This window comes from Streptomyces sp. NPDC002513 (genome assembly GCF_053595355.1).
Genome location: NZ_JBSFXK010000018.1, coordinates 55,870 through 113,540, shown reverse-complemented (window position 1 = coordinate 113,540; position 57,671 = coordinate 55,870). Strand labels below are relative to the sequence as shown.

General features: G+C 69.8%; 43 protein-coding genes (2 of these 43 only partly in view). 28 read left to right on the top strand and 15 right to left on the bottom strand.

Annotated elements, in window-relative coordinates; genetic code table 11:
- Nucleotides 1-368 carry the start of an MFS transporter gene (locus tag ACWD5Q_RS15270; RefSeq protein ID WP_451427456.1) on the bottom strand. It extends 868 nt beyond the left edge of the window, so only the first 368 of its 1,236 coding nucleotides appear in the window; the start codon lies at nucleotides 366-368; the stop codon falls past the left edge of the window.
- 597 nt (nucleotides 369-965) lie between these two features.
- Here ACWD5Q_RS15270 and acnA point away from each other — a divergent pair.
- Nucleotides 966-3,683, top strand: coding sequence for an aconitate hydratase AcnA (gene acnA, locus ACWD5Q_RS15265; RefSeq protein ID WP_451427455.1), 2,718 nt, complete (start codon nucleotides 966-968; stop codon nucleotides 3,681-3,683).
- A 93-nt stretch (nucleotides 3,684-3,776) separates the two neighbouring features.
- Here the strand turns inward: acnA and ACWD5Q_RS15260 are convergent, their stop codons facing one another.
- A complete protein-coding gene (locus tag ACWD5Q_RS15260) occupies nucleotides 3,777-4,076 on the bottom strand; it encodes a hypothetical protein (RefSeq protein ID WP_451427454.1) in 300 nt (99 codons plus the stop codon).
- Nucleotides 4,077-4,494: 418 nt separating this feature from the next.
- The gene (locus tag ACWD5Q_RS15255) at nucleotides 4,495-8,298 is read right to left on the bottom strand and encodes a GH92 family glycosyl hydrolase (protein ID WP_451427453.1); all 3,804 of its coding nucleotides are present in this window, start codon (nucleotides 8,296-8,298) and stop codon (nucleotides 4,495-4,497) included.
- Nucleotides 8,299-8,756: 458 nt separating this feature from the next.
- On the opposite strand from ACWD5Q_RS15255, the gene ngcE reads away from it, so the two are divergent.
- The 9 genes from ngcE (at nucleotide 8,757) to ACWD5Q_RS15210 (ending at nucleotide 21,031) form a co-directional block, all read left to right on the top strand.
- Nucleotides 8,757-10,202 (top strand): N-acetylglucosamine/diacetylchitobiose ABC transporter substrate-binding protein, encoded by a 1,446-nt coding sequence (ngcE, locus tag ACWD5Q_RS15250; RefSeq protein WP_451427452.1) that lies wholly within the window; start codon nucleotides 8,757-8,759, stop codon nucleotides 10,200-10,202.
- 73 nt (nucleotides 10,203-10,275) lie between these two features.
- The gene (locus tag ACWD5Q_RS15245) at nucleotides 10,276-11,202 is read left to right on the top strand and encodes a carbohydrate ABC transporter permease (RefSeq protein WP_451427451.1); all 927 of its coding nucleotides are present in this window, start codon (nucleotides 10,276-10,278) and stop codon (nucleotides 11,200-11,202) included.
- A gap of 2 nt (nucleotides 11,203-11,204) precedes the next feature.
- Nucleotides 11,205-12,128, top strand: a complete 924-nt coding sequence (locus ACWD5Q_RS15240; RefSeq protein WP_451427450.1) for a carbohydrate ABC transporter permease — start codon at nucleotides 11,205-11,207, stop codon at nucleotides 12,126-12,128.
- Nucleotides 12,129-12,390: 262 nt separating this feature from the next.
- On the top strand, nucleotides 12,391-13,590 hold the full coding sequence (locus tag ACWD5Q_RS15235; protein ID WP_451427449.1) for an ROK family transcriptional regulator: 1,200 nt from the start codon (nucleotides 12,391-12,393) through the stop codon (nucleotides 13,588-13,590).
- Nucleotides 13,591-13,723: 133 nt separating this feature from the next.
- Nucleotides 13,724-14,824: a sugar ABC transporter substrate-binding protein gene (locus ACWD5Q_RS15230; RefSeq protein WP_451427463.1), complete on the top strand. Its 1,101-nt coding sequence runs from the start codon at nucleotides 13,724-13,726 to the stop codon at nucleotides 14,822-14,824.
- A gap of 178 nt (nucleotides 14,825-15,002) precedes the next feature.
- Nucleotides 15,003-15,794 carry an ATP-binding cassette domain-containing protein gene (locus ACWD5Q_RS15225; protein ID WP_451427448.1) on the top strand — a complete coding sequence of 264 codons (792 nt, stop codon included), beginning with the start codon at nucleotides 15,003-15,005 and terminating at the stop codon, nucleotides 15,792-15,794.
- Nucleotides 15,791-17,086: a sugar ABC transporter permease gene (locus ACWD5Q_RS15220; protein WP_451427447.1), complete on the top strand. Its 1,296-nt coding sequence runs from the start codon at nucleotides 15,791-15,793 to the stop codon at nucleotides 17,084-17,086. Before ACWD5Q_RS15225 ends, ACWD5Q_RS15220 begins: the two co-directional genes overlap by 4 nt.
- Nucleotides 17,087-17,391: 305 nt before the next feature.
- Nucleotides 17,392-19,362 carry a 1-deoxy-D-xylulose-5-phosphate synthase gene (dxs, locus tag ACWD5Q_RS15215; protein WP_451427446.1) on the top strand — a complete coding sequence of 657 codons (1,971 nt, stop codon included), beginning with the start codon at nucleotides 17,392-17,394 and terminating at the stop codon, nucleotides 19,360-19,362.
- Between the two features lie 148 nt (nucleotides 19,363-19,510).
- Complete coding sequence (locus tag ACWD5Q_RS15210) at nucleotides 19,511-21,031, top strand: amino acid permease (RefSeq protein WP_451427445.1); 1,521 nt, start codon at nucleotides 19,511-19,513, stop codon at nucleotides 21,029-21,031.
- A gap of 7 nt (nucleotides 21,032-21,038) precedes the next feature.
- Here ACWD5Q_RS15210 and ACWD5Q_RS15205 read toward each other — a convergent pair whose 3' ends face one another.
- Nucleotides 21,039-21,437: an NTP pyrophosphohydrolase gene (locus ACWD5Q_RS15205; RefSeq protein WP_451427444.1), complete on the bottom strand. Its 399-nt coding sequence runs from the start codon at nucleotides 21,435-21,437 to the stop codon at nucleotides 21,039-21,041.
- A 256-nt stretch (nucleotides 21,438-21,693) separates the two neighbouring features.
- Here ACWD5Q_RS15205 and ACWD5Q_RS15200 point away from each other — a divergent pair, with 256 nt between their 5' ends.
- On the top strand, nucleotides 21,694-22,707 hold the full coding sequence (locus ACWD5Q_RS15200) for a hypothetical protein (protein ID WP_451427462.1): 1,014 nt from the start codon (nucleotides 21,694-21,696) through the stop codon (nucleotides 22,705-22,707).
- Between the two features lie 138 nt (nucleotides 22,708-22,845).
- On the opposite strand, the gene ACWD5Q_RS15195 is transcribed toward ACWD5Q_RS15200, so the two are convergent.
- Nucleotides 22,846-23,937, bottom strand: coding sequence for an LCP family protein (locus ACWD5Q_RS15195; RefSeq protein WP_451427443.1), 1,092 nt, complete (start codon nucleotides 23,935-23,937; stop codon nucleotides 22,846-22,848).
- A gap of 502 nt (nucleotides 23,938-24,439) precedes the next feature.
- Between ACWD5Q_RS15195 and ACWD5Q_RS15190 the strand changes: the two genes are divergently transcribed.
- The 6 genes from ACWD5Q_RS15190 (at nucleotide 24,440) to ACWD5Q_RS15165 (ending at nucleotide 31,930) form a co-directional block, all read left to right on the top strand.
- Nucleotides 24,440-25,606 carry a glycosyltransferase gene (locus ACWD5Q_RS15190; RefSeq protein WP_451427442.1) on the top strand — a complete coding sequence of 389 codons (1,167 nt, stop codon included), beginning with the start codon at nucleotides 24,440-24,442 and terminating at the stop codon, nucleotides 25,604-25,606.
- On the top strand, nucleotides 25,606-27,366 hold the full coding sequence (locus ACWD5Q_RS15185) for an alpha-2,8-polysialyltransferase family protein (RefSeq protein ID WP_451427441.1): 1,761 nt from the start codon (nucleotides 25,606-25,608) through the stop codon (nucleotides 27,364-27,366). The genes ACWD5Q_RS15190 and ACWD5Q_RS15185 overlap by 1 nt, the downstream gene beginning before the upstream one ends.
- 18 nt (nucleotides 27,367-27,384) lie before the next feature.
- Nucleotides 27,385-28,671: a DUF6716 putative glycosyltransferase gene (locus tag ACWD5Q_RS15180; RefSeq protein WP_451427440.1), complete on the top strand. Its 1,287-nt coding sequence runs from the start codon at nucleotides 27,385-27,387 to the stop codon at nucleotides 28,669-28,671.
- Between the two features lie 79 nt (nucleotides 28,672-28,750).
- Nucleotides 28,751-29,956 (top strand): cytidylyltransferase domain-containing protein, encoded by a 1,206-nt coding sequence (locus ACWD5Q_RS15175; RefSeq protein ID WP_451427439.1) that lies wholly within the window; start codon nucleotides 28,751-28,753, stop codon nucleotides 29,954-29,956.
- 4 nt (nucleotides 29,957-29,960) lie between these two features.
- Entirely contained in the window at nucleotides 29,961-30,875 is a 915-nt protein-coding gene (locus tag ACWD5Q_RS15170) for an N-acetylneuraminate synthase family protein (protein ID WP_451427438.1), read from the top strand.
- The gene (locus ACWD5Q_RS15165; RefSeq protein ID WP_451427437.1) at nucleotides 30,872-31,930 is read left to right on the top strand and encodes a hypothetical protein; all 1,059 of its coding nucleotides are present in this window, start codon (nucleotides 30,872-30,874) and stop codon (nucleotides 31,928-31,930) included. Before ACWD5Q_RS15170 ends, ACWD5Q_RS15165 begins: the two co-directional genes overlap by 4 nt.
- Here ACWD5Q_RS15165 and ACWD5Q_RS15160 read toward each other — a convergent pair.
- From ACWD5Q_RS15160 to ACWD5Q_RS15135, 6 genes are all read right to left on the bottom strand, one after another.
- On the bottom strand, nucleotides 31,902-33,023 hold the full coding sequence (locus ACWD5Q_RS15160; RefSeq protein WP_451427436.1) for a hypothetical protein: 1,122 nt from the start codon (nucleotides 33,021-33,023) through the stop codon (nucleotides 31,902-31,904). The two genes, ACWD5Q_RS15165 and ACWD5Q_RS15160, sit on opposite strands and share 29 nt — an antisense overlap.
- A gap of 191 nt (nucleotides 33,024-33,214) precedes the next feature.
- On the bottom strand, nucleotides 33,215-35,344 hold the full coding sequence (locus tag ACWD5Q_RS15155; protein WP_451427435.1) for a 3-hydroxyacyl-CoA dehydrogenase NAD-binding domain-containing protein: 2,130 nt from the start codon (nucleotides 35,342-35,344) through the stop codon (nucleotides 33,215-33,217).
- Nucleotides 35,341-36,558, bottom strand: coding sequence for a thiolase family protein (locus ACWD5Q_RS15150; protein WP_451427434.1), 1,218 nt, complete (start codon nucleotides 36,556-36,558; stop codon nucleotides 35,341-35,343). The genes ACWD5Q_RS15155 and ACWD5Q_RS15150 overlap by 4 nt, the downstream gene beginning before the upstream one ends.
- 344 nt (nucleotides 36,559-36,902) lie before the next feature.
- On the bottom strand, nucleotides 36,903-38,177 hold the full coding sequence (locus ACWD5Q_RS15145) for an HRDC domain-containing protein (RefSeq protein WP_451427433.1): 1,275 nt from the start codon (nucleotides 38,175-38,177) through the stop codon (nucleotides 36,903-36,905).
- Nucleotides 38,178-38,433: 256 nt separating this feature from the next.
- Entirely contained in the window at nucleotides 38,434-39,096 is a 663-nt protein-coding gene (locus tag ACWD5Q_RS15140; RefSeq protein WP_067229335.1) for a helix-turn-helix transcriptional regulator, read from the bottom strand.
- A gap of 322 nt (nucleotides 39,097-39,418) precedes the next feature.
- A complete protein-coding gene (locus ACWD5Q_RS15135; protein ID WP_451427461.1) occupies nucleotides 39,419-40,051 on the bottom strand; it encodes a DUF3000 domain-containing protein in 633 nt (210 codons plus the stop codon).
- Nucleotides 40,052-40,433: 382 nt separating this feature from the next.
- Between ACWD5Q_RS15135 and hemE the strand changes: the two genes are divergently transcribed.
- A complete protein-coding gene (gene hemE, locus ACWD5Q_RS15130) occupies nucleotides 40,434-41,501 on the top strand; it encodes a uroporphyrinogen decarboxylase (protein WP_451427432.1) in 1,068 nt (355 codons plus the stop codon).
- Nucleotides 41,502-41,539: 38 nt separating this feature from the next.
- Here the strand turns inward: hemE and ACWD5Q_RS15125 are convergent, their stop codons facing one another.
- Nucleotides 41,540-42,358, bottom strand: a complete 819-nt coding sequence (locus ACWD5Q_RS15125) for a rhomboid family intramembrane serine protease (RefSeq protein ID WP_451427431.1) — start codon at nucleotides 42,356-42,358, stop codon at nucleotides 41,540-41,542.
- Between the two features lie 125 nt (nucleotides 42,359-42,483).
- On the opposite strand from ACWD5Q_RS15125, the gene ACWD5Q_RS15120 reads away from it, so the two are divergent.
- On the top strand, nucleotides 42,484-42,828 hold the full coding sequence (locus ACWD5Q_RS15120; protein ID WP_451427430.1) for a hypothetical protein: 345 nt from the start codon (nucleotides 42,484-42,486) through the stop codon (nucleotides 42,826-42,828).
- A 128-nt stretch (nucleotides 42,829-42,956) separates the two neighbouring features.
- Here the strand turns inward: ACWD5Q_RS15120 and ACWD5Q_RS15115 are convergent, their stop codons facing one another.
- A complete protein-coding gene (locus ACWD5Q_RS15115; protein WP_451427429.1) occupies nucleotides 42,957-44,357 on the bottom strand; it encodes an FAD-dependent oxidoreductase in 1,401 nt (466 codons plus the stop codon).
- A gap of 186 nt (nucleotides 44,358-44,543) precedes the next feature.
- Between ACWD5Q_RS15115 and hemG the strand changes: the two genes are divergently transcribed.
- Both hemG and hemQ read left to right on the top strand, forming a co-directional pair.
- Nucleotides 44,544-46,001 (top strand): protoporphyrinogen oxidase, encoded by a 1,458-nt coding sequence (hemG, locus tag ACWD5Q_RS15110; RefSeq protein ID WP_451427428.1) that lies wholly within the window; start codon nucleotides 44,544-44,546, stop codon nucleotides 45,999-46,001.
- Nucleotides 46,002-46,005: 4 nt separating this feature from the next.
- Nucleotides 46,006-46,737 (top strand): hydrogen peroxide-dependent heme synthase, encoded by a 732-nt coding sequence (gene hemQ / locus ACWD5Q_RS15105; protein WP_451427427.1) that lies wholly within the window; start codon nucleotides 46,006-46,008, stop codon nucleotides 46,735-46,737.
- Between the two features lie 288 nt (nucleotides 46,738-47,025).
- Here hemQ and ACWD5Q_RS15100 read toward each other — a convergent pair whose 3' ends face one another.
- The gene (locus ACWD5Q_RS15100) at nucleotides 47,026-48,054 is read right to left on the bottom strand and encodes a LacI family DNA-binding transcriptional regulator (protein ID WP_451427426.1); all 1,029 of its coding nucleotides are present in this window, start codon (nucleotides 48,052-48,054) and stop codon (nucleotides 47,026-47,028) included.
- A 193-nt stretch (nucleotides 48,055-48,247) separates the two neighbouring features.
- Between ACWD5Q_RS15100 and ACWD5Q_RS15095 the strand changes: the two genes are divergently transcribed.
- From ACWD5Q_RS15095 to ACWD5Q_RS15065, 7 genes are read left to right on the top strand one after another with little or no spacing between them, the layout of a single operon-like run.
- Nucleotides 48,248-49,318, top strand: a complete 1,071-nt coding sequence (locus ACWD5Q_RS15095; RefSeq protein ID WP_451427425.1) for a C45 family autoproteolytic acyltransferase/hydolase — start codon at nucleotides 48,248-48,250, stop codon at nucleotides 49,316-49,318.
- Nucleotides 49,319-49,344: 26 nt separating this feature from the next.
- The gene (locus ACWD5Q_RS15090) at nucleotides 49,345-50,973 is read left to right on the top strand and encodes an amidohydrolase (RefSeq protein WP_451427424.1); all 1,629 of its coding nucleotides are present in this window, start codon (nucleotides 49,345-49,347) and stop codon (nucleotides 50,971-50,973) included.
- 8 nt (nucleotides 50,974-50,981) lie between these two features.
- Complete coding sequence (locus ACWD5Q_RS15085) at nucleotides 50,982-51,986, top strand: ABC transporter permease (protein WP_451427423.1); 1,005 nt, start codon at nucleotides 50,982-50,984, stop codon at nucleotides 51,984-51,986.
- Nucleotides 51,983-52,858 (top strand): ABC transporter permease, encoded by an 876-nt coding sequence (locus ACWD5Q_RS15080; RefSeq protein WP_451427422.1) that lies wholly within the window; start codon nucleotides 51,983-51,985, stop codon nucleotides 52,856-52,858. The genes ACWD5Q_RS15085 and ACWD5Q_RS15080 overlap by 4 nt, the downstream gene beginning before the upstream one ends.
- Entirely contained in the window at nucleotides 52,855-53,877 is a 1,023-nt protein-coding gene (locus tag ACWD5Q_RS15075) for an ABC transporter ATP-binding protein (protein WP_451427421.1), read from the top strand. The genes ACWD5Q_RS15080 and ACWD5Q_RS15075 overlap by 4 nt, the downstream gene beginning before the upstream one ends.
- Complete coding sequence (locus tag ACWD5Q_RS15070; RefSeq protein ID WP_451427420.1) at nucleotides 53,874-54,680, top strand: ABC transporter ATP-binding protein; 807 nt, start codon at nucleotides 53,874-53,876, stop codon at nucleotides 54,678-54,680. The genes ACWD5Q_RS15075 and ACWD5Q_RS15070 overlap by 4 nt, the downstream gene beginning before the upstream one ends.
- A 14-nt stretch (nucleotides 54,681-54,694) precedes the next feature.
- The gene (locus ACWD5Q_RS15065; RefSeq protein WP_451427419.1) at nucleotides 54,695-56,347 is read left to right on the top strand and encodes an ABC transporter substrate-binding protein; all 1,653 of its coding nucleotides are present in this window, start codon (nucleotides 54,695-54,697) and stop codon (nucleotides 56,345-56,347) included.
- A 123-nt stretch (nucleotides 56,348-56,470) separates the two neighbouring features.
- Here the strand turns inward: ACWD5Q_RS15065 and ACWD5Q_RS15060 are convergent, their stop codons facing one another.
- Nucleotides 56,471-57,671 carry the 3' portion of a DUF692 domain-containing protein gene (locus ACWD5Q_RS15060; protein ID WP_451427418.1) on the bottom strand. It continues 251 nt past the right edge of the window, so only the last 1,201 of its 1,452 coding nucleotides appear in the window; the start codon falls outside the window, past its right edge; its stop codon occupies nucleotides 56,471-56,473.

The following is a 57,671-nucleotide window of genomic DNA, read 5'->3' as shown; positions in this document are numbered from 1 at the left end:
ATGAGCGGGCTGCGGGCGGCCATTCCGGCCGCCTTCGCCCCGGCGGCCGCGCAGACCGCGAGGACGAACGGCCAGAAGCTGTCCGCCAGGACGAAGCCGGCCGTGGCCAGTGCCTGGATCACGAGGGTGGCCGCGTAGACACCGCGTGCTCCGTATCTGTCCGCCAGGTGACCGACCGCGACACCCAGGGCCAGCGCGACGAGACCGGCGATGCCGAGCCCGAGTCCCACCTGCTCTGCCGGGAGGTGAACCGCCTGGGTGAAATACAGCACCCCGGCCGTCAGATAGAGGCCGCTGCCCACGGTGTAGACGAAGTTCGAGGCCGCAAGGGCGCGCTGCGGTCGGGCATCCGGTAACAGGCGAGGCATGACTGGCTCCGCATCCAGGGCAGGCAGTAAGGACCCGCTCACCTTGTTGCGTATTACGTGCAATAGCAAGAGTCATGCAGTGAGATTCGCGCGTACCTCCAGTCGGCCGGCGCGCACGCAGTGCGGGTGCTGGACCTCGACAGGCCGCGCCGTCGCCTACCGGCGCCGGCCCGTGAGGTTGCTCGCGACATGACAGGAGGGGGCGCGCCGGGAGACCGGCCTCGAACCGCACCGGCCGCATCACGGACCACGCTTGGCGTCATCCGGCCCGACCGGCCGGACGCGGAAGTCCGCTGCATCCATCCCGGCCCCCACGGTCAAGCCGACGCGGTACGGCGACCGCAGGGAAGGCGCGCCGGCGGCGCTCCGGAGAGACTGGGGCTGTCCACGGTCCATCGGGGCGGGGCAAGGTGGATCCGGCATGACCGAGCCGCACCCATGTACTAGAGTTATCTCGACATCGAGATATCTGCCGAGGCGCACCGCAGCCGCCGCTCTAGTAAGGGTTACCTAAGTTAGCCTTACCTTAGCGGATCGGTCGAGCCGCGATGGCGGCAGGATTGCGGTGGTACGCGCACATCAATGAAGGAGACTGTCGTGTCGGCGAACAGCTTCGACGCCCGCAGCACGCTGCAGGTGGGCGACGAGTCGTACGAGATCTTCCGGCTGGACAAGGTGGAGGGCTCGGCCCGCCTTCCGTACAGCCTCAAGGTCCTGCTGGAGAACCTGCTCCGCACCGAGGACGGCGCGAACATCACCGCCGACCACATCCGCGCCCTCGGCACCTGGGATTCCCAGGCCCAGCCGTCCCAGGAGATCCAGTTCACGCCGGCCCGCGTGATCATGCAGGACTTCACCGGCGTTCCCTGCGTCGTGGACCTCGCCACCATGCGTGAGGCCGTGAAGGAGCTGGGCGGCGACCCGGCGAAGATCAACCCGCTGGCCCCGGCCGAGCTGGTCATCGACCACTCCGTCATCGCCGACAAGTTCGGCACGAACGACGCCTTCAAGGTGAACGTCGACCTGGAGTACGGCCGCAACAAGGAGCGCTACCAGTTCCTGCGCTGGGGCCAGACCGCCTTCGACGAGTTCAAGGTCGTCCCGCCGGGCACCGGCATCGTCCACCAGGTCAACATCGAGCACCTGGCCCGTGTCGTCATGGTCCGCGACGGCAAGGCCTACCCCGACACCCTGGTCGGTACCGACTCGCACACCACCATGGTCAACGGCCTCGGCGTCCTCGGCTGGGGCGTCGGCGGCATCGAGGCCGAGGCCGCGATGCTCGGCCAGCCGGTGTCCATGCTCATCCCGCGCGTCGTCGGCTTCAAGCTGACCGGTGAGCTGCAGCCCGGCACCACCGCCACCGACCTCGTGCTCACCATCACCGAGATGCTCCGCAAGCACGGCGTGGTCGGCAAGTTCGTCGAGTTCTACGGCGAGGGCGTCGCCGCCACCTCCCTCGCCAACCGCGCCACCATCGGCAACATGTCCCCGGAGTTCGGCTCCACCGCCGCGATCTTCCCGATCGACGACGAGACCCTGAACTACCTGCGCCTGACCGGCCGTTCCGACCAGCAGGTCGCGCTCGTCGAGGCCTACGCCAAGGAGCAGGGCCTCTGGCTGGACCCGACGGCCGAGCCGGACTTCTCCGAGAAGCTCGAGCTGGACCTGTCCACGGTCGTCCCGTCGATCGCCGGCCCGAAGCGCCCGCAGGACCGCATCGTCCTCGCGAACGCCGCCCAGCAGTTCAAGACGGACGTCCTCAACTACGTCGACGCAGTCGACGAGGCGGGCAAGGAGTCCTTCCCGGCCTCCGACTCCCCGGCCGTCGCCCCGAACGGCGTCCCGTCCAACGCGGTCCAGGTCACCGCCCCCGACGGCACGACCTACACCCTCGACCACGGTGCGGTGACGGTCGCGGCCATCACCTCCTGCACCAACACCTCCAACCCGTACGTCATGGTCGCCGCCGCCCTGGTGGCCAAGAAGGCGGTCGAGAAGGGCCTGACCCGCAAGCCGTGGGTCAAGACCACCCTCGCCCCGGGCTCGAAGGTCGTCACCGACTACTTCGACAAGGCGGGCCTGACCCCGTACCTGGACAAGGTCGGCTTCAACCTGGTCGGCTACGGCTGCACCACCTGCATCGGCAACTCCGGCCCGCTGCCGGAGGAGGTCTCCAAGGCCGTCAACGACCACGACCTCGCGGTCACCTCGGTCCTCTCCGGCAACCGGAACTTCGAGGGCCGGATCAACCCGGACGTCAAGATGAACTACCTGGCGTCCCCGCCGCTGGTCGTCGCGTACGCCCTCGCGGGCTCCATGAAGGTGGACATCACCAAGGACGCCCTGGGCATCGACCAGGACGGCAACCCGGTCCACCTGAAGGACATCTGGCCGACCGAGGCCGAGGTCAACGACGTCGTCGCCAACGCCATCGGCGAGGACATGTTCCAGAAGTCGTACGAGGACGTCTTCGCGGGCGACGCCCAGTGGCAGTCCCTGCCGATCCCGACCGGCAACACCTTCGAGTGGGACGCCGAGTCGACCTACGTCCGCAAGCCCCCGTACTTCGAGGGCATGCAGATGGAGCCGGCCCCGGTCACCGACATCGCGGGTGCCCGCGTCCTCGCCAAGCTGGGTGACTCGGTCACCACCGACCACATCTCCCCGGCCGGTGCGATCAAGGCCGACACCCCGGCCGGCAAGTACCTCACCGAGCACGGCGTCGAGCGTCGTGACTTCAACTCCTACGGCTCCCGCCGTGGCAACCACGAGGTCATGATCCGCGGTACGTTCGCCAACATCCGCCTGCGCAACCAGATCGCGCCGGGCACCGAGGGCGGCTACACCCGCGACTTCACCCAGGCGGACGCGCCGGTGGCGTTCATCTACGACGCCTCGCGCAACTACATCGAGCAGGGCATCCCGCTGGTCGTCCTGGCCGGCAAGGAGTACGGCTCCGGCTCGTCCCGCGACTGGGCCGCGAAGGGCACCGCGCTGCTCGGCGTCAAGGCCGTCATCGCCGAGTCCTACGAGCGCATCCACCGCTCGAACCTGATCGGCATGGGTGTGCTGCCGCTGCAGTTCCCGGAGGGCGCCACCGCCGAGGCCCTCGGCCTGACCGGCGAGGAGACCTTCTCCCTCACCGGCGTCACCGAGCTGAACGAGGGCACCACGCCGCGCACGGTCAAGGTCACCACCGACACCGGTGTCGAGTTCGACGCGGTCGTCCGCATCGACACCCCCGGTGAGGCCGACTACTACCGCAACGGCGGCATCATGCAGTACGTGCTGCGCGGCCTGATCCGCAAGTAAGCGGTCCGGCACAGCGGCCGAGGGCCGCATCCCCGCCCGGCGGGGATGCGGCCCTCGCTGTGTCCCGCCGGACTCCCATTTTGTTCGGAGCTCTCAGAGCCATCCCGCGGCCTGGGCGATCGCGAACGGTGCGGGGACCAGGGCCGTCATGCCGAGCCACAGGTGCAGCGGACGGCCCTCCTGCCAGGGCATGAGGACGTCCACCACCAGCACCATGCCGAGGACGAATCCGCCGCCCAGCACCGCGCCGAGCGTCATGCCGAGCGTGTTGTCCGGCGACCTGCCGGCACAGCCGAACCCGCCGACGCAGTGGATCAGCGCGTATCTGGCGAGCAGCCACCGCACGCACAGGCCGGGGAGGATGGCGACCAGTCCGATCAGCAGGTTCGCCATGGCGGGCGCCCACCAGGAACCGGCGGTGTTCCTCTCGTGGCCACCGTCCGCACCGGAACCGTGCACAGCCCGCCCTTTCCCAGGTCATCGCGTTCGTACAGGTAGATGACCACGAGAGCACCGGGGTTGCCCCGTTCGCACCTGGGTACGGCCAACTCCGCCCCCACGAGTGACCCTTGGGCGCCGAGGGTGCCGTGGACGGCGTGCCGCGACGTGGCCGGCGCTGACAAGGACCCGGTGGCGGCCTACGTCTTCGCCGCCCGGCCGTTCGAGGCCCTCGCCGGCCGGACGATCAGGAGTGTGACGTTACCCGACGACGCGGACCTGCGCTGTTCACGCGGTGAGCTGAGCAAGGCCCGTACGACGACGGGGCGGGCGCGGAGGAGACTCCGCGCCCGCCCCGTCCCTCACGGAGGTGTCAGGAGAGCAGTTCCACCTCCGCCAGCGTCGACTCGGTGTTCAGGACCAGGCGGTAGTGCGCGTACGTGCCGGGGTGCGGGATCGAGAACGCCCGGGTCTGCCGGTCCCAGGGGAAGGCCTGGTCCGAGCGCTGGTCGAGGGTCGTCCACTGGGTGCCGTCCCCTGAGCCCTGCAGGGTCCAGCCCGTGGGGGCCTTCGTGTGGTCGGCCGGGGACGTCAGGGTGTACTGCACCGCCCTGGTGGAACCCGCCACCGGCAGGTCCACGCTCGTCACGGCCGCCTCCGTCACCGAGGTGTCGTCGAAGAGCGGACCGTCACCCTTGAGCACGTCCGCGCGCGGCGCGGGCACCTTGTCGTCCTGGGTGATCGACACGGGGGCCGCGTTCGTCCCGCTGCCCCAGGCCGACGGCCGCGGACCCATGTCGAAGTCCAGCACGCCGCCCCGGGACAGCAGCGCGTGCGGCAGCGCCGTCGACGTCCACACGCGGCCGTTGACCTTCAGCCCCTGGATGTACACGTTCCGCGTGCTGTTCTCCGGCGCGTTGATGACGAGGTCCCGGCCGTTCTGCAGGTGCACGGTGGCTTTCTTGAACAGCGGCGACCCGATGGCGTACTCACCGCTGCCCATCACCAGCGGGTAGAAGCCCAGCGCCGAGAACACGTACCAGGCCGACTGCTCGCCGTTGTCCTCGTCGCCGAGGTAGCCCTGCCCGATCTCGCTGCCGTTGTAGAGCCGCGCGAGCACCTCGCGGACCTTCGCCTGGGCCTCCCAGGGGCGGCCCGCCGCGTCGTACATGTAGATCACATGGTGCGCGGCCTGGTTGGAGTGCCCGTACATGCCCATCCGGACGTCACGCGCCTCCGTCATCTCATGGATGATTCCGCCGTAAGAGCCGGCGAACTCGGGTGAGGCCGTCTCCGGTGTCGCGAAGTACTGGTCCAGCTTGTCCGCCAGCTCGGCGCGGCCGCCGTACAGGTTCGCCAGGCCCCGGCTGTCCTGCGGTGCCGTGAAGGCGTAGCCCCAGCCGTTGGTCTCCGTGTAGTCGTAGCCCCACACCCGCGGGTCGTACGCCGACGAGTCCACCCGCCAGTTGCCCCGCGCGTCGCGGCCCTGGAAGAAGCCGGCCTTCGCGTCGAAGAGGTTGACGTAGTTCCGGGCGCGGTTCAGGAAGTACGCCGACTCCTCCTGGTAGCGCTTCTCGCCGGTCTTCTCGTACAGCGCCTGGCCCATCTTCGCGATGCCGTAGTCGTTGACGTAGCCCTCCATCGACCACGACAGGCCCTCGCCGGTGCGGGTGCTGGTGTAGCCGAGGAACGGCGAGGTCGCCATGCCCTTGCGGCCGACGCCGGACGCGGGCGGTGCGACCGTCGCGTTCTTCACCGCCGCGTCGTAGGCGGCCTTCGCGTCGAACTTCACGCCCTTCACATAGGCGTCCGCGAACGCCACGTCCGAGGAGGTGCCCGTCATCAGGTCCGCGTAGCCGGGCGAGGACCACCGGGAGGTCCAGCCGCCGTCCTTGTACTGCTGTACGAAGCCGTCGACCAGTTCACCGGCCTGTTGGGGGGTGAAGAAGGAGTACGCCGGCCAGGTCGTGCGGTAGGTGTCCCAGAAGCCGTTGTTGACGTACACCTTGCCGTCGACGATCTTCGCCCCGGTGTGCGTGGGGGTGTCCTGACCCGTCATCGGGGAGAACGGGGACGCGTACTGGTAACCCGAACCCATCTTCTCGAAACCCGAGTTGGGGTACAGATACAGCCGGTACAGCGAGGAGTAGAGCGTGGTGAGCTGGTCGGCGGTCGCGCCCTCGACCTCGATCGTGCCGAGCAGCTTGTCCCAGGCGCGCTGCGCGCGGGCCTTCACCTCGTCGAACGACGTGCCGTCCGGGACCTCCTGGCGCAGGTTCTCCTTCGCCTGGTCGACGCTGATCAGCGAGGTGGCGAGGCGGAGGGTCACCGTGTGGTCCGCGCCGGGGCGCAGCCGCAGGTAGCCCTTGACCCCCGAGGCCGCCCCGTCCGTCACGGGCGCGTCGAAGACGCCGTAGACGAACAGGCGCGTCGCCCCGGTCGACAGCCCGGACTTCACGTCGGAGAACCCGGTGACGGTCCCCTTGTCCTTGTCGAGGGTCAGCCCGGCCTGCGCGGTCACATTGTCGAAGATCACGCTCGCGTTGTCGCCGGGGTAGGTGAACCGCAGCGCCGCCGCGTGGTCCGTCGGCGCCATCTCCGCCTTGAGCCCGTTCTCGAAGGTCACCCCGTAGTAGTACGGGCGGGCCGTCTCGTTCTCGTGCCGGAACGCCAGCGCCCGCGCGCCGCGGCCGGTGTCCGGGGTGCCGACGGCGGCCGACGGCATCACCTGGAACGTCTGCCGGTCACCCATCCACGGGCTCGGCTCATGGCTCGCGCTGAACGCCTCGATGGTCGGCAGGTTGTCCGCGTTGTTGGCCCGGGCGTAGTCGTACAGCCAGTTCAGCGAGCCCGCGTTGGTCACCGGCGTCCAGAAGTTGAAGCCGTGCGGCAGGGCGGTCGCCGGGAAGGTGTTGCCGCGGGAGAAGGAGCCGCTGGAGTTGGTGCCGCGGGTGGTGAGCGCGTAGTCGGACAGATGGGCCCTGGGTTTCTCCGGCGGTGTCACCTTCAGGGCGATGTCGTCCAGCCAGCCCCGGAACTTCGCCGGTCCCTTCGGCGAGTCGTACGCCACCAGGATGCGGTCCACGGTCTTGCCCGCCGCGACCGAACCGATCCGCGAGGCCACGTCGTTCCACTGGTTGACATACAGCACCTTGGACGCGCCCTGCCCCTGCGGGGTCAGCGGGAAGCCGTGCTCGTCGAGTGCTCCGAGGTCGCTGAGATAGGTGCCGTCGGTGAAGGCGAGGTCGACGGAGACGTTGGTGGCGTCGTAGTCCCGGTCCTTGTCCGCCATCGACGGGAAGATCCGGTACGACAGCCGGGTGTTCCGCTCGACGGGCACGTTCACGTCGAAGACCTTGTTGTACGAGTACGCCCGTCCGTCCGTCGTGTGCGTTCCCGCGTAGCGCAGGGCCCGGCGGCCCGTGAAGCCCGCGCCGGCCTTGGCGGTGGGGGAGCCGATCGGGCCGCGGTCCACCAGCGTACGCATGTCCTTGGGCGTGGGTTCGGTGCTCTTGCCGGTGGAGAACTGCACATCGGCGAGCTGGAGGATGTCCGCGCCGTGGTTCTGGGTGAAGTCGAGCCGGAAGTGGGCGTACTCGGCCGGCTCCGCCAGGTCGTACGACTTCGTCTGGAAGCGCTGGTCGAACGATTCGCCGGTGCGGGTGTCCAGGGTCTTCCAGTCCTTGCCGTCCGTGGAGCCCTGAAGGGTCCAGTCGGCGGGGTCCCGCTCCGCGAAGTCGTTGGCCGACGTCAGCGCGTAGGTGACCACCGTGACCGGCGCGTCGAGGTCGAACTCGACCCAGCCCGTGGGTGCGAACGTGAGCCACTTGGTGCCGGGCTCGCCGTCGATCAGGTTCTCCTTGACCTCGCCGGCCCCCGTGTTCTCGGCACTGGCCCGGACATCGGTGACCTCGTCGGTGACATTGCCGGGGATGCCCGTGCTGTATCCGCCGTCCACGCCGGACGCCCGCTTGGTGCCGTCCGCTCCCGTGTCCACGGTGTTCAGCCACGTCGGCGCCGGATCGCCCGCCTCGAACGAGGAGGCGAACTCCCGGTCCGCGGCGGGACCGTGACTGGGCAGCGCCTCCGCCGCGCCCTGAAGGCCCGCCACCAATGCGAAGGCGGCCGTTACCACGACCGCCGTCTGAGCCCGTCTGTGCCGAGATCTGTGCTGCATGCGCGAGCACCCTCCCTGCGCTGTGAAAATATGGACAACGTTGTCAACTTGGTGAGCAAGGACCAGTAGGTGTCGAAGCGGCCCGTGATGTCAAGGGTGTTGAGTGTGGCATTCGGGGTCATTGCGGCGGATATCCCGCCCGAGCGTCCTATGGGCATCTCGTATTTCCGCGAGGTCTCAACTCGGAAAAGCAAACCGTCAACCTTGCATTCGATCTTGCCCCGTTGGCGGGAAGTGGACTATACCTGTCGGCGTTCGGGCAGCCATCGTCCTGCGGTACGGCAGCCGTGGACAGGTACGACCGGGGGGAATCGGGAGGCGGCGGACCGTTTTCGGCACGACGATCCGCCGTGCCGTCCCACTGAATCCCCCATGCACGACCCCAGCTTCACCATCACCGCGGTGCCGGGGAGGATCCGGTTCACCGCCTGAGTCCTGGAGAAGGCGAGGACTTGAGCATGGGATCCACTTCCGGCGAGAACACCACCGGGGGCGTCGGCCGCCGCGACCTGATCAAGCGGTCCGCCGCGCTCGGCCTGATCTCCGTCCCCGCGATGGGCTTCCTGTCCGCGTGCGCCAGCAGCGGGGGCAGCGAGGACAAGGCCAAGGCGGGCAAGAAAACCAAGCAGAATCCCCTGGGCGTCAATGACACGGCGCAGATGGAGTTCGTACTCTTCGACGGCGGTTTCGGCAAGGAATACGCCCAGGACGCGGTCAAGATCTACGAGAAGGACTTCCCCAAGGCGAAGGTCAAGTTCGCCGCCACCCAGAAGATCCAGACCACCCTCCAGCCCCGTTTCAACCAGGGCAACCCGCCCGATCTCATCGACAACTCCGGCGCCGAGCAGATGGACATGGGCGTCCTCGTCGGCAAGAACCAGCTCGCCGACCTCACCCCGCTCCTCGACGCTCCCTCGTACGACGACCCGTCGAAGAAGGTCCGCGACACGCTGCGCCCGGGCATCGTCGAGATGGGCCAGTTCGACGGCAACCCCGTCTGGATCATGTACTACGCCTACACGGTGTACGGCGTCTGGTACTCGCAGAAGGCCCTCGACTCGCTCGACGAGACCTACCCGGAGACCTGGGACGCGATGCTCACGGTCTGCGCGAAGGCCAAGAAGAAGGGAATGGCGGGCTGGACGTACGCGGGCAAGTACCCGTACTACATCCCCTTCTCCCTGTACCCGATGATCGGCAAGGTCGGCGGCCGCGCGGTCCTCGACGCCATCGACAACCTGGAGCCGAACGCCTGGAAGCACCCGGCCGTCAAGGCCTGCTTCGAGGCGTACTACGAGCTCTACCAGAAGGGCTACATCCTCCAGGGCACGCCCGGCCTCGACCACATCCAGTCGCAGACCGCCTGGGCCAAGGGCAAGGCGCTGTTCATCCCGAACGGCTCCTGGGTGGAGAACGAGTCCGCGAACGTCATCCCGGGCGACTTCAACCTCGCCGTCTCCGCGCCCTCCGGTCTCGACTCCTCGGACAAGATGCCCTTCGGCACCATCTGGGCCTCCGGCGGCGAGCCGTTCATCGTCCCGGCCAAGGCGCCCAACCCCGAGGGCGGCATGGAGCAGCTGCGCATCATGCTCAGCGAGGCGTCCTCGAAGAACTTCACCGCCAAGGTCAAGTCGCTCACGGCGTTCAACGGCGGCACCACCGGCATCAGCCTCACCCCGGGCCTCAAGTCCGGTGTGGCCGCGCTGGAGAAGGCCGGCACCAATGTCCTGAACCCGCGTCTGCAGGACTGGTACGTGCAGCTCCAGAAGGAGAAGATCGGTGTGTCCGGACTCGGCGAGATGATGGCCGGGCGCATCACTCCCGCGGAGGCCGTCAAGAGGATCCAGGGCTTCGCGGACGAGGCCGCGAAGGACACGACGATCAAGCACTACAAGCACCAGTGAGGGTCCGTCACCAGCGGCGGCTGCCCGCACGGCCGAGGCCGGGGGTCATGCAGCGAGATCGGGGTCGGTAGCGATGCAGCACGGCAAGTACCGGTTCATCGTGGGGTTCCTGGCGGTGCCCCTCGGGCTGTACATGCTCTTTGTCGTATGGCCGTTCATCCAGTCCATCTACTACTCGTTCACGGACTGGACCGGGCTGAGCCCCGAGTTCTCGATGGTGGGCTTCGACAACTACACGAGGCTGCTCCACGACGAGATCTTCTGGAAGTCGCTGTGGCACAGCCTCCTGTTCGCGCTGCTGCTGCCGGTGGTGACGATCAGTCTGGCGCTGTTCTTCTCCTTCATGATCAATGTGGGCGGACGGCACCGGAAGGGCGGGCCGGTGATCACCGGCGTGCGCGGCTCGTCCTTCTACAAGATCGTCTACTTCTTCCCGCAGGTGCTCTCGATCGCCATCGTGGCCCTGTTGTTCGCGTTCGCGTACAACCCGGACAGCGGTGCGATCAACTCGTTCCTGCGCGGCATCGGGCTCGGCAGTGTCCAGCCGCTGTGGCTGGGCGACCCCAGCCTCGCCCTGTGGTGCGTGATGGCGGTCCTGGTCTGGTCCACGGTCGGCTTCTTCGTCGTGCTCTTCTCCGCCGGGATGGCCTCCATTCCGGCGGATCTGTACGAGGCCGCACTGCTCGACGGGGCCAACCGGATCACCACGTTCTTCCGGATCACCCTGCCCCTGCTGTGGGACACCGTGCAGTCCGGCTGGGTGTACATGGGCATCCTCGCCCTGGGTGCCGAGTCGTTCGCGGTCGTACAGATCATGACGACCGGACCCGGCGGCCCCGACTACTCGACCACCGTCCTGGTGCTGTACGTCTACCAGAAGGCCTTCCGCGACGGTCAGGCCGCCTACGCAACCACGATCGGTGTCGCCCTGCTCGTCGTCACACTGCTCTTCGCGGCGATCGTGATGCGGCTGGGCCGGCGCGAGCGGCTGGAGTTCTGATCATGAAGACGACCGAGACCCCCGCCCCGACGCCGGCCGAGCCCGGTGCCACCCCCGCCGGGACCCGCGTTCCGGCGGGCGCGCCGCCCCGGGAGAAGAGGGAGGGCACCGTCCTCAACGTCTTCTCGCACGGCATGCTCGTCCTGTGGGCGTTCATGGTGGTGCTGCCGCTGCTGTGGGCGGTGATGACGTCCTTCAAGGACGACAACTCGATCTTCAGCTCGCCCTGGGCGCTCCCGGACCGGCTGCACTTCGACAACTGGGCGCGGGCCTGGACCGACGCCAACATGAGCAGCTACTTCCTCAACACCGTGCTCGTGGTGGGCGGTTCGCTCATCGGCACCCTGGCCCTGGGGTCGATGGCCGCGTACGTGCTGGCCCGCTTCGACTTCCCGGGCAACCGGTTCATCTACTACCTGTTCATCGGCGGCATGAGCTTCCCGATCATGCTCGCGCTGGTCCCCCTGTTCTACGTCGTGAACAACATGGGGCTGCTGAACACGATCCATGGGCTGATCCTCGTCTACATCGCCTACTCGCTGCCCTTCACGGTCTTCTTCCTGACCGCGTTCTTCCGCACCCTGCCGACGTCGGTGGCCGAGGCGGCGTTCGTGGACGGGGCCTCGCACACCCGGACCTTCTTCCAGATCATGCTCCCCATGGCGAAGCCGGGCCTGATCAGCGTGGGGATCTTCAACTTCCTGGGCCAGTGGAACCAGTACATGCTCCCGACGGTCCTGAACACCGACCCCGACAAACACGTCCTCACCCAGGGCCTGGTCCAGCTCGCCGCCAGCCAGGGCTACAAGGGCGACTGGTCCGGCCTCTTCGCGGGACTGGTGATGGCGATGCTGCCGGTGCTGGCCGCCTACATCGTCTTCCAGCGCCAGGTGGTGCAGGGACTCACCGCGGGGGCCCTGAAGTAGGGCCCCGGGTTGCCCGAGGCGGCCCCCTCTACCCGCGCCATCGGGCCCGCCGGCGTCCTCCCCGTGAACCGGGGGCGGCGCCGGTGTGTCCGTATCCACTCGTTTTGATCTTCTCCGATTTCCGTCAAGGACTTGACTGCGGTAACCCGTTCAGCGGAGCTTGGAGTTCACAACTTGTAAGTGGCCCGGATCCCGCTGCTGTGATCTGAGCCACGCCGGCGGCGTTGTGGCCGCCGGGCTGAAGGCAGGAGTGGATGAGTCGATGGAGACTCCGGGGTCGCAGTCGTCGCTGCACCGAGCAAATCTCGAACGCGTCGTTCGTGCGGTGCGCCTTGCCGGGTCGCTCACGCAGGCGGAGATCGCGAGGACGACGGGCCTGTCCGCGGCAACGGTCTCCAACATCGTGCGGGAGCTGAGGGAAGGCGGAACGGTCGAGGTCACGCCCACGTCCTCGGGCGGCCGCAGGGCCCGCAGCGTCTCCCTGAGCGGTGACGCCGGCATCGTCATCGGCATCGACTTCGGGCACACCCATTTGCGCGTCGCGGTCGGAAACCTCGCCCATCAGGTGCTGGCCGAGGAATCGGAGCCGCTGGATGTGGACGCCTCCGCCGCGCAGGGCTTCGACCGGGCGGAAGAGCTGGTCAGCAGGCTGATCGAGGCGACCGGGGTGGACCGGTCCAAGATCGCGGGCGTGGGTCTCGGCGTGCCCGGCCCCATCGACGTCGAGTCGGGCACGCTCGGCTCCACCTCGATCCTGCCGGGCTGGACCGGCGCCAGGCCCGCCGAGGAGCTGCGGGGGCGGCTCGGTGTGCCGGTGCACGTGGACAACGACGCCAACCTGGGCGCCCTCGGCGAGCTGGTCTGGGGCAGCGGCCGGGGGGTCAGGGATCTCGCCTACATCAAGGTCGCGAGCGGTGTCGGTGCCGGGCTGGTGATCGACGGGAAGATCTACCGGGGGCCCGGCGGCACGGCCGGAGAGATCGGTCACATCACCCTTGATGAATCCGGTCCCGTCTGCCGCTGCGGCAACCGGGGCTGCCTGGAGACCTTCACGGCGGCGCGGTACGTGCTGCCGCTGCTCCAGTCCAGCCACGGCACCGATCTGACCATGGAGGGCGTGGTCAGGCTGGCGCGGGACGGCGATCCGGGCTGCCGTCGGGTGATCGCCGACGTCGGTCGCCACATCGGCAGTGGAGTCGCCAATCTGTGCAATCTGCTGAACCCGAGCCGAGTGGTCCTGGGCGGTGATCTCGCCGAGGCCGGAGAGCTGGTTCTCGGGCCGATCAGGGAGTCGGTCGGCCGGTACGCGATCCCCAGCGCCGCACGTCAGCTCTCGGTGTTGCCAGGGGCGCTCGGCGGTCGCGCCGAGGTGCTCGGGGCGCTCGCTCTCGCACTCAGCGAGATGGGTGATTCAACCCTTTTGGACGGAACGCTGCCTGCTGTTACCCCTGCCTTCACTTAGAGAACGGATGGCACCGTTGCCATCTCGTTAAGGATTTACTTCTTGACGCCGCACCTGCGGCCGAGTTGACTTCCAGCCACCTCGGCCGCAACGACGCGGCCTCGTCAGGGAGGTTTCTGAAGTGAACACGCGTATGCGTCGTGCCGCCGTTGCCGTTGCCGCGGGGGCGATGGCCGTCTCGCTGGCCGCCTGTGGCAGCGCCAAGGAGTCGGGTGGCGGTTCATCCCCGTCCGCGGCCCCCAAGCAGGGCGACGCCATCAAGGTGGGTCTGCTCCTTCCGGAGAACAAGACCGCGCGGTACGAGAAGTTCGACAAGCCCCTGATCGAGAAGAAGATCAAGGAGCTGACGGGCAACAAGGCCACGCTGGAGTACAACAACGCCCGGCAGGACCCGAACCTGCAGGCCCAGCAGGTCGACACCATGATCACGGACAAGGTCAACGTCCTGATCATCGACGCCGTCGACTCCAAGGCCATCGCCAACTCGGTCAAGAAGGCCAACGACGCAGGCATCCCGGTCGTCGCGTACGACCGCCTGGCCGAGGGCCCGATCAAGGCGTACACCTCGTTCGACAACACCGAGGTCGGCAAGACGCAGGGCGAGGCCCTCCTGAAGGCCCTGGGCAGCAATGCCAAGAAGGGCAAGATCGTCATGATGAACGGCGCGGTGACGGACCCGAACGCCGCCCAGTTCAAGGCCGGTGCTCACTCCGTCCTCAACGGCAAGGTCAACATCGGCCGCGAGTACGACACCAAGGAATGGTCGCCGGACAACGCCAACGCCAACATGGAGGCGGCGATCACGGCGCTCGGCAAGAACAACGTCATCGGTGTCTACTCGGCCAACGACGGCATGGCCGGCGGTATCATCACCGCCCTCAAGGCCGCGGGCATCTCCAACATCCCGGTCACCGGCCAGGACGCCGAACTCGCGGGCGTGCAGCGCATCGTCGCGGGCGAGCAGTACATGAGCGTCTACAAGTCCTACCCGCAGGAGGCGGACATCGCCGCGCAGATGGCCGTCGCCCTCGCTCAGGGCAAGTCGGTCGACTCGATAGCGAAGGACAAGGTCGACAGCCCGACCGTCAAGCAGGTTCCCTCCGTCCTCGTCCCGGTCGTCGCGCTGACCAAGGACAACATCCAGGACACGGTCATCAAGGACGGCATCTACACCGTCTCGGACATCTGCACCCCGCAGTACAAGGCCGCCTGCGACAAGATCGGTCTGAAGTAAGCGACCCCGAGCCCTTTCCTCGTACGGGAATCCGCTCTTGAATTCCCGTACGGGACTGGCCCACGCAAGCTCCTCCGGCGCTCCGCGTTCACCAGCCCCGCAAGCTCGTTGCGGGGCGCCGGACGGAACATCCCCCAAACTTCTGCACAACCTCCCGCCGGGTCAGGCGGCGAAGGAGATGGTTCACGTGTCCGCTACGCCCGTGCTGGCGTTGCGCGGGGTCTCCAAGCGGTTCGGTGCCGTTCAGGCGCTCACCGACGTAGAGCTTGAGGTCCACGCCGGTGAGGTGGTCGCCCTGGTCGGCGACAATGGCGCCGGAAAATCCACGCTGGTCAAGACGATCGCCGGCGTGCACCCCATCGATGAGGGCGTCATCGAGTGGGAGGGTGCTCCCGTCCAGATCGGCAGGCCGAACGACGCCCAGAGCCTCGGCATCGCGACCGTCTACCAGGACCTCGCGCTGTGCGACAACATCGACGTCGTCGGCAACCTCTTCTTGGGCCGTGAGCTGACCAAGCGCGGCATCCTCGACGAGGTCGAGATGGAGCGTCGTGCCCGCGAGCTGCTGACCACCCTGTCGATCCGGATCCCCAGTGTCCGTATCCCGATCGCCTCCCTCTCCGGCGGTCAGCGCCAGACCGTGGCCATCGCCCGTTCGATGCTCGGCGAGCCCAAGCTGGTCATCCTGGACGAGCCCACCGCGGCGCTCGGCGTCGAGCAGACCGCCCAGGTCCTGGACCTGGTCGAGCGGCTGCGCGAGCGCGGCCTCGCGGTGGTCCTCATCAGCCACAACATGGCCGACGTGAAGGCCGTGGCGGACAAGGTCGCGGTGCTTCGCCTCGGCCGCAACAACGGCGTCTTCGAGGTGAAGACCACCTCGCAGGAGGAGATCATCTCCGCCATCACCGGCGCCACCGACAACGCCGTGACCCGCCGGGCGGCGCGTACGACCGGGGAGGTTTCCAAGTGAGCATCGAAAAGACCTCCGAGACGCCGCAGGACGCGTCCGCCGTCGAGAACCCCGAGGCCGCCGCGGCCGCGGTGACCGCGGTCGACCCGCGCCTGCTCGTGCGCGAGCAGGGCTTCGCGGGCTACCTGGGCGAGTTCAAGCGCAAGATGCGCGCCGGCGAGCTGGGATCCATGCCGGTCATCGTCGGCCTGATCATCATCTGCGTCATCTTCCAGAGCCTCAACTCGGCCTTCCTGTCCGCGCAGAACCTGAGTGACATCACCGTCACGATGGTCGGCACGGGCATGATCTCGGTCGGTATCGTCTTCGTCCTGCTGCTCGGCGAGATCGACCTGTCGGTCGGTTCGGTCAGCGGCGCGGCCAGCGCGCTCGCGGCCGTGTTCGCCGTCAACCAGGGCTGGCCCGAATGGGCGGCGGTGCTCGTCGCCGTCGCCGCCGGCGCGCTCATCGGCGCGATGCACGGCTTCTTCTTCGCGGTGCTGGGCGCTCCCGCCTTCGCCGTGACCCTGGCCGGCCTGCTGTTCTGGCTGGGCTTCATGCTCCAGGTCCTGGGCGCCAACGGCACCATCAACCTGAACAGCGACGGTTTCATCAGCCAGCTGACCACGTACTTCTTCGCCGATGTGGCGGCCGCCTACGGTCTCGCCGCCGTCGTGGTCATCGTGTTCTTCACCACCTCCTACCTCGGCAACCGCCGCCGCGAGGCCGCGGGCATCCCGTCCCGGCCGCTCAGCGAGACGCTCCTGCGCACGGGCCTGCTCGCCGTGGTCTCCTTCGCCGCGGCCTACATGTACAACCAGTACAAGGGCCTGCCGCTGGCCACGGTGATCTTCCTGGCCTTCCTGGTGCTCACGGACTTCGTGCTGCGCCGCACGACGTACGGCCGCAAGATCTTCGCGCTCGGCGGCAGCGTCGAGGCCACGCGCCGTGCCGGTATCAACGTCACGGCCGTCCGGATCTCCGTCTTCGCGATCTCCGGGTTCTTCGCGGCCGTCGGCGGTCTGTTCCTGGCCTCCAAGATCGCCTCGGCCAACCAGAGCGCCGGTGCCGGTGACCTGCTGATGAACGCGATCGCGGCGGCCGTCATCGGTGGCACCAGCCTCTTCGGCGGCCGGGGCCGTACCTGGAACGCCCTGCTCGGTGTGCTGGTGATCGTCTCGATCCAGTACGGCCTCCAGCTGGAGTCCATCGCCGAACCGGTGAAGTACATGATCACCGCGGGCGTGCTGCTCACCACCGTGGTGATCGACTCGATCACCCGCAAGACCCAGAAGACGGCGGGCCGCGCGTAGTCCCACGCCGGCCGGGGGCGCACAGCCCCTGGCCGGCGGGGCGCGCACAGCCCCCTTCGCCCCGTGCCCGGTACCCATGGCGGTGCCGGGCACAGTGGTGTGCGGTCCGGGCACTACGGGCCGCCCGTAGTGCCCACGCGGCCGGGCGGCCCGTAGAGTCCAGGCCGCAGACACGGTCCGGCGGTGCGCCGCGGCCGAAAACCGATACCCGGAACGTGAGGGCCGCCCATGATCCCCACAGACGGAACATTAGACTCGACAGGCCCGGCAACAGCTCGACTCAGCTCTACTGCAAGGAGGCACGGGTGCCGCTGCTGACCCGCATCAGGGGACCGCGCGATCTGGACCAGCTCAGCCTGGAGGAGCTGGACCAGCTGGCAGAGGAGATCCGGACCTTCCTCGTCGACGCCGTCTCCAAGACCGGCGGCCACCTCGGCCCCAACCTCGGTGTGGTCGAGCTCACCATCGCCCTGCACCGTGTCTTCGACTCACCCAAGGACAAGGTCCTCTTCGACACCGGCCACCAGGCCTATGTGCACAAGCTGCTCACCGGCCGTCAGGACTTCTCCGCGCTGCGCAGCAAGGGCGGGCTGTCCGGCTACCCCTCGCGCGCCGAGTCCGAGCACGACATCATCGAGAACTCGCACGCCTCCACGGTCCTCGGCTGGGCCGACGGCCTCGCCAAGGCCAACGAGCTGCTGGAGCGGGACAGCCATGTCGTCGCCGTCATCGGTGACGGGGCGCTGACCGGCGGCATGGCCTGGGAGGCGCTCAACAACATCGCGGACGCCAAGGACCGCCCCCTGGTCATCGTCGTCAACGACAACGAGCGCTCGTACTCCCCGACGATCGGCGGTCTCGCCAACCATCTGGCCACCCTGCGCACCACCGACGGCTACGAGAAGTTCCTGACCCGCACCCGGGAGGTGCTGGAGCGCACCCCCGTCGTCGGCAGGCCCCTCTACGAGACCCTGCACGGCGCCAAGAAGGGCCTGAAGGACTTCATCGCCCCGCAGGGCATGTTCGAGGACCTGGGCCTGAAGTACGTCGGCCCGATCGACGGCCACGACATCGAGGCCCTGGAGTCCGCCCTCGCGCGCGCCAAGCGGTTCGGCGGCCCGGTCATCGTGCACTGCCTCACCGAGAAGGGCCGCGGCTACAAGCCCGCCGAGCAGGACGAGGCCGACCGCTTCCACGGCATCGGCCCGATCCACCCCGACACCGGCCTGCCCATCAAGGCGTCCGCCGCCAGCTGGACCTCCGTCTTCGGCGACGAGATGGTCAAGCTCGGCCGCGAGCGCGAGGACATCGTCGCCATCACCGCGGCGATGCTCCAGCCGGTGGGTCTGAAGAAGTTCGCGGACGCCTTCCCGGACCGGATCTACGACGTCGGCATCGCCGAGCAGCACGGCGCGGTCTCCGCGGCCGGCCTCGCCACCGGCGGACTGCACCCGGTGTTCGCGGTGTACGCGACCTTCCTCAACCGTGCCTTCGACCAGGTGCTCATGGACGTCGCCCTGCACAAGTGCGGGGTGACCTTCGTGCTGGACCGCGCCGGCGTCACCGGCGACGACGGCGCCTCGCACAACGGCATGTGGGACATGTCGATGCTCCAGGTCGTCCCCGGCCTCAGGATCGCCGCCCCGCGCGACGCCGAGCAACTGCGCGCCCAGTTGCGCGAGGCCGTGGACGTCGACGACGCGCCCACCGTGCTGCGCTACTCCAAGGGCGTCGTCGGTCCGGCGGTCCCCGCGGTGGGCACGGTCGGCGGGATGGACGTGCTGCGCAAGGCCGACGCCCCGGTGCCGGACGTGCTGCTGGTGTCCGTCGGCGCGCTCGCGCCCATGTGCCTGGAGATCGCCGACCTGCTCAAGAAGCAGGGCATCTCCACCACCGTCGTCGACCCCCGCTGGGTCAAGCCCGTCGACGAGGCGCTCGCCCCGCTCGCCGCGCAGCACCGGGTGGTCGTCACCGTCGAGGACAACTCGCGCGTCGGCGGCGTCGGTTCGGCGATCGCGCAGGCCCTGCGCGACGCGGACGTCGACGTTCCGCTGCGCGACTTCGGCGTCCCGCCGCGCTTCCTCGACCACGCCTCCCGCAAGGAGGTCATGGCGGAGATCGGCCTGACCGCGCCGGACATCGCCCGCCAGGTCACGGGGCTCGTGGCCAAGCTCGACGGCATCCCCCACTCCCGGCTTCGCGCGCGCGGGGGGACCCCCGCCGACGGTACGGCCGCGGCGCGGGCCGTGGACTCGGTGGAGTCCGCACGGGACTGACCCCGCCCGCCTGATCAACCCCCGGGCCGGTCCCGCCATCCTTTACGGTGGCGGGACCGGCTCATTCGCGTGAATTCCACCCTTTCGGGGCATACGCACTACGCCCCCTCTCGATCATGTCGGGGACGACAAGTGTGGGAGGTACGCCGTGAGCAGCACCCTCTTCCGGACGAAGAACGTCGAGCAGTCGATCCAGGACACCGAGGAGCCGGAGCACGCGCTCAAGAAGACCCTCTCCGCACTGGACCTGACCGTGTTCGGCGTCGGGGTCATCATCGGCACCGGCATCTTCGTCCTGACCGGCAAGGTCGCCAAGGAGAACGCGGGACCGTCCGTGTCGCTGTCCTTCGTCGTGGCCGGCGTCGTCTGCGCGCTCGCCGCGCTCTGCTACGCCGAGTTCGCCTCGACGGTCCCGGTCGCGGGATCCGCCTACACGTTCTCGTACGCCACGCTCGGCGAGCTGCCCGCCTGGATCATCGGCTGGGACCTGGTCCTGGAGTTCGCGCTGGGCACGGCGGTGGTCGCCGTCGGCTGGTCCGGGTACATCCGCTCGCTGCTCGACAACGCGGGCTGGCACCTGCCCGCGTCGCTGGGCGGCCGCGAGGGGACCGGCGGGTTCGGCTTCGACATCCTCGCCGCCGCGCTCGTCCTGGTGCTCACCGCCATCCTCGTCGTCGGCATGAGGCTGTCGGCCCGGGTGACCCGGTTCGTCGTCGCCATCAAGGTCGCCGTCGTGCTGATCGTGATCGTCGCGGGTGCCTTCTTCATCGACACCGCCAACTACAAGCCGTTCGTCCCGAAGCCCGAGGCCGTACCGGCGGGCGGCAGCCTCAAGGCACCGCTCATCCAGCTCCTCGCCGGCTGGGCGCCCTCCAACTTCGGAGTGTTCGGCGTCTTCACCGCCGCGTCCGTCGTCTTCTTCGCCTTCATCGGCTTCGACATCGTGGCGACGACGGCCGAGGAGACCCGCAACCCGCAGCGTGACATGCCGCGCGGCATCCTCGGCTCCCTGCTGATCTGCACCACGCTGTACGTGGCGGTGTCGATCGTCGTCACCGGGATGGAGCCCTACCGCGACCTGTCCGTGGACGCACCCCTCGCCGACGCCTTCAAGACCATCGGACACCCCTGGTACGCGGGCGTGATCAGCTTCGGCGCCGCCATCGGCCTGACCACGGTCTGTCTGATTCTGCTGCTCGGTCAGACCCGGGTCTTCTTCGCGATGAGCCGCGACGGACTGCTGCCCCGCTTCTTCTCCCGGGTCCACCCGCGCTTCAAGACCCCGCACCGGCCGACCGTCCTGCTCGGCGTGGTCATCGCCGTCGTCGCGGGCTTCACCAGCCTCAGCGAACTCGCCGAACTCGTCAACATCGGTACGCTCTTCGCCTTCATCGTCGTGGCGATCGGCGTGATCATCCTGCGCCGGACCCGCCCCGATCTGCACCGCGCCTTCCGCACCCCGTTCGTACCGGTGGTGCCGGTCCTCTCGGTGTGCGCCTCGCTGTGGCTGATGCTGAACCTGCCCGCCGAGACCTGGCTGCGGTTCGCCATCTGGCTGGTGGCCGGCTGCTTCGTGTACTTCTTCTACGGCCGCTCGCACAGCCGTGTGGGCGAGGAGCAGCGCACGGCGGGGCGGGCCGCCGGGCGGCCGGGGAACGGAACCCCATGACCGCTGCTCAGCACCGGCCGGCCGGGGGCTCCTGCGCGCGCACCGTCCGCGGGCCCAGGACCTCCGCGCCCCGTTCCCGCACCCGGCGGCGCAGCTCCCGGTCCGCCGTGACGACCAGAACGGGACGGTCTCCGGCCTCCTGCGCCAGTTCGACGACGCGGTCGTCACCGCTGCCCGGCGCCGCCTCCACCCGTACGCCGGGCACGGACTCCACCCCGCGCGCGGCGCCCTCGACCACGAGCACCAGCTCCACCGGGCCGGGGTGGCCGGGCAGCCCCGCCCCGGCGTACGGCACCAGGCGGTCCCGCAGTCGCTCCGCCGCTCCGCGCCGGTCCCGCCACCAGCCGTCGGGCACGGATCCCACGACGTTCGCGGCGTCGACGATCACCAGGGGCGGGGCGCTCATTCCGACAGCCTCGCACGAAGCGGCGACGCCCGCTCGGCCGGCTCCGGATTAGGGCCTGTTCTGAGTTTCCCGTCGTTCGCGCGGAGCGCGGGCGTCGCGGCGTCTGGTGCGTGCGATCGCAAGGCGGAGGGTCGCCCGCGTACTGGGCGTACGTGGGCGATCCCGACAACGCGGCGAGCGCGCGTGCCAGGCGTCGCGACGCAGGCGGGAAACTCAGAACAGGCCCTAAAGTGGGGGAGTGTCAACGGTCCCTACTCTGAACGGCTCCTGGCTGCTGCGCGGCCGGGACGGCAGCCTGAGCGCCTACGCCTCGCGGGACGAAGCGGTGTGGTGCCGGGCCGAACACCACCCCGACCTTCCCTGGGCGCCCCCGCGCAAGGTCGGCGGGGACCAGCGTCTGTACGCCCAACTGGCCCTCGGCCAGGGCGTCGACGGGTATGCCCATCTCGTCGCATGGCGCCCCACGGTCCCCGGCGAGTCGGGGCTCGTCCACTCCACCCATTTCCGTCCCCGTCTGGCGCCCCTCGACTGGCTTCCGATCGGGCACCCGGACAGGAAGGGCGACCGGACCGGTCTGCCGGCGGTGGCGGTGGACGCCGAGGGCCGCGCCCATGTCCTCACGCGCAACAAGGGCGGCGGCGTCAGCATGGTCGCCCAGAAGGAGCACGGCGGCTGGGGCCCCTGGCACGACATCAAAGGCCCGGGCGCGCACGAGGAACTCGCCGCCGTGACCGGCGGATCGGGGCGCGTCGAGCTGTACGCCACCACGCCGGACGGCATCCTGCGCTGGCGCCAGGAGGAGCCCGGTGCGGCGCTGGTCCCCGACCAGGCGCTGGAGGTGGCCGTCCGGCCGGGCACGCTGACCGCCCTGCCCACCTCCAAGGAGCACACCACGCTGTTCTTCGCGGACCCCGAGGGCATGCTGCACGCCTGGCGTCCGGGCGGCGATCCGTTCCCGCTGCTCCGCGCCGCGGGCCCGGGCCCGGTGGCGGCCCTCCGCTGCACCATCGACGGCTACGACTGCACGCTGCTCGCCCAGCGTTCGGACTCCGGCCGTGTCGTCCTCGCGGCCTGCCCCACCGAGCAGGAGTCGGCCGGCCTGTGGTGGAGCGAGTCGGGTCCGCAGCTCCCGGCGGGCACCCGGGTCGCGCTGGCCGAGGACGCCGAGGGGCGGGTGGTGGCGGCGAGCCTGACCCAGGACGGCGAACTCCGCGTGGCCCGTCAGAAGGACGAGCCGGGGCTGGCACTGGGGGCCTGGCAGTCGGTGTGACGGTCGCCGGGGGTGCTCTTTGTCGCTCCTGTGCCGGGGCGCCGGTCGCCCCGGCGGCGGTTCTGCCTCAGGAGTCATGGTCCGCGGGTGGGAGGTCCTTCGTCAGGAGCGGTCGGCTGCAGGCGTAACGATTCCTTGTCAGGAACCGCCGGTGGCCGGGGACTTCTTCGCCGACGCGGGGATGTCCGAGTCGGTACGGACCGCCTTCCACAGCGTGCTCGCCTGCGGTTCGGCGGCGACGACCCGGTTCGGGTCGACCTTGTCGTACGCCACCGGAAGCATGATCGTCTCCATGGTGGACGGATCGACCCCGTTCATGCTGCGGCCGAACTCCGCCAGCTTGGTCAGGGAGGCGAGTTGCGAGTCGGTGGTCAGCGCCGCCGTCAGACTGTCCGCGATCTTGTAGGCCTTCGTCGGGCTGCCCAGCAGGTCCTGCTTCTTGATCTCGCTCAGCAGCGCCAGCATGAACTGCTGCTGGAGCCCGATACGGCCGAGGTCGCTGCCGTCCCCGATGCCGTGCCGGGTGCGGACGAACTCCAGTGACTGCGTGCCGTTCAGCCGGTGCGTGCCGGCGGTCAGATTCAGTCCGCTGGACTTGTCGTGGATGTCCTGGTCGACGGTGACGGTGACCCCGCCTATCGCGTCCACCAGTTCCTTGAAACCGGCGAAGTCGATCTCGACGTAGTGGTCCATACGCACCCCGGACATCTCCTCCACGGTCTTGACCACACAGGCCGGACCGGCAAGCGAGTAGACGGAGTTGAACATCACGCGCTTCGCGGAGGGAAGCGTGGAGCCGTCCTTGGCCGTGCACTCGGGCCGGGTGACCAGGGTGTCGCGCGGGATGCTCACGGCGACGGCTGTGCGGCGGCCCTCGGGTATGTGCATCACGAGGGCGGTGTCGGAGCGCGCCCCCGAGACATTGCCCGTCTTGAGCGCGGCGTTGGCGCCGGCGCGCGAGTCGGAGCCGAGAATCAGGATGTTCTGTCCCGATGTGGGGAGCTTCTGGGGCCGGTCGTCGCCGAGGGCCTTGTCGACGTCGACGCCCTGGATGTTGCCGTTGAGGTTGCTGTAGAACCAGTAGCCGGTCCCGGCCGCGCCGAGGACGAGGACCAGCAGGCTGAGCAGGACGATGCGACCCCAGCGGCGCTTGCCCCGCTCACGTCTGCGGCGTCGGCCGTCCGGCGGCGTGCTCGGGCCGGGGCGTTGCGTCGTCGGGGCGTGGCTCATCCTGTCCGAGTCCTCACGATTCGTGCCCCTGAACAGGGCGAGCGGTGATCGGGACTCGGGTGGGGGGTAGGCCGGTCCGCGTACTGCCTGGCTGAGATCAGAACTATAGACACGCGTCCGGACACCTGTGCGGTGGGTGTGATGTTTTCGTGACCGTCGCGCCGGCGGCAAGCGTGGCTTCCGTGATCTTGAGTCCGATTCTTACCGTTCGTCAACCTCGGACAACTCCCGCGTCTCGGTCAAGGTAGATCAAATTTGCTCGTAAAATAGGACAGTTGGGGCGTTAGATCAGATCGTTTCTGGACAGCAAGTTGAAAGTAGTGTGAAATTCCCGTGAGTGGCGGCGTTGGGTGCACAACGGTGAACCCGTGGTGCCTATGGGGGCTGAGGTGGAGTTCGACAAGGACAGGGCTGTCGGGTGCGACCCCACTGCCTGTGTTGTGAAGTCGCCGACCCGGAACCGCCCGGTCGGCCCTGACGTCCTGGAGTCGAGGCACCGCCGGTGAAGCTCTCTGTCATCGTGCCGATGTACAACGTCCGCGACTACTGCGCCACCGCACTGAAGTCCCTGGCGCTCAACGCCCGTGAGGACTTCGAGTTCATCGTGGTGGACGACTGCTCCACCGACGGCACCTTCGAGATCCTGCGGCGGGAGATAGCCAAGGTTCCCGGCGGGATCCTCTACCAGAACCCGCGGAACTCCGGTATCTCCTTCACCCGGAACGCCGGCCTGCGCATGGCCCGCGGCAAGTACATCGCCTTCCTCGACGGCGACGACTGGTTCGCGCCCGGCTATCTCCAGCAGCTCGTGGCGGCTATCGAGCACTTCGGCTGCGACTTCGTCCGTACCGACCACGTCCGCGTGGTCGGCAGGAAGCGGGAGATCGTCCGCTCGCCGCAGGCCGTGCGCAACACCCTGCTGGCGCCGATCCAGTCGATCATGCCGGCGAACGCCTCGACCATGATCGACTATCCGCTGGTCTGGGCCGGCATCTTCGACCGCGAACTGCTCGCGCGCCGCGGCCTGCTGTTCTTCGACGAGAAGCTGCGCACGGCCGAGGACCGGATGTGGACCTGGCGCCTCCACCTGTACACGCAGTCCTACGCGGCGGTCGACCTGGCGGGCATCTTCTACCGCCGTGACGTCAGCACCTCGCTCACCCGCATCCCGGACGAACGCCAGCTCGACTTCATCCCCTGCTTCGAGCGCGTGGCCCAGGAGGTCTCCGCCCATCCCTGGGGAGCGCACATCATGCCGAAGGTGATCCGGACCTTCTGCGCCATGATGGCCATCCACCTGGACCGGGCCGACACCTACGAGGACGACGTCAGGGCGCTCCTCAAGCACCGGGTGTCCGTGGCGCTGGACCGCCTGCCGCAGGACCTGCTGGAGCAGACCCTTCACGAGATGGGCGAGCGCCGGGCCAAGCTCATCAACTCCGTACGGGGAACCGCCCCCGCCGCCGATCCGTACGCCGATCCGCACGGCCCGCAGGACAACCGGGGCCGCCCTGTCCTGGAGGCCGTCCCCGCGCCGCCCACGCGCGGAGGCCACCCGAGCCCGCAGCCCGCGCACGGTGCGCAGCCGGGCCCCGCGACCGCGCGCGCCGCGTACCAGGGCAGGCCCCGTCCGCGGCCGGGCCGCCAGGAACTCGGGGTCACGGCCTGATGACCCAGATATTCGTCGCCTCCACTCTCTACGGGGCGCTGACCCTGGCCGCCGCGATCGACGCGGGCCAGTTCGGCCCGTCCGGAGCCGGCCGGCGCATCCTCGTCGTCTGCACCAACACGGAGATCCCGGAGGTCACCACCCCCCTCGACGCGATGGAGGGGTTCGAGCCGCTGCGGTCCCGCTTCGACATGGTGATCTCCTGGAACGAGGTGATCTACCCGTACCACCCGAGCCTGTGGGACCCGCGCGGCGAGGACGTGCCCATGTGGCGCGAACTGCTCGGCCTGCGCTGGAACATCCCGTACGGCGCACTGGAACTCGTCGTCGAGTCCATCCAGGTCAAACCCGCGCTGACGTTCTGCAAGATCTTCCGGGACGCCCGGATCACCGTGTACGCCGACGGCCTGATGACGTACGGTCCCACCCGCAACGAGCTTCCCCGCGACGTGTACACGCGCATCCGCCGCACGCTGTACCTGGATCTGATCCCCGGCCTGCGTCCGCTGCTGCTGAGCGAGTACCAGGTGCCGGCCGAGCCGGTCGAGACCGCCGCGGTGCAGCGCGTGTTCACGGAACTGGCCGAGGCCTGCGCGCCCACCCTGGCCTCCTCGATCCCGGCATCCTTCCCCTCGGGACGCTCGGGCGCGGCCATGCTGCTCGGCCAGTACCTCTCCAGCCTCGGCATTCTCACCGAGGAGGAAGAGGAGGGGCTGCACCTGCGGATGTTCGAGTCCGCCGTGAACCTCGGCTTCACGTCAGTCCTCTTCAAGCCGCACCCGAGTGCTCCACAGAGCCTGACGGAGTCGCTGGTACGACGGGCCGACGAGCTCGGCATCGAACTGCTGGTGCTGGAGACACCGCTGCTCGCCGAGGCCGTGTACGGATACCTCCGGCCCGTCGTCGTGATCGGCTGCTTCTCCACCGGGCTGTTCACCGCCCGCGCGGTCTACGGCATCCCGGCGGCGGCCGTCGGCGCCCGCGAGGTGCTGCGGAAGCTGCGCCCGTACCCCAACAGCAACCGCATCCCCATCACCATCTGTGAAATCGCTCTGCCGGACCTGGAGGGCCACGGCTTCGCGGGCCCCGACCTGCTGGGCAGCCCCGACTGGGTACGCGACGAACTCACCGAGTACATCGCGACCGTCGGGTTCTGCATGCAGCCCCAGCGCTACGGGCATCTGCGCGACCGTGCCGTCGCGTACGTGACACGCGTACTCCCGCAGATGGACGTCCGTCCCGCTCTGCGCATGCACTTCAAGCCGGACCTGCTCTACAAGCTGTCGCTGCCGGGCGCGCCCTCCGAAGTCGAGATGCAGGAGATCCAACGGGCGAAGAAGGCGGCCAAGGGGCAGGACGGCGACACGGCGAAGCCGGCCGTGGAAGAGCTGACGGTCGCCTCGTTCACCGAACACCTGGAGGCCGGCGAATTCGGGGTGGCGCGCCGTATCGGCGAACACATCCTCAAGGAGCGCAAGCCGCTGGACGTGCTGATCGGAATGGCACGCATCTTCGTCGGGGACGACGACCTCGAGCAGGCCAAGCGCATGCTCTCGCTCGCCGCGATGGCGGGGGACGAACGCGCGATGGCCTGGATCAAGATCGCGGAAGTCGCCGCCCTGATGGGCCGCGAGGGCAAGCCGCTGCGCGTGTTCGCGGCCCAGGAAGCACTGCGCATCAATCCCGATTCCGGGGCTGCGACGCGGCTGCTGAAGGACCGCGGGGCCCGCAAGGTCGCCAAGGCGATGGCGACGGGCTGAGAAGAAACGGCAGAGGCGATGCGCATTCACGTACTCGCCGACTCCGATACCCGCTGGAAATGGGGTGGTGAGTTGGCGCAACGGCTCCACTCCCGTCCCCGGTTGCACGCACACATGCTCAACGGCCGCTCCACGCCGACGACCCGGCAGATGGAAGAGGTCGGCATCCCGACCGAGTCCATCAGCCACTCCTCCGTCGCCGAATTCGTCACCGATCCCGAACTGGCCAGGGCGGACGTCCTCATCATCGGTTCCGTGGGCGGGACGACCCAGGCGATCCTGCACGGCCTCGCCCGCAGTTTCGCTCAGCAGCCCCGCCGGCCCGTGCTCGTCACCGGCTATGTGGGAGTCGTGTACGAGAACCTGACGGACGGTCTGCTGCTGCGGGCCGGGGCCGACGTCGTGCTCGCCAACAGCCCGTTCGACGCACGCCGCTTCCGTGAGATCTACCGGGGGCTCGGCATATCCGACCACTGCGTCGTCCAGACCGCGCTGCCCTTCCTCGCTGACCACCGGTACGACCCCACGCGCACCGGCGCGACGCACCCCTTCACGGTCACGTTCGCGGTCCAGCCCTCGGTCCCCGAGGACCGCGAGGGCCGGCTCTACGTCCTGCGCCGCGCCATCCAGCACGCGCGGCTGCGGCCGGGGCGCGAGGTGCTGATCAAACTCCGCTCCAAGCCGGGCGAGCAGACCACTCACATCGAGCCGTTCCACTACGAGACCCTCGCCGAGCAGCTCGACGAACCGCTCCCGCCCAACCTGCGGTTCGTCTACGGCAACATGGGGGAGGTCCTCGACCGCACCGACCTCCTGGTCACCGTCAGCTCGACGGCCGCCCTGGAGTCGATGCACCGCGGCATTCCCACGGCGATCCTCAGCGATCTGGGTGTCCGGGAACCGCACGGCAACCACTACTTCACCGGCTCCGGCTGCGTCGTCTCCTGGAACGAGATCGACGAGGGGGCGCTGCCGTACGCCCACCCGGGCTGGCTGGAGGAACAGGGCATCCTGGCCCTCGATCCGTACGCGCAGCTGCGCGACCGGGTCGCGTACCTGGCCGGCTTCCCGTCCCTGCCGCCGATCCGGCCGTACTACACGATGCAGAACGCCCCGGGCTATCTGCCCAAGCTGCTGGCCCGCAGGGGGCTGGACCCGAACGGTGAACCGCTGCCCCACGCCGTGGCCGCCGCCGGGCGCCGGCACGGTCTCCTGACCCGGGCCTCCCGGAAGGCGCTGCGCAGCGCCTACCGCTTCGGAGTCCAGACGGTGGCTCCCAAGATCCAGCGCTGGGGCGGCCTGTAGGCCGGCCTCTGATTCCGTCACCCAGCTTCCCCTCCCACCTCGCCACCGTCCGTACGACCGACTCACCATGAGGCCCTTTATGTCACCATCCGTATCCGATCGCGTCGTGACCGCGGTGATACCCGCCCGTGGGGGCTCCAAGGGCATCCCCGGCAAGAACCTCGCCCGTGTGGCCGGGGTCTCGCTGCTCGGGCGTGCCGTTCAGGCCTGCCGCGCCGCGCGCCGGGTCACCCGGGTCGTGGTGTCGACGGACGTGGCGGACATCGCCGCCGAGGCCCGGCTGCACGGTGCCGAGGTGGTGGTGCGGCCGGCCGAGCTGTCCTCCGACACCGCCTCCAGCGAGTCCGCGCTGCTGCACGCGCTGGACACGGTCGAGGAACGGCACGGCGAACTCACCGACGTGCTCCTCTTCGTCCAGGCCACCAGCCCGTTCCTGACCACGCAGGACGTCGAGGGCGTCGTCTCCGCCGTACTCGACGGCGGCGCCGACTCCGCGTTCACCGCCTCCCCCTTCCACGGGTTCGTCTGGCGCGGAGCCCGCGCGGGAGGCGACGCCTCCGTCGTGGCCGGCGCGCAGGGCGTCAACCACGACAGCGCCGAGCGGCTGCGCCGCCAGGACCGCCCCGAGGAGTTCCTGGAGACCGGCGCCGCCTACGCGATGCGGGCCCAGGGCTTCCGCGACAAGGGGCACCGCTTCTTCGGGAACGTCGCGGCCGTGCCCGTCGACCCCGCCCGCACGCTGGAGATCGACGAACCCGCCGACCTGGCCCGGGCCCGGGCACTTGCTCCGCTCGTCGACACCCAGGTCTTCCCGACCCGCGCGGACATCGACGCGGTCGTCCTCGACTTCGACGGCACCCAGACCGACGACCGGGTGTGGATCGACGCCGACGGACACGAGACGGTCGCTGTCCACCGCGGGGACGGCATGGGGATCTCCCGGCTCCGCGCGGCCGGCGTCCCGGTCCTCATCCTCTCCAGCGAGACCAACCCCGTGGTCGCCGCCCGCGCACGCAAGCTCGGCATCCCCGTCATCCACGGGGTGGACCGCAAGGACGTCGAACTGCGCACCTGGTACGAGGCCGAGGGCATCGCCCCCGAACGGATCCTCTACGCCGGCAACGACGTCAACGACCTGCCCTGTTTCGATCTTGTCGGCTGGCCCGTCGCCGTGGCCGACGCCCACGACATCGTCCGTGAACGAGCACGCGCCGTGACCACGTCACGCGGGGGCCACGGCGTTGTCCGCGAGATAGCAACACACCTTCTTGGAAAGGCTCTCTGAACCCATGCACTACCCCCGTACCCGCAAGATCGGCTCCCGCCAGGTCGGTCCCGGCTCGCCGGCCTACGTCATCGGCGAGATCGGCATCAACCACAACGGCGACCTCGAGAACGCGTTCAAGCTGATCGACGCCGCGGCCGAGGCCGGCTGCGACGCGGTCAAGTTCCAGAAGCGCACCCCGGAGATCTGCACCCCCCGCGACCAGTGGGACATCGAGCGCGACACCCCCTGGGGCCGGATGACCTACATCGACTACCGCCACCGCGTGGAGTTCGGTGAGGACGAGTACCGCCGGATCGACGCGCACTGCAAGGAGAAGGGGATCGACTGGTTCGCCTCCCCGTGGGACACCGAGGCCGTCGCCTTCCTGGAGAAGTTCGACGTCCCCGCCCACAAGGTGGCCTCCGCCTCCCTCACCGACGACGAGCTGCTGCGCGCCCTGCGCGCCACCGGAAAGACGATCATCCTCTCCACCGGGATGTCGACCCCGCAGCAGATCCGCCACGCCGTCGAGGTGCTGGGCAGCGAGAACATCGTGCTGCTGCACGCGACATCGACGTACCCGGCGAAGGCCGAGGAGCTGAACCTGCGGGTCATCAACACCCTGCAGCAGGAGTACCCGAACGTCCCGATCGGCTACTCCGGTCACGAGATCGGTCTGCAGACCACCGTAGCCGCGGTGGCCATCGGCGCCTGCATGGTCGAGCGTCACATCACCCTCGACCGCGCGATGTGGGGCTCCGACCAGGCCGCCTCCGTGGAGCCGCAGGGCCTCACGCGCCTGGTCCGCGACATCCGCATCATCGAGGCCTCCCTCGGTGACGGCGTCAAGAAGGTCTACGACTCCGAACTGGGCCCGATGAAGAAGCTGCGCCGTGTCGCCGGCGTGATCGCCGAGGCGGCGGTCCCGGTCGCATGACGAGCACCCTCGCCCTGGTGGAGAGCCCCGCCCAGCTGCTGAACGTGGCGGAATGGGCTCATCACGCCCACCAGGGCGAGGGATCCTTCCACCGGGGCGGGGACGCATCCGTACACGTGGCGGTGCTCATGCCGCTGGATCCGTGGTCCAGGGTGCAGCTCGCCCGCGTGGCCGAACTGACCGCGGACAGCGGGATGGAGATCACGCGCTTCGAGATCAGGTCCGGGACGGTCAACCGGATGCGGCAGTTCACCGCCGTCCGCAGACTGGTGACCCAGGCCGAGCGGCTCGTCGTGGGCGATCTGTTCTCCGGAATGGTGCAGACGCTGCTGCCTTCGGCGAGAGCCGGGGAACTGGTGATCGTCGACGACGGGACGGCCACGACCGAGTTCGTGCGCATCGTCACCGAAGGCCGCGACCTGACCCGGTGGCACCAGCAGACCGCCCGGGCCGGCCGCAGTGCCAAGGCGATGGACTGGCTCACCGCCCCGTCGCTGCGGCGCTCCCTGTTCACGTGCATGGAGGTCGCGGCGCCGCCCGGCATCACGATCGTGGCGAACACCTACGCCTGGACGCGCTCCCGGTTCGGGCGGCCGGTGGCCCGCTCCGGAGCCGATCTGCTGGGCACCTCGCTGGTCGAGACGGGGATCGTGGGCGAGGACCGCTATCTGGAAGCCGTACGCACCATCACGCGGGCACGCGGAGTGGACCGGTACCTGGCCCACCGCCGGGAGAGCAGGGAGAAACTCCGGCGCATCACCGAGAGCACCGGAGTCACGGTGCTCCGGCCCGACCTGCCACTGGAACTCCTGGCGGCTCAGGGACCCATCGGGCAGACGGTCCTGACGTTCCCGTCCACGGTCGCCCACACCCTGCCGATCGTGCTCCGCGGGCTGGGCGTCCGCGTCGAACTCTGCGAGATCGACGAGTCCTGGTTCACCTCGCACACCACGTCCCACGCGGTGAGCTTCCTGCGTACCATGACGGAGTCCGCGAAACGCCGCCACGGACTGCCGAGCATGCGGCTCACAGCCGGCGCCACTGCCCCAAGGTGAGCCCCGAGGGCGACGACTGCCGGGTGACGTACGGGGAACCGTCGGTGGAGATCATCGCCAGCGTGATACGGCCGTGCCCGTCCAGTGCGAGCGCCGGATTCCCGAGACAGGGCCGGCCGACGTCCGCCCACTGCACACCCCAGTCTTCGGCGCCCGTCACGAACGCCCCGAAGATCGGGCTGCCGGCCAGGCCGCGATGGGTGAGGATCGTGCAGTCCTGACCGTCGATCAGGGTGCGCAGGGCGGACGGGGCGCCACCTGCCGGGGCTCCGCCGATCTGGACGACCGAACCGTTCGGGCGGATCGCGAGCAGGCCGGAGGAGTACGCGTCGCCGACGTAGTACGTGAGCTGGTCCTCGGCGGTCTCCAGGGCCACACCGCTGCCCGGGACCATAGTCACGGCGATGTCCTCGCGGCGCTCGAACTCCCCGCCGCGCACGGGCTGCTGCCAGTGGTGCAGAGGCTTGTCCGAGGGCGCGAGCACGCCGATCCGGCCCTTGGAGGTGACGCCGACGGTCACCCCCTCGTGCAGCGCGCTGCCCCGCAGGTCCTTCCAGGGACGCCACTTTCCGTCCTTGTCCTCGTGCCGCACATGCAGGCCACGGCCCGCGTTGCGGACGAAGACGTGCAACGTCCCCGCAGTGTCGACGGCGCCGGTGGGATATCCGAGACGGGGATGACGGTCGTCCGTCTCCTTGTACGGGTTGGCGAGCGCGCGCCAGTCGTTGATGGGCCGGCCCGACTGGTACTGCATCGTGTACATCAGGTCGGTCGTCGTACGGCCGTCATCGCGCCGCCGGGTGCGGTGGGCCAGGAAATGCAGATAGCCGTCGGCGCCCTGGGCGATCGAGACGTGGCTCAGGCCCGGGGGAACGGGAAAAACCTGCGGACCCTCCCACTCCGGCCCGCCGGGGCGAATCTCCGTCCAGCGCAGCAAGCCCTCCGGGGACAGCGCGAATACGGTGAGACGGCCGTCCGTTCCACGGCTGAGCCAGGTGCCTTCGAGGGAACTCTCGGCTCGGTCAGCGGAAGACTCCGGGTCATGAGCCTCGGCCTGGGGTGCGCGCCGCGGTGCCTTCGCTCTTCCCCGCATGATGTGCCGTCATTCCTTCCCTAGTCCGGAACGGCCTCGCCATACGGCGACCAGGATCGGCACATTATAGGCCGAAGATTTTTACATCCTTTCACTTCGTCTTGTCTTCGTGATTTCCGTTGAACGCCGATGCCCGGCACTCCCATCGGAGTGCCGGGCACCTTCGCCATGCGGAAAACGCGGTGCGGAGACTACGCCGGCACCGACGCCACGCCCGGCTGAAGGAACCTCTTGCCGTTCACGCGCTCGGAGACGCCCTCGCGGTCCAGGTACGGCGTGATGCCGCCCAGGTGGAAGGGCCAGCCGGCGCCCGTGATCAGGCACAGGTCGATGTCCTGGGCCTCGGCCACGACACCCTCGTCGAGCATCAGGCCGATCTCCTGCGCGACCGCGTCCAGCACCCGCTCGCGGACCTGCTCCTCGGTCAGCACCGTGTCGCCCTGCTTCAGCAGCGCGGCGACCTCCGGGTCCAGCTCCGGCTTGCCGCTGTCGTAGACGTAGAAGCCGCGCTTGCCCGCCTCGACGACCGCCTTGAGGTTCGGGGAGACGGTGAAGCGGTCCGGGAACGCCTTGTTGAGGGTCTCCGAGACGTGCAGGCCGATCGCCGGGCCGACCAGCTCCAGCAGCACCAGCGGCGACATCGGCAGACCGAGCGGCTCGACCGCCTTCTCCGCGACCTCGACCGGGGTGCCCTCGTCGATGACGTTCTGGATCTCGCCCATGAAGCGGGTGAGGATGCGGTTGACGACGAACGCCGGGGCGTCCTTGACCAGAACCGCGGTCTTCTTCAGCTTCCTGGCGACGCCGAACGCCGTGGCGAGCGACGCGTCGTCGGTCTTCTCGCCGCGGACGATCTCCAGCAGCGGCAGCACCGCGACCGGGTTGAAGAAGTGGAAGCCGACGACCCGCTCGGGGTGCTGGAGCTTCGAGGCCATCTCCGTCACCGACAGGGAGGAGGTGTTGGTCGCGAGAACCGCGTGCGCGGGCGCGACCGCCTCGACCTCGGCGAACACCTGCTGCTTGACCGACATCTCCTCGAACACGGCCTCGATGATGAAGTCCGCGTCCGCGAAGCCCTCCGCCTTGTCCAGGACACCGGACACCAGCGCCTTGAGACGGTTGGCCTTGTCCTGGTTCACGCGGCCCTTGGCGAGCAGCTTGTCGATCTCGCCCTGGACGTAGCCCACACCCTTGTCGACGCGCTCCTGGTCGATGTCCGTGAGGACGACCGGGACCTCGAGGCGGCGCAGGAAGAGCAGGGCGAGCTGCGAGGCCATCAGACCCGCGCCGACCACACCCACCTTGGTGACCGGGCGCGCCAGGTTCTTGTCGGGAGCACCCGCGGGACGCTTGCCGCGCTTCTGGACGAGGTTGAACGCGTAGATGCCGGCGCGCAGTTCGCCGCCCATGATCAGGTCCGCGAGGGCCTGGTCCTCGGCGTCGTAGCCCTGCTGCAGGTCACCGTTCTTGGCCGCGGCGATGATGTCGAGCGCGCGGTAGGCGGCCGGAGCCGCGCCGTGCACCTTGCTGTCGGCGATGAAGCGGCCCCGGGCGACCGCCTGGTCCCAGGCCTCGCCGCGGTCGATCGCCGGCCGCTCGATCTCGATCTCGCCCTTGAGGACCGCCGTCGTCCAGACCAGCGACTGCTCCAGGAAGTCGGCGCCCTCGAAGAGGGCGTCGGCGATGCCCAGTTCGTAGACCTGCTTGCCCTTGAGCTGCTTGTTCTGGTTGAGCGAGTTCTCGATGATGACCGTGACGGCCTTGTCGGCGCCGATCAGGTTCGGCAGCAGGGTGCAGCCGCCCCAGCCCGGAACGAGACCGAGGAACACCTCGGGGAGGGAGAACGCCGGGATGGCCGCGGACACCGTGCGGTAGGTGCAGTGCAGGCCGACCTCGACGCCGCCGCCCATCGCCGCGCCGTTGTAGTACGCGAACGTCGGCACGGCCAGCTTCGACAGGCGCTTGAAGACCTCGTGGCCGCCCTTGCCGATGGCCAGCGCGTCCTCGTGGCGCTTCAGCAGCTCGACGCCCTTGAGGTCGGCGCCGACCGCGAAGATGAACGGCTTGCCGGTGATGCCGACGCCGACGATCTCGCCGCCCGCGGCCTCCTTCTCGACCTGGTCGATCGCGATGTCGAGGTTCGCGAGGGACTGTGGGCCGAAGGTGGTCGGCTTGGTGTGGTCCAGGCCGTTGTCGAGGGTGATCAGGGCGAAACGGCCCGCACCCTGCGGCAGGTCGAAGTGGCGTACGTGCGCCTGCGTGACGACCTCGCCCGGGAACAGCTCGGCCGCACCCTTCAGCAGTTCAGCGGTGGTGCTCACTTGTCCCCCTCGAAGTGCGGGTTCTCCCAGATGACCGTCGCGCCCATGCCGAAACCGACGCACATGGTGGTCAGGCCGTAACGGACCTGCGGCTGCTCCTCGAACTGGCGGGCCAGCTGCGTCATCAGACGGATGCCGGAGGCGGCGAGCGGGTGACCGAAGGCGATGGCGCCGCCGTACTGGTTGACGCGCGCGTCGTCGTCCGCGATGCCGTAGTGGTCGAGGAAGGCCAGCACCTGCACCGCGAAGGCCTCGTTGATCTCGAACAGGCCGATGTCGGAGATGGACAGGCCCGCCTTGGCGAGGGCCTTCTCCGTCGCCGGGATCGGGCCGTAGCCCATGACCTCCGGCTCGACGCCCGCGAAGGCGTACGTGACCAGACGCATCTTGACGGGCAGGCCCATCTCGCGCGCGAAGTCCTCGGACGCGAGGATCGAGGCGGTGGCGCCGTCGTTCAGACCGGCCGCGTTGCCCGCGGTGACCCGGCCGTGGACGCGGAAGGGCGTCTTGAGGTTCGCCAGGTTCTCCAGGGTGGTGCCCGGGCGCATCGGCTCGTCGGAGGTGACCAGGCCCCAGCCCGTCTCACCGCCCTCGGGGCTGGTGCGGCGGACCGAGATCGGCACGAGGTCCTGCTGGATCTTGCCGTTGGCGTAGGCCTTGGCGGCCTTCTCCTGCGACCGCACGGCGTACTCGTCGGCGCGCACCTTGGTGATCTGCGGGAAGCGGTCGTGCAGGTTCTCCGCCGTCATGCCCATGAACAGGGCCGACTCGTCGACCAGCTTCTCGCTCACGAACCGCGGGTTCGGGTCGACGCCCTCGCCCATCGGGTGACGGCCCATGTGCTCGACACCACCGGCGATGACGGCGTCGTAGGCGCCGAACGCGATGGAGCCCGCCGTCGTCGTCACGGCGGTCAGCGCGCCCGCGCACATGCGGTCGATGGAGTAGCCGGGCACCGAGGTCGGCAGGCCCGCGAGGATGCCCGCGGTGCGGCCGAGGGTCAGGCCCTGGTCGCCGATCTGGGTGGTCGCGGCGACGGCGACGTCGTCGATCTTCTTCGGGTCGAGACCCGGGTTGCGGCGCAGCAGCTCCCGGATCGCCTTCACGACGAGGTCGTCGGCGCGGGTCTCGTGGTAGATGCCCTTCGGGCCCGCCTTGCCGAACGGGGTACGGACGCCGTCGACGAAGACGACGTCCCTGACGGTACGAGGCACGATGGCTCTCCTCCAGGGTGCGGGATGGCACTGCTGCGACGCGCTGAGCGCGCGCTCAGTCTCATGCTACTTGTGAGTAACCAAGCTGCCCAGTCCCGCCGGGCCAAGCGGTGAAGGTCACACCCCCGACAGGGGGACGAAGAGGAGGGAGAGGGGGCGAGACGGGTGGAAAGGGGCGGAGAGGGGGCGGGGAGGTGTCGTGTGAGAGGCGGCTGGTTGGCGTGATTTCGACGCTCGGCTGCCGGGGGCACGGGGTGCGGCCGTGTGCGTACGGCGGCGGGGCGGCTCGTGGCCGCGCCCGCCTCGTGCGTGCCGGTGGGTCCTGCGTGCGGGTGTGTCCGGCCTCAGCCGTTGACGGACAGCGCGGTCACGAGCACCGGGGTGACCTGCTCGACCTGCCAGGGCCGGGCGCCGTACCCGGTGAGCGCGGCGGCGACCGACGCGGCGTCGGCCGGCTTCGGCGGCTCCCAGCACAGGCGCCGTACGACGTCCGGGGAGATCAGGTTCTCCTGCGGCATGGCGAGCTGCTCGGCGAGCGCCGAGACCGCGGCGCGCGCGGCGGACAGCCGGGCCGCGGCCGCCGGGTCCCGGTCGGCCCACGCACGCGGCGGCGGGGGACCGGCCGCCGGCTGCCCGGGCTGCGGCAGCTCGGCCTCGGGCAGGGCCTTGGCCCGGTCGATCGCGGCCTGCCACTGCTCCAGCTGACGCCGGCCCATGCGGTGGCCGAAGCCGCTCAGCGAGGCCAGGGCGTGCACGTTCGGCGGCAGGGCGAGTGCGGCCTCGATGATCGCGGCGTCCCCGAGCACCTTGCCCGGCGAGACGTCGCGGCGCTGCGCGATCCGGTCCCGGGTCTGCCACAGCTCACGGACGGCCGCCATCTGCCGGCGGCGGCGCACCTTGTGCATCCCGGACGTACGGCGCCAGGGGTCCTTGCGGGGCTCCGCCGGAGGGGCGGAGGCGATCGCCTCGAACTCCTGCTGGGCCCAGTCCAGCTTGCCCTGCCGGTCCAGGTCCTTCTCCAGGGCGTCCCGCAGGTCGACGAGCTCCTCGACGTCGAGGGCGGCATAGCGCAGCCACGGCTCGGGCAGCGGCCGGGTCGACCAGTCGACGGCCGAGTGTCCCTTCTCCAGGACGAAGCCCAGGACGCTCTCCACCATGGCGCCGAGGCCCACCCGCGGATACCCGGCGAGGCGCCCGGCCAGCTCGGTGTCGAACAGGCGCGTGGGCACCATGCCTATCTCGCGCAGACAGGGCAGGTCCTGGGTGGCGGCGTGCAGCACCCACTCCACACCGGAGAGCGCCTCGCCCAGGGCCGACAGGTCGGGGCAGGCCACGGGGTCGATCAACGCGGTGCCCGCGCCCGCGCGACGGAGCTGGACCAGATAGGCGTGCTGGCCGTAGCGGTAGCCGGACGCGCGTTCGGCGTCGACGGCGACGGGGCCTCTGCCGGCGGCGAACGCGGCGATCACCTCGGCGAGCGAGGCCTCGTCGGCGATCACGGGCGGAATGCCGTCACGCGGCTCCAGCAAGGGGATCGGCGCCGCTTCGACATCGTCCGGAGGGGCGCCTCCGGTGGTTCGCAGTGGGCTGTCTGCTGCGGTCTCTTCGGCGTCGGTCACCTGTCAAGGGTATCTGTGCGTGGACGGCGCCCGCCGACGGAACGTTCCGTCGACGGGCGCTGGAGGGGCGTAAATCAGCCACGTATGACACAGGGCGGCGCGGGCTTCCCGTGCCCGCGGGTGGCGCGGGGCGGGCGCGTCCAGGGGGCGCGGCGGGCGGCGGCTAGGACTCGTGCCTGCGGCGGCTCGGGGTGCGGGGCCGGGGGCGAGGATGGGGTGCGGGGGTGCGGGGTTCGTAGGCGGGTCGGTGGGCGGGTCAGTGGATGATGCCGGTCCGGAGGGCCACCGCCACCATTCCGGCGCGGTCTCCGGTGCCCAGCTTGCGGGCGATGCGGGCGAGATGGCTCTTGACGGTCAGCGCGGACAGGCCCATGGAGACGCCGATCGCCTTGTTCGACTGCCCCTCGGCGACCAGGCGCAGCACCTCGACCTCACGGCCGGACAGCTCGCGGTAGCCGCCCGGGTGGCTCGGGGCACCCGGGGGGCGGCGGTGCAGGCGCGCGGCCGCGGCGCCGATCGGGGCCGCGCCGGGTCGGGTGGGGAGCCCGACGTTCGTACGCGTACCGGTGACGACATAGCCCTTCACACCGCCGGCGAGGGCGTTGCGGACCGCGCCGATGTCGTCGGCGGCGGACAGGGCGAGACCGTTGGGCCAGCCCGCGGCGCGGGTCTCCGACAGGAGGGTGAGGCCGGAGCCGTCGGGGAGGTGGACGTCGGCGACGCAGATGTCACGCGGGTTGCCGACGCGGGGGCGGGCCTCCGCGATCGACGACGCCTCGATGACGTCGCGCACTCCGAGCGCCCAGAGATGGCGGGTGACGGTGGAACGGACCCGGGGGTCGGCGACGACCACCATGGCGGTCGGCTTGTTCGGGCGGTAGGCGACCAGGCTTGCGGGCTGCTCGAGGAGAACGGACACCAGGCCTCCTGGGGGTGCGGGACGGGGCCGGCTCTGGGGATGAAGCCGGGACGAACCGTGCTTTCAAGGTCACAGTCGTCTTCGGCACCAAACCCGTGCTCCTTTAGAGAATGATCACGATTTGGTGAGTAACAATCCGGGCAATTCGGATGAGCGAGCGATCAGGCGAAGATCGAATGGGTTCGGTCCTTGATGGATAAGGGTCCGAAAGGGGCCGTATCGACAAAGAGACGGCAAGGAAGGTCAAGTCGGGGTTGACACGGTCGCGATGTGCGCGTGTGTGACCGTCACGGCCCCCGTCGCCGCAGGTGCCGGCGGGCTGTCAACGGAGCTGCGGCCCCCGGCGCTGCGGCAGCGTCACCACCGACGCGTCCCCCGGATTCGCCGGGGGCAGACCCGCCACCTGGGCCAGCAGATCGCACCAGGAGGCCAGATGGGCGGCGGTGTCCGGGACGCCGCCGAGGCCCTCCCGCGGCGTCCAGGAGGCGCGGATCTCGATCTGCGAGACGGCCGGGCGGTTGGCGAGCCCGCCGAAGTAGTGCGAGCTCGCACGGGTGACGGTGCCGCTCGCCTCGCCGTACGACAGCCCGCGGGACTGAAGGGCGCCGGTCAGCCAGGACCAGCACACCTCGGGCAGCAGGGGATCCGAGGCCATCTCCGGTTCGAGTTCCGCGCGCACCAGGGTGACCAGACGGAAGGAGCCCTGCCAGGCCTCGTGCCCGGCGGGGTCGTGGAGCAGGACGAGACGCCCGTCGGCCAGATCCTCGTCCTCCTGGACGACCGCCGCTTCCAGGGCGTAGGCGAACGGGGCCAGCCGCTGCGGCGGGCGGGTGGGCTCGATCTCGATCTCGGCCCGAAGGCGCGCGGTCCTCAGCGCGTCGACCGCGGCACGGAAGGGCAGCGGAGCCGTATCCCTATCCCTCGCATCCTGCTCCCCCTCCTCCGCGTCGCCCATTTCGCCAGCGCCGTCCGTCGGTCGTTCCTGAGCCGCAGCCATGCGGGGAAGAGTAAGGGGAAGAAAGCGCGTTCGCAGGGAGAGACACCCGATGCCGGCGGCGGTTTGGCGGGGAACGGCGCGGTGCGGTTGCGGCCGTCGGCGCCTGGGTACGACCGCGCGCCGGTGCGCCGTGGAAGGGCGGTTCGAGAGGACCTGCGGCCATGGCCCCAGGGGGCCTCGGCGGTGCGGCGACGGTGTCGCCTCACGGTCCCGCCCGAGAGCACCGTGTCTGCGTGCCGGGTGTGCTGACGCACGGCTCCCGCGCCCCGCGCCGATCAGCCCCGGCCCCGTGGTGCCCACCCCGGACAGGGCCGTCGGTAGGGCGTGCGAGACTTTTGCCGTGAGTGCCAATGACCGCCCCGCGACGGGCCAGCCGACAGTGACGTACGACTCCGCCTTCCTGAAGGCGTGCAGGCGCGAGCCCGTGCCGCACACACCGGTGTGGTTCATGCGGCAGGCCGGGCGCTCCCTGCCCGAGTACCGCAAGGTGCGCGAGGGCATCCCGATGCTCGAATCCTGCACGCGGCCCGAGCTGGTCACGGAGATCACGCTTCAGCCGGTGCGCCGGCACGGCGTGGACGCGGCGATCTACTACAGCGACATCGTCGTCCCCCTCAAGGCCATCGGCGTCGACCTCGACATCAAGCCCGGCGTCGGCCCCGTCGTCGAGCACCCCGTCCGCACCCGCGCCGACCTGGCGAGGCTGCGCGACCTGACCCCCGAGGACGTCTCGTATGTCACGGAGGCCATCGGGCTGCTCACCGCCGAGCTGGGCACGACCCCGCTGATCGGCTTCGCGGGCGCCCCCTTCACCCTCGCGAGCTACCTCATCGAGGGCGGCCCCTCCCGGACGTACGAGCACACCAAGGCGCTCATGTACGGCGACCCGCAGCTCTGGTCCGACCTGGTGGACCGGCTCGCGGACATCACGGCCGCCTTCCTGAAGGTCCAGATCGAAGCGGGCGCCTCGGCCGTCCAGCTCTTCGACTCGTGGGCCGGCGCCCTCGCCCCCGCGGACTACCGCCGCTCGGTGCTGCCCGCCTCGGCCAAGGTCTTCCGGGCCGTCGAGGGGTACGGCGTGCCCCGTATCCACTTCGGCGTCGGCACCGGAGAGCTGCTCGGCCTGATGGGCGAGGCCGGCGCGGACGTCGTCGGTGTCGACTGGCGCGTCCCGCTCGACGAGGCGGCCCGCCGCGTCGGCCCCGGCAAGGCCCTCCAGGGCAACCTCGACCCGGCGATCCTCTTCGCCCCGAGGGAGGCCGTCGAGGCGAAGACCCAGGAGGTGCTGGACGCCGCCGCGGGTCTCGAGGGCCATGTCTTCAACCTCGGCCACGGCGTGATGCCGTCCACCGACCCGGACTCCCTCACCCGGCTCGTGGACCACGTCCACACGCGGACGGCCCGCTGACCGTCCCCCGCCCGGCCCGAAGGACCCCGCCCGCCGGTTCACCACCCGGGCCGCGCCTGCCTGCCCCACCGCAGACCGCGCGGCTCGGGCGGCGGCGGGGTGCCCGGGCGCAGCGGCCAGGCCAGGACCATGCCCACGAGGAAGCCGACCACATGGGCCGCGTACGCCACCGTCCCGGCCTTGGAGACGCCGCCCCCGGACGAGTAGACCGCCTGCAGTACGAACCAGAAGCCCAGCACGATCCACGCGGGCAGCCGCAGGGGCAGGAAGAGCAGGAACGGGACCAGGATCCAGACCCTGACCCGCGGAAACAGGACCAGATACGCGCCGAGTACGCCCGCGATCGCGCCGGACGCGCCGATCAGCGGGTCGCCCGAGGTGGTGTCGAGGAGGGCGAAGCCGTACGAGGCCGCGTACCCGCACGCCACGTAGAAGAGCGCGAAGCGGATGTGGCCGAGGCGGTCCTCGATGTTGTTGCCGAAGATCAGCAGGAACAGCATGTTGCCCAGCAGGTGCAGCCAGCTGCCGTGCAGGAACATCGCCGTGAAGACGGACGCCGGCGGCGACTTGTGGTAGTCCGGCGGGCCCACCACGCAGCCCGCGCCGTGCGGGCCGACGCCCACCGCTCCCGTGGGCACGAGCCGCGGGAGCTGATCGTGGATCAACTCCCGGGGCACCGCCGCGTAGTGGTCCAGGAACGCCTGGAGATGACACAGCTGGGACAACTCGCTCTGTCCCGCCACCGAGCCCGCCATGCCGGGGGTGAGCAGGAAGACGACGAAGCAGGCCGCGATCAGCGCGTACGTCACATAGGGCGTGCGCCGCACCGGGTTGACGTCATGAACGGGAATGACCACAAGGAAGGAGTGCCCTGGATGTGACCGGCAAACCGGTGAACGCGGCGCTCCGCCCGTGCGTATGTCTCCACAACCGCCCGCGGTGCGGGGAAGGCGTGTCGCGGGGACGACGTGAGGAACAGGCGATGAACGACCGAGTTATTCCTCCGGTACACGCTCTGCCCGACGGCGAGGCCGAGCTGGCGCTCGTGATCCGCCTGCCCTGGGAGGACGTCGCCCGGCTGGGCCAGGAGGCCGGGCGGCTGGCCTCCCAGCTGCAGCGTCCCGTGACCCTCGACGAGGCCGTCGGCTACCGGCTGCGCTCCGCCCGGCCCGGCGCCGCGCACGCCAAGCCGGCGGCGCAGCCCCAGCCGGCCGCCGCCGTGCCCTCCAGCGCGTCCGTGTCCTCGCTGCCGCCGCGGCCGCCGGCCGAGCAGGCCCGGCAGGCGATCGAGCGGATCAACGGGGTCGGCCAGCACGAAACGGCCTGACGGAGCGGGGCGGCACCACCCGACGGCGCGACGGCGTCGGTCCGCAGGGAACGGCCGGATCGAAGCCCCGCCCCGTGGGACCCCGGAGGCCGCGGCCGGTGGATCACCGGCCGCGAGCTCTCCCACTCCTACCGGGCCGCCGCGGTCACCGCTGCCGCCGCCTTGCGCGCGGCCACCAGGACCGGGTCCCACACCGGGGAGAACGGCGGCGCGTAGCCCAGGTCGAGGGCCGTCATCTCCTCCACCGTCATCCGTGCCGTCAGTGCCACCGCCGCGATGTCGACGCGTTTGGCCGCGCCCTCCCGGCCGACGATCTGGACGCCGAGCAGCCGTCCCGTACGGCGCTCGGCGAGCATCTTGACGGTCATGGGCGCGGGGTCCGGGTAGTAGCCCGCGCGGCTGGTCGACTCGACGACGACCGTCTCGTACTGCAGCCCGGCCCGCAGCGCGTCCTTCTCCCGCAGCCCGGTGCGCGCGATCTCCAGGTCGCAGACCTTGCTCACGGCCGTGCCGACCACGCCCGGGAACGTGGCGTAGCCGCCGCCCGCGTTGGTGCCGATGACCTGACCGTGCTTGTTGGCGTGCGTGCCCAGCGCGATGTGCCGTATCAGGCCCGAGACCAGGTCGAGCACCTCGACGCAGTCGCCGCCCGCCCAGATGTTCTCGTGGCCGCGCACCCGCATCGCCAGGTCGGTGAGCAGCCCGCCGTGCGGGCCGAGCGGCAGACCGGCGGCCCGCGCGAGCGCCGTCTCCGGTCGTACGCCGATCCCGAGGATCACCACGTCGGCCGGGTACTCGGCCGTGTCCGTGCCCACCGCCCGGACCCGGCGTCCCGGGCCGGGGGCTCCCGTGAGGATCTTGGTGACATGGGCGTCGTTCACCATGGTGATCCCCAGGTCCTCCATGGCGCTGTGCACCAGCAGGCCCATGTCCGGGTCGAGGGTCGCCATCGGCTGGCTGCCGCGGTTGACCACCGTGACCTCGTAACCGCGGTTGATCATCGCCTCGGCCATCTCCACGCCGATGTAGCCCGCGCCGACGACCACCGCGCGGCGCCCCGGTGTGGCGGCGAGCGTGTCCAGCAGGGCCTGGCCGTCGTCGAGGGTCTGCACCCCGTGCACCCCGGGCGCGTCGGTACCGGGCAGGTCGGGACGGATCGGGCGGGCACCGGTCGCGATCACGAGTTTGTCGTACGGCATCCAGTACTCGGCCCCGGCATCGACGTCCCGCGCGCGTACCCGGCCTCGCGCGACGTCGATCTCCGTGACCTCCGTCCGCATCCGCAGATCGATGTCGCGCGCCCGGTGCTCCTCGGGCGTCCGGGCGACCAGCCGGTCCCGGGTGGCGACGTCACCGCCCACCCAGTACGGGATGCCGCACGCCGAGTACGAGGAGAAGTGGCCGCGTTCGAACGCCACGATCTCCAGCCGGTCGGGTCCCTTGAGGCGGCGTGCCTGCGATGCGGCGGACATGCCCGCCGCATCGCCGCCGACGACGACGAGGCGCTCTCTCGCACGGCTCATGCTCATGCGAACACGCTACGAGGGTGCGGCGTCCTCGTCCTGCCCGCCCCGGCCCCGTCGCGCCCGCCCGTCGCGCCCGCCCGTCGTACCGGCCGCCGGAAGCGGACCCGGTCCCGGTGCGGTCACGGCTGGGACTCGGTGAGGACCACCGGCCCCTGCGGACCGCCGGCGGCGTCTGAGAGGGTGGGAGACATGAGCGCACTGCACGCCCGCGCGGACGCGGGGCACGTCGTCGTCATCGGAGGAGGGGTCGCGGGACTGGCCGCCGCCCACCGGCTGCTGGACCGGGGCGCGCGCGTGACGGTCCTGGAGGCGTCGGACCGGGTCGGCGGCAAGCTGCTCCCCGGTGAGATCGCGGGTGTGCGGGTCGACCTCGGGGCCGAGTCGATGCTGGCGCGGCGGCCCGAGGCGGTGGCGCTGGCCCGCGCGGCGGGCCTCGGGGACCACCTCCAGCCACCGGCCACGGCGACCGCCTCGATCTGGACCCGCGGCGCCCTGCGGCCGATGCCCAAGGGTCATGTCATGGGCGTTCCCGGCACCGCGTCCGCGCTCCTCGGCCTCCTCTCCGACGACGGCCTGCGCCGCATCGAGCAGGACGCACGGCTGCCGCGTACGGAGATCGGCGACGATGTCGCGGTCGGGGAGTACGTGGCGGAGCGCCTCGGCCGCGAGGTCGTCGACCGCCTGGTCGAGCCCCTGCTCGGCGGGGTGTACGCGGGCGACGCGTACCGCATCTCGATGCGCTCGGCGGTGCCGCAGCTCTTCCAGGCCGCGCAGGCCCATGACTCGCTGACGGAGGCGGTCCGCGAGGTCCAGGCGCAGGGGGCCGCGGCCGCGCAGCCGGGCCCGGTGTTCATGGGCATCGAGGGCGGCGTCGGCCGGCTCCCGCTCGCGGTCGCGGAGTCGGTCCGGGCCCGGGGCGGCGACATCCTCCTGAGGTCCGTCGCGGACCGGCTGCACCGCACCGACGAGGGCTGGGAGGTCCTGGTCGACGACCACGTGTTCGAGGCGGACGCGGTGGTCGTCGCCACGCCCGCCCCGCAGGCCGCCCGCCTGCTGCGCACCGCGTGCCCGGAGGCCGCCGCCGAACTGCGCACCGTCGAGTACGCCTCCATGGCCCTGATCACCCTCGCCTACCGCCGCGCCGACGCCGACCTCCCCGAGGGCAGCGGCTTCCTGGTGCCGCCGGTCGACGGGCGCACGATCAAGGCGTCGACCTTCGCCTCCCGCAAGTGGGGCTGGATCGCCGACGAGAACCCCGACCTGCTCGTCCTGCGGACGTCCGTGGGGCGGTACGGGGAGACCGGGATCCTCGAGCACGAGGACGCCGACCTCGTGGCCGTCTCGCGCGGCGACCTGTGGGAGGCGACCGGACTGGACGCCACCCCGGTGGAGACCCGCGTCACCCGCTGGACCGACGGCCTGCCCCAGTACCCCGTCGGGCACTACGCGCGCGTGGCCCGCGTCCGTGAGTACGTCGCGAAGCTCCCGGGACTGGCCGTGTGCGGTGCGGCCTACGACGGCGTCGGCATCCCGGCCTGCACCGCGAGCGCGTACGCGGCCGTGGACCAGCTCGGCGGCGATCCGCGGGGTGTGCAGCGGCTCATCGCCAACCCGGTGCAGAGCCTCCATGGCGGAGCGGGAGAATAGACACATGAGCGACGACGCCCCTACCACCGAGGCCGGCAGGATCCCGAACAAGGGCAAGCTGGCCAAGGACCTCAACGAGGTCATCCGCTACACGCTGTGGTCCGTCTTCAAGCTGAAGGACGTGCTGCCCGAGGACCGCGCCGGTTACGCCGACGAGGTCCAGGAGCTGTTCGACCAGCTCGCCGCCAAGGACGTGACCATCCGCGGTACGTACGACCTGTCGGGCCTGCGCGCCGATGCCGACCTCATGATCTGGTGGCACGCGGAGACCAGCGACCAGTTGCAGGAGGCGTACAACCTCTTCCGTCGCACGCGGCTGGGCCGGGCCCTCACTCCGGTCTGGTCGAACATGGCGCTGCACCGCCCCGCCGAGTTCAACCGCTCGCACATCCCGGCGTTCCTCGCCGACGAGACGCCGCGCGACTATGTGAGCGTCTACCCGTTCGTGCGCTCGTACGACTGGTACCTGCTGCCGGACGAGGACCGCCGCCGGATGCTCGCGGACCACGGCAAGATGGCCCGCGGCTACCCGGACGTGCGCGCCAACACGGTCGCCTCGTTCTCCCTGGGCGACTACGAGTGGGTCCTCGCCTTCGAGGCCGACGAACTGCACCGCATCGTCGACCTCATGCGCCATCTGCGCGGCTCCGAGGCCCGCAGGCACGTCCGCGAGGAGGTCCCCTTCTTCACCGGCCGCCGCCGGTCGGTGGCCGAGCTGGTCGCCGGCCTCGCCTGACCGCGACGGATGCGCCGGGCACCCCGCGGTGCCCGGCGCATCGGCCTGTCACGGGGGCGGGCTGGACGCGGTGGGCGGCAGCGGATACGTCGCCGACGGCGTCACCTGACCGGCGGGGAGCCGACTGCCGACCGCGAGGCCACCGCCGTACCCCACCCCTTCGGGCCGACCGGAGACAGCCGGTCCTCCGGCACACCCCACCCGTTCGACCGCTGACCTGGTGCGGTCGGCTCGGGGCGCGTCGACGACGTTGCCCTCGTTCCGTTTCCTTGAGCCGACCGCACGAGGTCAGGCCTTCGTGCCGGTGCGCCGCGAGGATGCGCGGACCCGGAACCGGGCGGTTGTCAGGACCGGTCCCGCGCTCGGCTCGCCCGCGATGCGCGCTTGGAGAAGGTCGAGCAGCGCCAACGTCGTTTCCGCGGCGTGGAGTTCGACTGCCGAGATGGCGGGTCGGCTGTGCCGGGTGTGCTCGGAGTCGGAAGCCGCGGCAAGCATCGTCTGATCGGGCACGGCGACGCCACGAGCCGTGAGGCCCGCGAGCACTCCGGCCGCCTGACGACCGGTGTGGCACAGGATCGCATCGGGGATCCCGTCGTCCACGATCGCGTGCGCGATGCTCTCGCCGCCGTGCTCGCCTGCGCGCTCGGCCGACCTGTAGACGCGCGGCGTGATCCCGGCGCTCTCACACCATGCGCGGTACGTCGCCTCACTGTCGATGTTCCACGCGTTGGGGTCGGTTCCGCGCAACAGCACGATCGATCGGGCGCCGGATGCGGCGAAGTGCTCGTAGATGCGCCGGAAGCTGGAGCCGTCGTCCTCGGTGGCCCAGTCGGTGAAATCCGGGCGGCTGGGATCGCGTCCCAGCGTCACGTACGGGATCCCACGCCGTTCGAGGAGACCGATCACCGGATCATCCACGTGCGGCATCGTCACGATGTAGCCATCGAGCGACAGTGCCAGTGGTGGTGTCGGCCGCTTGGTCGGGTCAGGCACGAGCATCACACTGAGTCCGCGGTCCATCGCCTGAGCCGAGGCGGCGCCGATGTAGCGGGTGAACACATCGACGCCCCGCGGCGCGTACTCTCCCAGGGCGTCCAGCGATCGCATGACGAGTCCGATCGCCCCGACCGACGAACGTCGCAGACCGCGCGCGAGGGCGTCAGCTTCGTATTCCATCTCCTCGGCGATGGCCCGGACGCGCAGTCGCGTGGCCGTGCTCAGCGTCCCGGTGCCATTGAGCGCCATCGAGACCGCCGCGACGGAGACACCGGCGCGCTGGGCGACATCGCGAATGGTGGCGCCCTTCGATCGAGCCACGGCGACCTCCTTGGTTCGTACCTTCCGCCGCCGCCTCGCGCCGCCGGACCGCGGTCGCCGACGCACGCCAGAACGACAGAAAGAGCAGAAAGTGACCTGAGAAACGCCATTGTATTAAACGTTTTACCTACTTAGCGTGTCGCCCACCCCTCACCGTGACGGGCCTCACAAGCAAAGGTCGCACAGCAACACCATGAAGCTGCACACACTGCGCACGACCACCACCGACTCCCGTGCCCGTGGACGCGAGATCGGCACGCGATACGCGGACCAGGTGCGTGACGTCAGCGCCCGCTACCTGGCGCATTTCAAGGTTCTGGGCATCTCGGAAACGACCGTCCGCGACATCGTCGCCCACAGCTACGACGCCTTGCGCGACTGGTGTCCGGGTCTGGTCGAGGAGTCCGACGGAATCGCCGAGGCATCAGGAATCGAGCCATGGCAGGTGGCAGCGGTCGGCGCACGGACCGAAGTACTCGCCGCCGCGCCCGGGAAGGGCGAGTGCACAACCGCCGTGCAAGCGCCGCCCGCCGGCGGCCCACCCGAGACGATCCAGACGTGGGACTGGCACGACTCGCTCACTCCGGACGGTCTCCTGCTGTCGCTCGTGACGGGAACGCAACGCCGGGTGAAGCTCTTCACCGAGTTCGGCACCGCCGCGAAGATCGGGGTGAACGACGCCGGTCTCGGCCTGCATTTCAACATCCTGCACCATCGCTCCGACAACACCACCGGCGGCGTGCCCGTCCACGCTGTCGCGCGTCGTGTCCTCGAGGAGGCGACAACGGTGGCGGAGGCCCGCGACATCGTCGCCTCCGCGACCGTGAGCGCGTCCACCGTGCTGACCGTCGCAACCTACCGGGACGGCCACGCCGCAGCAGCGTCCATCGAGATGTCGCCCTCCGGATGCGCCGTGGTGCCACCCGATACCGACGGCTGGGTCATCCACACGAACCACTTTCTCGATTCCGGCCTCGCCGACGGTGACACCAGCGCTCCGGAATCGGTGTCGGTCGAGCGGTACCACCATGCGCAGGCCGTGCGCGGCAGCATGACCGGCTGCTCCGCGCCGGAGCGCGCGGCCGCCTTCTGCGGCGGCGACGGGGCCGCCGCAGTGGTGTGCGTCCACGCCGACGATTCCCAGCCGGGCCACGAGCGGTGGAGCACGTTGCTCACGGCATCTCTCGACCTTCCCGGCTTTGCCCTCGAGTACCGGGCAGGCAACCCCGACGCTGCGGCCCACGAGGGCCTCGACCGGTTCTGAGCAACCCGATGGACAAGGACACGACCATGCCCGCTCATCTCTACCGCAACGCCCGAATCTTCACCTCCGACCAACGCCCCTGGGCCGAGTCGCTCGTGGTGGTCGGGGACCGGCTCGCCTACGTCGGCGACGGTGCCACCGCAGCTCGTGTGGCCGGACCGGATGCCCTGATCCACGACCTCGACGGCGCGACCGTCCTCCCCGGATTCGTCGACGGCCATGCGCACGTGGTCGGCACCGGCGAGGCGGCGGTCCAGGTCGATCTCTGGGGCGCCAACACGGTGGAAGAGATCCAGCGGCGCATTCGAACGTGGGCGCAGGAGCACCCCGACGCACCTCGCGTCCTCGCCACCGGGTGGAAACACGGTGACATCCCGGGCGGCGCACCTGATCGGGGCATGCTCGACGCCGTCGTCGCCGACCGGCCTGTCTACGCGCAGGCCTACGACTTCCACTCGATCTGGCTGAACTCGGCCGCCCTCGCCGAAGTCGGCATCGACGACACCACGGCATCACCACCCGGAGGAACGGTCCACCGGGACGAGCGGGGCGCGGCCACCGGCCTGGTCGACGAGACGGCGATGCACCACCTCGTGTGGCCGGTACTCGACCGCTTCGCCAGTGACTCCGACCGTGACGAGGCCCTGGCGGTTGTCCTTGCGGCGTACGCCGAGTCCGGGGTCGTCGGTTCGACCGAGATGGCACTGGTCGAAGGCGACTACGAGGCGATGCGCCGTGCCGATGCGGCGAGCGCCCTGACCACTCGCGTCGCCGCGTTCTGGCGCGTCCAGCCCACCGGCGACGAGGGGAGGAACCTGGCCCAGGTCGAGCGCGCTGTCGAACTCGCCTCCCACTGGTCGACCCCGTTCCTGCGCGTGACCGGCATCAAGGTCATGGTCGACGGAACCGTCGACGGGTGCACCGCATCGCTCGGAAAGCCCTACGTGAACGGCACGAACGCCGACCCGATCTGGAGTCTTGCCGAACTCGCGCCGGTGGTGACCGCCGCGGACGCGGCCGGCCTGCAGGTCGCCCTGCACGCCATCGGTGACGAGGCGATCCGGGTCGCGATCGGCGCCGTCGAGCAAGCCGTCGCTCTCAACGGCCCCAAGGAGCGCCGCCACCGCATCGAACATCTCGAAGTCGTCGACCCCGAGGACATCGACCGACTGGCAGCACTCGGCATCACGGCGAGCATGCAGCCTGTGCACGCCGATCCCGCCATCCAGGAGAACTGGCGGCGCATGCTCGGCGACGAGCGGGTCGACCGCGGCTTCCCGTGGCCCGAGATGACCGAGGCCGGAGCCACACTCGTGCTCGGCACCGACTCGCCCACGTCGCCGCATGCGCCGCTGCCCAACATGTTCATCGCGGCGACACGGCGTTCGGCACTCGATCCGTCGTTGCCTGCCAACATCGCGCACTACGCCTTGCCCCTGGCGGACGCGATCGTGCACGCCACCCGTGACGCCGCCTGGGCGAGCCGCTCCGAGCACCTTCACGGCCGTCTCGTCGAGGGGCTGTACGCCGACTTCATCGTTCTCGACCGGGACATCTTCACCCGACCACTCGAGGAACTGCTCGACACGCGAGTACTGCGGACAGTCGTGGGTGGCCGCGTGGTCCATCGCGCGCAGCCAGGGGTGCACCGATGAGCCACACCATGACGGCACCAGTGCGACCAAGGCAGGCGAAGGCGAAGCAGCGGCCCACCGGGGTGATGCTGCGGTTCATCGCCACTCGCATCGTGGGGCTGGTGGTGACCTTGTTCATCGCGAGCCTGGTCGTCTTCGGAGCGCTCTACGCCGCACCGGGAAGCCCGCTCACCTACCTCACGCACGGTCGCACCGTGAGCCCCGAAGCAATCGCCTCGATCAAGGCCGAGTACCACCTCGATGACCCCATCTGGCAGCAATACCTGCGGTGGCTCGGTGGCGTGGCGCACGGCGACCTCGGAACATCGATCATCTACAACCAACCGGTGGCTTCGCTGGTCGGAAGTCGCGCCTCCGCGACCACGCTTCTCGTCCTCATGGCCGCAGCGGTCGTCCTGGTGCTCGGGTTGGCCATCGGCACTCTCGCCGGTCTCAAGCCCGGCTGGTTGTCACGGTCCGCCATGGCCGGCGCGACGGCCGTCATGGCGGTGCCGACCTTCGTCGGAGCGGTCGTGCTGATCCTCGTGTTCGCCGTCAACCTGGAGTGGTTCCCGGTGTTCGGCGCCGGCCGTGCGGGCCTCGACGAAGTCTACCACATGGTTCTTCCGTCGATCGCGCTCGCGCTCGCGTCCGTCGCGTTCGTCGCGCGACTCGCCCAGACCGCGATCCGGCAGGAACTGTCGGCCGATCACGTGCAGACGGCGATCAGCCGCGGACTGTCCCACGGGGTCGTCGTACGCAGACATGTGATGCGCAACGCCGCGATGCCGGTGCTCACCGTCGCGGGTCTCACGATCGCCGGTCTGATCGCGGGAAGTGTCGTCGTGGAACAGGTCTTCCAGCTCGGCGGGCTCGGTCAGTTCCTCGTGAGTTCGGTGCAGCAGAAGGACTTCCCCGTCGTACAGGCGATCTGCCTGGTGTACGTCGCCGCCTTCATCGTGCTGAACACCCTCATCGACATCGCCTACACACTGCTCGACCCGCGCGTGTCGATCGGGAAGAAGGACTCATGAGCACGACAGCAGCGGTGCGACGTATCGGGGCCCGAAAGGCCGGCCGGCGGACGACGCGGCGTGCGAGAGCCATCGGCCTGTCCGGTTGGGTGGCGATCGCCCTCCTCGGACTCGTCGTCTGCTTCGCCGTCCTCGCACCACTCCTTTCACCGCAGGATCCGAACGCCGTCGACCTCTCCGGTGCGTACCAGGGCTCGAGCGGCGCGCACCTGCTGGGAACCGACGCAAGCGGGCGAGACCTTCTCTCGCGCCTTGTCCACGGCTCCCGCACCGCGCTGATCGGACCGTTCCTCGTCGTGGTGATCTCGACGTTCCTCGGGACGATCCTCGCGCTCGCGGCCGTGTGGTTCGGCGGCTGGTTCGACCAGATGGTGGTGCGCGTCGTCGACGCCGTGTTCGCCTTCCCCGGTCTGCTGCTGGCGATCCTGGCGACCGCCCTGTTCGGGTCCGGCCTGAACGCCGCCGTTGTGGCGCTGTCCATCGCCTACGTCCCTTACATCGCGCGCATCGTGCGGAGCGCGGCGCTGCGCGAACGCTCGCTGCCCTACATCGCGGCACTGCAGGTTCAGGGCGTGCACGGGGTGCGGATCGCAGTGCGGCACATCCTGCCCAACGTGGGTGGGCTGATCGTCGCCAACGCCACACTCGCCTTCGGGTTCGCCCTGATGGACCTCGCCGGCCTCTCGTTCATCGGCCTCGGGGTGCAGCCACCGACATCGGACTGGGGCGCGATGGGCGGCACCGGTATGGCCGGTGTGCTGCAGCAGCACCCGCAGGAGGCGCTGCTCGCCAGCGCACTCATCGTCACCACCGTCGGCGCCGTGAACATGCTCGGCGACCGACTCACGGAGCGCTGGGAGGCACGCTCGTGAACGCACTTCTCGAAGTCGACGGTCTGACCGTTCAGTTGCCGGTCGCGGGCGAATCGCGCACCGTGCTGCGCGACGTCTCGTTCTCACTCGACCGTGGCAGCACTCTCGGTCTGGTCGGAGAGTCCGGTTCGGGCAAGTCGATGACGGTTCGCACCATCGCACGCCTGCTCCCCGACGGCGCCGAGGTCCGCGGCGGTATCCGCTTCGACGGCGCCGAGGTGTTCGACCTTCGCACCGACGCCCTGCGGTCCTATCGGGCGAAGGACGTCGCGATGATCTTCCAGGACGCACGGGCCTACACGAACCCCGTACGCACGATCGGCGACTTCCTCACCGAGGCGATGCGCACCAACGACCGGATGCCGAAGCCCGCTGCTCGCAAGCGCGCGCAGGAACTGCTCGCCGAGGTCGGGATCGGGGACCCGGAGCGCCGGCTGCGGCAGTTCCCCCACGAGCTCTCCGGCGGCCTGCTGCAACGGGTGATGATCGCTGCCGCGGTTGCCGCGCGACCTCGGCTCATCCTCGCCGACGAGCCGACGACCGCGCTCGATGTCACCACCCAGGCGGAGGTGATGGCGATTCTCCGGCGCATGCAGCGCGAGTACGGCATGGCGATGCTCTTCATCACTCACGACCTGGAGCTCGCCGGTGCCGTGTGCGACGAGACGATCGTGCTGTACGCCGGCCAGGTCATGGAGCGCCAGGCGTCGGTGCAACTGCACCAGAACCCGCTCCACCCCTACACCGCCGCACTGGTGCAGGCACGACCCGAGATCGACCGACGCGTCGATCGACTGCCCGCGATCACCGGTCATCCGACCACCGCTTACGAGGCGCCGGACGGCTGTGCGTTCGCGCCGCGCTGTCGCTTCGCGCAAGAGAGGTGCCGGGCAGGAGTGCCGACCCTGCTGCAGATCGGTCCGTCACAGACCCGGTGCGTCCAGATGCCGGGCCTGCACGGCCAGATGGTGCGGCAGCAGCATCTCGGCTCCCCTTCGAACGAGGAGGTCCAGCGATGACTGAACCGCTGCTCGTGGTCGAGCACCTGACCAAGACGTTCGGCCGTGGGCGTGCCGAGTCGACCGCGGTCGCCGACGTGAGCTTCGCCCTGACCCCGGGCGGAGCCCTCGGTATCGTCGGCGAATCCGGCTCCGGCAAGACGACCACAGCGCGGATGATCATCGGCCTGGAGCGTCCCTCCGGTGGTCGCATCGTGTTCCGGGGCGAGGACCGCACACACCCGGCGCGTTCCGCACGCAGTCGCCGTCAGCGGGGCCGGGACATCCAGATCGTCTTCCAGGATCCGTACACCTCGCTCGACCGCCGTCAGCGCATCGGCGACTGCCTCGCGGAAGTCGTCGGCGTTCATTTCCGGCTCGGCCGCGACGAGACCAGGAAGCGCGTGAGCGAACTCGCCGAGCTCGTCGGACTCGACGACCGGCAGCTCGCGGCACTGCCGAGGTCACTCTCCGGAGGGCAGCGTCAACGCGTCGCCATCGCTCGTGCGCTCGCCACCGATCCGGACATCCTCATCCTCGACGAGGCCGTGTCGGCCCTGGACGTCTCGATCCAGGCGCAGATCCTCAATCTGCTCTCGGACATCCGGCAGAAACGCGGTGTGAGCTACCTGTTCATCAGCCACGATCTCGCCGTCATCCGCCAGGTGACCGACGACACGATCGTCATGCGCCACGGCGCCGTCGTCGAGCAAGGGCCCACCGCCGCCGTGCTCGACAACCCTCAAGACCCCTACACCCGCTTGTTGCGCGACAGCGTCCCTCACAACGGGTGGGACCCCGAAGCCATCACAGCCCGACACTGACCAGGAGTTGCGCCATGTACTCACCCCGCCCGCGCAGACGGGCCACGGCACTCGCCGTCGCCGCCACCACCACCCTCGCGTTGGCCGGTTGCTCCGGAGGCACATCAGGCACCGAAGCGGCGACCGGGTCCTCCGACGCGCTGACGACCTTCACGCCCACGGGCTCGGGCTCGGTCGACTCGATCACCTGGAACGTCTTCCAGGGCGAGCCTCAGACCATCGACCCCTTCCAGTCGGCCGACTACACGCCGAACATGATCAACTCGAACATGTGCGAGACCCTGCTCGCCCAGACACCCGACTTCCGGATCAAGCCCAATCTGGCGAAGTCGTACTCGAATCCCGACGCGACGACCTGGGTCTACAAGCTGCGCGGCGACGTCACCTTCTGGGACGGCTCGCCGATGACCGCCGACGACGTCGTGTGGAGCATGCGGCACAACTTGACGGACAAGTCGAGCTTCTACGGCTACCTGTACTCGAACGTCGCCTCGATCGCGAAGACGGGCGCCGGCGAAGTGACGGTCAGGCTCAAGAAGCCCGACTACCTCTTCAACGATGAATTGGCGAGCTTCGCCGGTGTCGTCGTCGAGAGGAAGTTCTACGAGCAACACGGCAAGAAGGTCGGTACGCCGGACGTCGGTGTCATGTGCACGGGCCCGTACAAGTTCGGCAAGTGGACGCAGGGCCAGTCGATCGACGTGAGCCGCTACGACGGCTACTGGAACAAGTCGCTGCCTCTGAAGGTGAAGAACATCGACTTCACTTTCCTGACCGATGACTCCGCGATCACCTCCGGTCTGCTCTCGGGCCAGATCGACGGAACTTACGGTCCGCCGATGGCCGGGCTGACACAGCTGAAGGCATCGTCGGCGGGCAAGCTCTACTCGGGTCCCGCGCCCCTGGCCGTCACGCTCGTGGTCGCGAACCAGAAGGGCGCGATGGGCAACGCCGAGGTGCGCAAGGCACTCCAGATGGCCATCGACTGGAAGGGCATCGGCGGCCATGTGTACGGCGGTGAGGGCACCCCTGCTTCGCTGCAGACCGTGCCGGCCGTGTACGGCTTCGCGAAGGACGACCTGACCGCGTACGCCGACTCGGTCAAGACCGATGGCTCCGCGAAGATCGACGAGGCGAAGAAGCTGCTCGCCGGCGTTCCGGCTGACGTGAGATCGAAGCAGATCAGCCTCGTGGTTCCGCAGCAGGCGGAGACGCAGCAGTTGGGCGTGGGGATCAAGGACGCGGCCGACAAGATCGGCTTGAACTTCAAGCTCAACGTCGTACCCGCAACCGGCTACTCGAACTACCTGTACGACCCGGCGACGCGTGGCGACACCGACCTGCTGTACACGCAGTTCTGGCCGAACATCCCGAACCCGCTCGACTGGCTGGGCCTCACCGCGGTGACCGGCGGCACCTTCAACCAGTCCGGCTACAGCGGCATCGACGGGCTCTACGCCGAGGCGATCAGCACGAAGGACGACAGCGCCCGCTCCAAGCTGGTCGTACGCATGGAGCAGAAGCTGCACGACGAGATGAATCCGATGTTCTCCGGCATCGAGCTGACGAACGACGTGTGGCTCGGAAGCAAGATCACCGGGGCGCCGGCAGCATTCGACTACGTCTACTACCCATGGGCGGCTCACCTCGGTGGAACCGGCAAGTAGTCCTCATTCGACTTTCGCTGGTCCCGGGGAAGCGGGGTCGGGCTGCGGCCCGATGTGCCGTTCGCCGCTTTGGGGCGGGGCCGCGAATGATACGAGGGTTGGGGCCGGGCCTGACACCAGGGCTCAGTGCCGCAGCAGTGCCCGGCGCGTTGCTCGGGCCAGTCGGGCCGCGGGGTGCCGGGACGGCGGGGTGGGGCCCGAGCGCTCCAGCCACCAGGCACGCAGCCGTCGCCGCGCCCCGGCGTCCTCGGGGAGCCCGGCGCGCAGCAGGTGCTCGGCGAAGTCGAGGGCGTCGCGCCGGTAACCGCCGGTCGTCGGACGGCTCTGGGCATAGTCGAGGAAGGCCGGCCGGTACGCCTCCCCGAGGATCACGGGCAGCTCGGGAGCGACCTTCGCGACGACACCGGACCGCTTGGCGGCGAGGGCGCGCGCCTGCACCCCGAGCCGCACCCGGTCGAATCCCTCGGGCACGGGAGTGCCGGCGACGAGGGACGACAGCAGTGCGGCCTGCGCGAGCGCGAGCCGCTCCCGCGCGGTCGCGTCACCGGCGCGACCACGACCGGATTCCGGCCCCCTTCCGTCTGTCGGGTTGTCCGGAGTGACTGCGCCTGCCGAGGCGTCCGGCCCCACTGCGCGCGTCGAGGTGTCCGGCCCCGTCTCGTCCGTCGGCCCCGGAGCCGCGGCGGCTCGGCTCGCCCCGGCCGCCGCCCGTGTCGCGGTCATGGCGGCGACACCGGTGTCCGCCCCGGTCGCCGCCTTCTCGACCGTCTGCCGAATCGCGGACAACTCCCGCTCCAGTTCGTCCGGTTCGGGGAAGTTCTCGTCGCGCTCCAGCAGGACCCCGGGCGGGGTGACGCGCGACGCGAGGCCGGCCAGGATGTCGAGGACCGGCCGCGTCACCGGGTGGGCGTGGCTGTCGTGCCAGACGCCGTCGCGTTCGAAGCCGCCCGCGACATGGACGTACGCGATGGCCTCGACGGGCAGCTCGTCCAGCGCCCCGGCCGGGTCCTCGCCGCGGTTGACGTGGTTCGTGTGCAGGTTGGCGACGTCGATCAGCAGCCGTACGCCGGTGCGGTCGGCGAGGTCGTACAGGAACTGTCCCTCGGTCATCTCCTCGCCCGGCCAGGAGATGAGCGCCGCGATGTTCTCCACGGCGAGCGGCACGGGAAGCGCGTCCTGGGCGATGCGGATGTTCGCGCACAGGACGTCCAGTGCGTCGCGGGTGCGGGGGACCGGGAGCAGATGGCCCGCCTCCAGCGCCGGCGAGGCGGTCAGCGGCCCGCCCGCCCGTACGAACGCGATGTGCTCGGTGACCAGCGGCGAG

Coding starts and splice junctions, on each gene's coding strand:
- ACWD5Q_RS15260 (WP_451427454.1), bottom strand. CDS start 4,076: ATGGCGAACCTGCTGATCGGACTGGTCGCCATCCTCCCCGGCCTGTGC.
- ACWD5Q_RS15255 (WP_451427453.1), bottom strand. CDS start 8,298: ATGCAGCACAGATCTCGGCACAGACGGGCTCAGACGGCGGTCGTGGTA.
- ngcE (WP_451427452.1), top strand. CDS start 8,757: ATGGGATCCACTTCCGGCGAGAACACCACCGGGGGCGTCGGCCGCCGC.
- ACWD5Q_RS15245 (WP_451427451.1), top strand. CDS start 10,276: ATGCAGCACGGCAAGTACCGGTTCATCGTGGGGTTCCTGGCGGTGCCC.
- ACWD5Q_RS15240 (WP_451427450.1), top strand. CDS start 11,205: ATGAAGACGACCGAGACCCCCGCCCCGACGCCGGCCGAGCCCGGTGCC.
- ACWD5Q_RS15235 (WP_451427449.1), top strand. CDS start 12,391: ATGGAGACTCCGGGGTCGCAGTCGTCGCTGCACCGAGCAAATCTCGAA.
- ACWD5Q_RS15230 (WP_451427463.1), top strand. CDS start 13,724: ATGCGTCGTGCCGCCGTTGCCGTTGCCGCGGGGGCGATGGCCGTCTCG.
- ACWD5Q_RS15225 (WP_451427448.1), top strand. CDS start 15,003: ATGGTTCACGTGTCCGCTACGCCCGTGCTGGCGTTGCGCGGGGTCTCC.
- ACWD5Q_RS15205 (WP_451427444.1), bottom strand. CDS start 21,437: ATGAGCGCCCCGCCCCTGGTGATCGTCGACGCCGCGAACGTCGTGGGA.
- ACWD5Q_RS15195 (WP_451427443.1), bottom strand. CDS start 23,937: ATGAGCCACGCCCCGACGACGCAACGCCCCGGCCCGAGCACGCCGCCG.
- ACWD5Q_RS15185 (WP_451427441.1), top strand. CDS start 25,606: ATGACCCAGATATTCGTCGCCTCCACTCTCTACGGGGCGCTGACCCTG.
- ACWD5Q_RS15180 (WP_451427440.1), top strand. CDS start 27,385: ATGCGCATTCACGTACTCGCCGACTCCGATACCCGCTGGAAATGGGGT.
- ACWD5Q_RS15175 (WP_451427439.1), top strand. CDS start 28,751: ATGTCACCATCCGTATCCGATCGCGTCGTGACCGCGGTGATACCCGCC.
- ACWD5Q_RS15170 (WP_451427438.1), top strand. CDS start 29,961: ATGCACTACCCCCGTACCCGCAAGATCGGCTCCCGCCAGGTCGGTCCC.
- ACWD5Q_RS15165 (WP_451427437.1), top strand. CDS start 30,872: ATGACGAGCACCCTCGCCCTGGTGGAGAGCCCCGCCCAGCTGCTGAAC.
- ACWD5Q_RS15160 (WP_451427436.1), bottom strand. CDS start 33,023: ATGCGGGGAAGAGCGAAGGCACCGCGGCGCGCACCCCAGGCCGAGGCT.
- ACWD5Q_RS15135 (WP_451427461.1), bottom strand. CDS start 40,051: ATGGGCGACGCGGAGGAGGGGGAGCAGGATGCGAGGGATAGGGATACG.
- ACWD5Q_RS15120 (WP_451427430.1), top strand. CDS start 42,484: ATGAACGACCGAGTTATTCCTCCGGTACACGCTCTGCCCGACGGCGAG.
- ACWD5Q_RS15115 (WP_451427429.1), bottom strand. CDS start 44,357: ATGAGCATGAGCCGTGCGAGAGAGCGCCTCGTCGTCGTCGGCGGCGAT.
- hemG (WP_451427428.1), top strand. CDS start 44,544: ATGAGCGCACTGCACGCCCGCGCGGACGCGGGGCACGTCGTCGTCATC.
- hemQ (WP_451427427.1), top strand. CDS start 46,006: ATGAGCGACGACGCCCCTACCACCGAGGCCGGCAGGATCCCGAACAAG.
- ACWD5Q_RS15095 (WP_451427425.1), top strand. CDS start 48,248: ATGAAGCTGCACACACTGCGCACGACCACCACCGACTCCCGTGCCCGT.
- ACWD5Q_RS15090 (WP_451427424.1), top strand. CDS start 49,345: ATGCCCGCTCATCTCTACCGCAACGCCCGAATCTTCACCTCCGACCAA.
- ACWD5Q_RS15085 (WP_451427423.1), top strand. CDS start 50,982: ATGACGGCACCAGTGCGACCAAGGCAGGCGAAGGCGAAGCAGCGGCCC.
- ACWD5Q_RS15080 (WP_451427422.1), top strand. CDS start 51,983: ATGAGCACGACAGCAGCGGTGCGACGTATCGGGGCCCGAAAGGCCGGC.
- ACWD5Q_RS15070 (WP_451427420.1), top strand. CDS start 53,874: ATGACTGAACCGCTGCTCGTGGTCGAGCACCTGACCAAGACGTTCGGC.
- ACWD5Q_RS15065 (WP_451427419.1), top strand. CDS start 54,695: ATGTACTCACCCCGCCCGCGCAGACGGGCCACGGCACTCGCCGTCGCC.